Annotated in this window: 47 protein-coding genes (2 of these 47 cut by a window edge); 14 read left to right on the forward strand and 33 right to left on the reverse strand. The window is 39.9% G+C overall.

Annotated elements, in window-relative coordinates; translation table 11 throughout:
• From J3455_RS01775 to J3455_RS01845, 15 genes are all read right to left on the reverse strand, one after another.
• A protein-coding gene (locus J3455_RS01775) for an HU family DNA-binding protein (RefSeq protein WP_036972004.1) crosses the window boundary here: on the reverse strand, positions 1–184 show its 5' portion. 92 nt of this gene lie to the left of the window's left edge; only the first 184 of its 276 coding nucleotides appear in the window; it begins with the start codon at positions 182–184; the stop codon falls past the left edge of the window.
• Between the two features lie 204 nt (positions 185–388).
• Positions 389–922 carry a DUF3833 domain-containing protein gene (locus J3455_RS01780; RefSeq protein WP_348708892.1) on the reverse strand — a complete coding sequence of 178 codons (534 nt, stop codon included), beginning with the start codon at positions 920–922 and terminating at the stop codon, positions 389–391.
• The gene (locus J3455_RS01785; protein ID WP_256853891.1) at positions 915–1412 is read right to left on the reverse strand and encodes a chalcone isomerase family protein; all 498 of its coding nucleotides are present in this window, start codon (positions 1410–1412) and stop codon (positions 915–917) included. Before J3455_RS01785 ends, J3455_RS01780 begins: the two co-directional genes overlap by 8 nt.
• A 55-nt stretch (positions 1413–1467) precedes the next feature.
• A complete protein-coding gene (locus J3455_RS01790) occupies positions 1468–1911 on the reverse strand; it encodes a DUF2878 domain-containing protein (protein WP_250662181.1) in 444 nt (147 codons plus the stop codon).
• Between the two features lie 28 nt (positions 1912–1939).
• On the reverse strand, positions 1940–3202 hold the full coding sequence (locus J3455_RS01795; protein WP_250662182.1) for an SAM-dependent methyltransferase: 1263 nt from the start codon (positions 3200–3202) through the stop codon (positions 1940–1942).
• Between the two features lie 22 nt (positions 3203–3224).
• Positions 3225–3956 carry a DUF1365 domain-containing protein gene (locus J3455_RS01800; protein ID WP_250662183.1) on the reverse strand — a complete coding sequence of 244 codons (732 nt, stop codon included), beginning with the start codon at positions 3954–3956 and terminating at the stop codon, positions 3225–3227.
• Positions 3949–5205 (reverse strand): NAD(P)/FAD-dependent oxidoreductase, encoded by a 1257-nt coding sequence (locus tag J3455_RS01805; protein ID WP_349560875.1) that lies wholly within the window; start codon positions 5203–5205, stop codon positions 3949–3951. Before J3455_RS01805 ends, J3455_RS01800 begins: the two co-directional genes overlap by 8 nt.
• Positions 5202–5912 carry an SDR family NAD(P)-dependent oxidoreductase gene (locus J3455_RS01810; RefSeq protein ID WP_130052662.1) on the reverse strand — a complete coding sequence of 237 codons (711 nt, stop codon included), beginning with the start codon at positions 5910–5912 and terminating at the stop codon, positions 5202–5204. The genes J3455_RS01805 and J3455_RS01810 overlap by 4 nt, the downstream gene beginning before the upstream one ends.
• Positions 5912–6340: a nuclear transport factor 2 family protein gene (locus tag J3455_RS01815; RefSeq protein ID WP_349560877.1), complete on the reverse strand. Its 429-nt coding sequence runs from the start codon at positions 6338–6340 to the stop codon at positions 5912–5914. Before J3455_RS01815 ends, J3455_RS01810 begins: the two co-directional genes overlap by 1 nt.
• A gap of 1 nt (position 6341) precedes the next feature.
• Positions 6342–7733 (reverse strand): deoxyribodipyrimidine photo-lyase, encoded by a 1392-nt coding sequence (gene phrB / locus J3455_RS01820; protein ID WP_167657538.1) that lies wholly within the window; start codon positions 7731–7733, stop codon positions 6342–6344.
• Positions 7733–8686 (reverse strand): YbgA family protein, encoded by a 954-nt coding sequence (locus tag J3455_RS01825; RefSeq protein ID WP_130052665.1) that lies wholly within the window; start codon positions 8684–8686, stop codon positions 7733–7735. The genes phrB and J3455_RS01825 overlap by 1 nt, the downstream gene beginning before the upstream one ends.
• A 10-nt stretch (positions 8687–8696) precedes the next feature.
• Positions 8697–9347 (reverse strand): ChrR family anti-sigma-E factor, encoded by a 651-nt coding sequence (locus J3455_RS01830; RefSeq protein ID WP_130052666.1) that lies wholly within the window; start codon positions 9345–9347, stop codon positions 8697–8699.
• A complete protein-coding gene (locus tag J3455_RS01835; RefSeq protein WP_130052667.1) occupies positions 9340–9963 on the reverse strand; it encodes a sigma-70 family RNA polymerase sigma factor in 624 nt (207 codons plus the stop codon). Before J3455_RS01835 ends, J3455_RS01830 begins: the two co-directional genes overlap by 8 nt.
• Before the next feature lie 62 nt (positions 9964–10025).
• The gene (locus J3455_RS01840) at positions 10026–10604 is read right to left on the reverse strand and encodes an LON peptidase substrate-binding domain-containing protein (protein WP_130052668.1); all 579 of its coding nucleotides are present in this window, start codon (positions 10602–10604) and stop codon (positions 10026–10028) included.
• Between the two features lie 220 nt (positions 10605–10824).
• Positions 10825–11103: a hypothetical protein gene (locus J3455_RS01845; RefSeq protein ID WP_130052669.1), complete on the reverse strand. Its 279-nt coding sequence runs from the start codon at positions 11101–11103 to the stop codon at positions 10825–10827.
• A 257-nt stretch (positions 11104–11360) separates the two neighbouring features.
• Here J3455_RS01845 and trhA point away from each other — a divergent pair, with 257 nt between their 5' ends.
• Positions 11361–11990, forward strand: coding sequence for a PAQR family membrane homeostasis protein TrhA (gene trhA / locus J3455_RS01850; protein ID WP_130052670.1), 630 nt, complete (start codon positions 11361–11363; stop codon positions 11988–11990).
• Here trhA and J3455_RS01855 read toward each other — a convergent pair.
• Positions 11987–12304 (reverse strand): MGMT family protein, encoded by a 318-nt coding sequence (locus J3455_RS01855; RefSeq protein WP_239978154.1) that lies wholly within the window; start codon positions 12302–12304, stop codon positions 11987–11989. The genes trhA and J3455_RS01855 overlap by 4 nt on opposite strands.
• The gene (locus J3455_RS01860; RefSeq protein WP_167657535.1) at positions 12282–13199 is read right to left on the reverse strand and encodes a LysR family transcriptional regulator; all 918 of its coding nucleotides are present in this window, start codon (positions 13197–13199) and stop codon (positions 12282–12284) included. The genes J3455_RS01855 and J3455_RS01860 overlap by 23 nt, the downstream gene beginning before the upstream one ends.
• Before the next feature lie 117 nt (positions 13200–13316).
• On the opposite strand from J3455_RS01860, the gene J3455_RS01865 reads away from it, so the two are divergent.
• Both J3455_RS01865 and J3455_RS01870 read left to right on the forward strand, forming a co-directional pair.
• Entirely contained in the window at positions 13317–14402 is a 1086-nt protein-coding gene (locus tag J3455_RS01865) for an efflux RND transporter periplasmic adaptor subunit (RefSeq protein ID WP_167657534.1), read from the forward strand.
• On the forward strand, positions 14402–17473 hold the full coding sequence (locus J3455_RS01870; protein WP_130052674.1) for an efflux RND transporter permease subunit: 3072 nt from the start codon (positions 14402–14404) through the stop codon (positions 17471–17473). Before J3455_RS01865 ends, J3455_RS01870 begins: the two co-directional genes overlap by 1 nt.
• 139 nt (positions 17474–17612) lie before the next feature.
• Here J3455_RS01870 and rluF read toward each other — a convergent pair whose 3' ends face one another.
• The 11 genes from rluF to J3455_RS01925 all read right to left on the reverse strand — a co-directional run bounded on the left by rluF (position 17613) and on the right by J3455_RS01925 (position 34243).
• A complete protein-coding gene (rluF, locus tag J3455_RS01875) occupies positions 17613–18557 on the reverse strand; it encodes a 23S rRNA pseudouridine(2604) synthase RluF (RefSeq protein ID WP_349560883.1) in 945 nt (314 codons plus the stop codon).
• Between the two features lie 89 nt (positions 18558–18646).
• Positions 18647–19738, reverse strand: coding sequence for an ABC transporter substrate-binding protein (locus tag J3455_RS01880; RefSeq protein ID WP_167657532.1), 1092 nt, complete (start codon positions 19736–19738; stop codon positions 18647–18649).
• Positions 19739–19781: 43 nt separating this feature from the next.
• On the reverse strand, positions 19782–20864 hold the full coding sequence (locus tag J3455_RS01885; protein ID WP_130052677.1) for a DUF418 domain-containing protein: 1083 nt from the start codon (positions 20862–20864) through the stop codon (positions 19782–19784).
• A 7-nt stretch (positions 20865–20871) separates the two neighbouring features.
• A complete protein-coding gene (locus J3455_RS01890) occupies positions 20872–22086 on the reverse strand; it encodes an EAL and HDOD domain-containing protein (protein WP_130052678.1) in 1215 nt (404 codons plus the stop codon).
• 91 nt (positions 22087–22177) lie between these two features.
• On the reverse strand, positions 22178–23716 hold the full coding sequence (locus tag J3455_RS01895) for a glycogen synthase (protein WP_349560886.1): 1539 nt from the start codon (positions 23714–23716) through the stop codon (positions 22178–22180).
• 123 nt (positions 23717–23839) lie between these two features.
• Entirely contained in the window at positions 23840–25141 is a 1302-nt protein-coding gene (glgC, locus tag J3455_RS01900; RefSeq protein ID WP_054562381.1) for a glucose-1-phosphate adenylyltransferase, read from the reverse strand.
• A gap of 18 nt (positions 25142–25159) precedes the next feature.
• Positions 25160–27682 carry a glycogen/starch/alpha-glucan phosphorylase gene (locus tag J3455_RS01905; RefSeq protein WP_130052680.1) on the reverse strand — a complete coding sequence of 841 codons (2523 nt, stop codon included), beginning with the start codon at positions 27680–27682 and terminating at the stop codon, positions 25160–25162.
• A complete protein-coding gene (glgX, locus tag J3455_RS01910; protein ID WP_297330144.1) occupies positions 27675–29732 on the reverse strand; it encodes a glycogen debranching protein GlgX in 2058 nt (685 codons plus the stop codon). Before glgX ends, J3455_RS01905 begins: the two co-directional genes overlap by 8 nt.
• Positions 29722–31959 carry a 1,4-alpha-glucan branching protein GlgB gene (gene glgB / locus J3455_RS01915; protein WP_349560887.1) on the reverse strand — a complete coding sequence of 746 codons (2238 nt, stop codon included), beginning with the start codon at positions 31957–31959 and terminating at the stop codon, positions 29722–29724. The genes glgX and glgB overlap by 11 nt, the downstream gene beginning before the upstream one ends.
• Positions 31959–33935: a 4-alpha-glucanotransferase gene (gene malQ, locus J3455_RS01920; RefSeq protein ID WP_167657528.1), complete on the reverse strand. Its 1977-nt coding sequence runs from the start codon at positions 33933–33935 to the stop codon at positions 31959–31961. Before malQ ends, glgB begins: the two co-directional genes overlap by 1 nt.
• 8 nt (positions 33936–33943) lie before the next feature.
• Entirely contained in the window at positions 33944–34243 is a 300-nt protein-coding gene (locus J3455_RS01925; protein WP_167657527.1) for an isoamylase early set domain-containing protein, read from the reverse strand.
• 1168 nt (positions 34244–35411) lie between these two features.
• Between J3455_RS01925 and J3455_RS01930 the strand changes: the two genes are divergently transcribed.
• Positions 35412–37334: a putative bifunctional diguanylate cyclase/phosphodiesterase gene (locus tag J3455_RS01930; RefSeq protein ID WP_167657526.1), complete on the forward strand. Its 1923-nt coding sequence runs from the start codon at positions 35412–35414 to the stop codon at positions 37332–37334.
• A gap of 42 nt (positions 37335–37376) precedes the next feature.
• Positions 37377–38300 (forward strand): hypothetical protein, encoded by a 924-nt coding sequence (locus tag J3455_RS01935; protein ID WP_130053026.1) that lies wholly within the window; start codon positions 37377–37379, stop codon positions 38298–38300.
• Between the two features lie 10 nt (positions 38301–38310).
• Here J3455_RS01935 and J3455_RS01940 read toward each other — a convergent pair whose 3' ends face one another.
• Together J3455_RS01940 and J3455_RS01945 are read right to left on the reverse strand one after the other, a co-directional pair.
• Positions 38311–39459: a transporter substrate-binding domain-containing protein gene (locus tag J3455_RS01940; RefSeq protein ID WP_294089742.1), complete on the reverse strand. Its 1149-nt coding sequence runs from the start codon at positions 39457–39459 to the stop codon at positions 38311–38313.
• A 67-nt stretch (positions 39460–39526) separates the two neighbouring features.
• The gene (locus tag J3455_RS01945) at positions 39527–39955 is read right to left on the reverse strand and encodes an Lrp/AsnC family transcriptional regulator (protein ID WP_130052687.1); all 429 of its coding nucleotides are present in this window, start codon (positions 39953–39955) and stop codon (positions 39527–39529) included.
• 204 nt (positions 39956–40159) lie between these two features.
• Here J3455_RS01945 and J3455_RS01950 point away from each other — a divergent pair, with 204 nt between their 5' ends.
• The 6 genes from J3455_RS01950 (at position 40160) to J3455_RS01975 (ending at position 47166) form a co-directional block, all read left to right on the forward strand.
• Positions 40160–41365 (forward strand): aspartate aminotransferase family protein, encoded by a 1206-nt coding sequence (locus tag J3455_RS01950; RefSeq protein WP_130052688.1) that lies wholly within the window; start codon positions 40160–40162, stop codon positions 41363–41365.
• Positions 41366–41411: 46 nt separating this feature from the next.
• Entirely contained in the window at positions 41412–42446 is a 1035-nt protein-coding gene (astA, locus tag J3455_RS01955) for an arginine N-succinyltransferase (protein ID WP_130052689.1), read from the forward strand.
• A gap of 18 nt (positions 42447–42464) precedes the next feature.
• Positions 42465–43937 (forward strand): succinylglutamate-semialdehyde dehydrogenase, encoded by a 1473-nt coding sequence (gene astD, locus J3455_RS01960; protein ID WP_286260643.1) that lies wholly within the window; start codon positions 42465–42467, stop codon positions 43935–43937.
• Between the two features lie 40 nt (positions 43938–43977).
• Positions 43978–44781 carry a DUF1338 domain-containing protein gene (locus J3455_RS01965; RefSeq protein WP_130052691.1) on the forward strand — a complete coding sequence of 268 codons (804 nt, stop codon included), beginning with the start codon at positions 43978–43980 and terminating at the stop codon, positions 44779–44781.
• 28 nt (positions 44782–44809) lie between these two features.
• Positions 44810–45700, forward strand: coding sequence for a hypothetical protein (locus J3455_RS01970; protein WP_130052692.1), 891 nt, complete (start codon positions 44810–44812; stop codon positions 45698–45700).
• Between the two features lie 248 nt (positions 45701–45948).
• Positions 45949–47166 (forward strand): type III PLP-dependent enzyme, encoded by a 1218-nt coding sequence (locus J3455_RS01975; RefSeq protein WP_167657524.1) that lies wholly within the window; start codon positions 45949–45951, stop codon positions 47164–47166.
• A gap of 91 nt (positions 47167–47257) precedes the next feature.
• On the opposite strand, the gene J3455_RS01980 is transcribed toward J3455_RS01975, so the two are convergent.
• Both J3455_RS01980 and J3455_RS01985 read right to left on the reverse strand, forming a co-directional pair.
• The gene (locus J3455_RS01980; protein WP_167657523.1) at positions 47258–48538 is read right to left on the reverse strand and encodes a flavohemoglobin expression-modulating QEGLA motif protein; all 1281 of its coding nucleotides are present in this window, start codon (positions 48536–48538) and stop codon (positions 47258–47260) included.
• Between the two features lie 79 nt (positions 48539–48617).
• The gene (locus tag J3455_RS01985) at positions 48618–49484 is read right to left on the reverse strand and encodes a TlpA family protein disulfide reductase (RefSeq protein ID WP_349560889.1); all 867 of its coding nucleotides are present in this window, start codon (positions 49482–49484) and stop codon (positions 48618–48620) included.
• A 189-nt stretch (positions 49485–49673) separates the two neighbouring features.
• On the opposite strand from J3455_RS01985, the gene J3455_RS01990 reads away from it, so the two are divergent.
• The 3 genes from J3455_RS01990 (at position 49674) to J3455_RS02000 (ending at position 51915) form a co-directional block, all read left to right on the forward strand.
• On the forward strand, positions 49674–49934 hold the full coding sequence (locus tag J3455_RS01990) for a DUF3081 domain-containing protein (protein ID WP_130052696.1): 261 nt from the start codon (positions 49674–49676) through the stop codon (positions 49932–49934).
• A 7-nt stretch (positions 49935–49941) separates the two neighbouring features.
• The gene (locus J3455_RS01995; protein WP_130052697.1) at positions 49942–50241 is read left to right on the forward strand and encodes a hypothetical protein; all 300 of its coding nucleotides are present in this window, start codon (positions 49942–49944) and stop codon (positions 50239–50241) included.
• A gap of 78 nt (positions 50242–50319) precedes the next feature.
• Positions 50320–51915, forward strand: coding sequence for an AbgT family transporter (locus J3455_RS02000; RefSeq protein WP_130052698.1), 1596 nt, complete (start codon positions 50320–50322; stop codon positions 51913–51915).
• A 49-nt stretch (positions 51916–51964) separates the two neighbouring features.
• Here the strand turns inward: J3455_RS02000 and J3455_RS02005 are convergent, their stop codons facing one another.
• Positions 51965–57671: the 3' portion of an Ig-like domain-containing protein gene (locus J3455_RS02005; RefSeq protein WP_349560890.1), read on the reverse strand. The gene runs 3566 nt beyond the window's last position; 5707 of the gene's 9273 nt are visible here — the last part of the coding sequence; the start codon falls outside the window, past its right edge; the stop codon is at positions 51965–51967.

Below are 57671 nucleotides of genomic sequence, written 5' to 3' on the forward strand. Positions count from 1 at the left end.
TACGGCCAGTACGCGCTGCACGCTCTTTTACTGAGAAAGTACCGAAACCAACTAATGCTACTGAGTTACCTTCTTTAAGAGAGTTAGTAACTGCGCCAGTGAATGCATCTAGTGCACGAGTTGCTGCCGCTTTTGAGATTTCTGCATCAGTAGCAATTTTTTCAACTAATTGAGCTTTATTCATTGTTAGATTCCTATTCGTTATTATTTTGCCTTCGCAAAACCTATCTTTATGCATTTTTGAGAAGTTAGCAACAGCAAATTGCTATTTTTACGTAATTTATTCAAAAATGACTACTATTTAACTATCAATCACAAGGTTAGTGACATCAGTATTAATAAAGACTTAATTTAACTTCCATAACTAAATTTTATGATAGCCAAACCATCATTCAATTTTCTCGATAACTAAGGTAACTTCCCCAACCTCAAAGCCAAACTTATCAATAGCGGTACGGTTTATCAAGCGTGATTGTGTTACCAAGTACATCCAATCATCGAAATTCACCACTAAAGTACTATCTTTATATGGAAGTTCGACAGAATATGTCCAGTGGAACACACTACCATTACTATCACCCTTTGCTTCGCCAACCACATCTGAGGCTGTACCTGTGATACTGCCATCTTCATTGATGGTGATATACCAAATACGCGTTTGCGTTTCGCCATCATCATAAACAAATTGCTCGTCAATCACTCCCTGATTGCCATCCCAAGTTGCTTTCATATCGACAACCAGCTTACGAGTTAATTCACCTTTATGGTCTTGAACAACGCCGTAGGCTTTGAGCTTTCCGCTAAAAAACTGTTTAAAGTCAAACTTAGGTTCTGTGCCTTGATAATAATCAACCTTTGGCGCAGAGCAGCTGGTAATTAACAATACCATAGCAAAAATAAAAAGTGCTTTGAGCTTAATCATGTTTCCCTCCAATAAGCTGTTTTCGAAGTGATGGTTCAGAAGTGTCAGGACTTAACCAAATTGCTAAAAAGTTATTAGCGAATTTATTGTCACCAACCTGACCTAACTTCTTGTCATTAAAGTAGAAAGTACCAATGCCTTGCTCGTTCGTACGAAACGACAGCGAATCATTCTTTTTGATATCAGGCCAAAGGGCTAATAACTGTTCGTCGTATACACCTACCATGTCATTGAGCTTTAAATGTTGCCATTGCTCGTTGGTTGCTTTAACGATGTCTTTTGCATCAAAATCACGTAAATAGGTAAGTGTTAACTTGCTGGGGTGCTGACCAAATTGATACGAACCCGTTGGCGTTTCTAGTTTGGCGTTATACACATCCCAAAATAGATACTCCATCTTGGCTTGTCCTACTGTTTTAAAGCCGTTTGCGATAGCCCCTGCTGAAAAAAATAACGCAGCAAACAAGGATAATTTAAGTGACTGATACATCAATAAATCCTAAAAGTTGTGTTATTAATCATTACGTAAAGCATAACTGAACTGATCATTTAGACGCTAAAAATCGCTTATTAATAGTGATGATAATCATAAACATGCTCGCCCATCCTAAACCATAAATAAGCCAAAACTGCCAAATAGCAAATTGTGTGTTAAGTACTTCAAAGCGCATCCCAGCATAGTAACTGGCTGGAGCAAATAACGCGCAAACACCCCAGCCAATATACCAAGGCAACTTTTGTAGAAATTTCATCGAAGTATTAATAGTTAGAAGTAGCGCAGTCCAAAGTACAGCAAGCCATAAGGGAAAGGGACTCTCTTTAAAAGCGAGTAAATTAAAACTACTCGCTAGCCATTCATAGCCTAAAGCAAGCGGTAAGCCGCATAAAATTAGCCAAATATCTTGTCTTCGCTGCGTTGATAAAAAAATCATCACAGCTACAACAGCTAAAGCGGGTATCAGAGAGTTGTGTTCGAGGAGTAAGGCCATAAACCAAACTCCTTGAAACAACGCAAAATTAATAATTGAGCGCGATATCATCGCCAGAATGGCCAAAACGCGGTTTACGGGCAACTAAATGAACGGTACTGATGGCGCGAGTTCTAAATGCTCCTTCACAGTAAGCTAAGTAAAATAGCCATAAGCGATAAAAACGCTGGTCAAATTTCACTTTATCTATTTCAGGCCAACTAGCAACAAAGCGCTCACGCCAATCAGCCAAGGTTCTTGCATAGTGAACACCAATATCTTTGACACTATGCACGACCATGTCTGTTTGCTGCTTTATTTGCTTATTCATTTCATCTAAGCAAGGCAGGCAGCCACCTGGAAAGATATATTGCTGAATAAAGTCTGAGTTCTTTAGGTAATGACTGTAACGCTGATCAGCGATGGTAATTGCTTGGATAAGCATTGCACCACTGTCTTTTAATAAAGACTGACATTTAGCAAAAAAGCCTGGTAAGTACTCATGACCTACTGCTTCAATCATTTCGATTGACACAAGCTTATCGTATCTACCTTCTAACAGACGATAATCCTGCTTCAGTAAAGTGATTTTATCCTCAAGTTTTAGCTCTTTAACTTTTTGTTCTACATAAGCATGTTGCTCATCAGAAATCGTCGTAGTCGTAACATGACAATCAAAATGTGTTGCAGCGTAAATCGCAAAGGCGCCCCACCCTGTGCCAATCTCAATAACAGAATCACCTGGCTGTAAATCAACTTGCTCACAAATTAATGCCAGCTTATGAGATTGGGCTTGTTCAAGGGTGGCTTGTTTTGAAGGATACACTGCACAAGAATACAGCATTTCATCACTTAAAAATGCACTGTATAGGTCGTTACCTAAATCATAATGCGCTGCAATATTCTTTTTCGAACCGCTGGCTGAGTTTTTATTTTTAAGATGATTAAGTCTGTGCGCAATACCACTTAAAAAAGCAAATTTTTTCTCAAAGGCATCTAGTTGATCTTGATTAAGGGCAAATATTTCAATAAGTTTAGTGAGGTTGTCACAATCCCAATAACCAAGAATGTAGGCCTCACCAGCACCAACACTGCCAGATAAAGCAAATGACTTATACATCGCAGCATCATTCACTGTAACCGTTGCGTTCAAATCACTTGTCAAATCACCGAAATGCTCTTTTTGATTACCTTCAATGAGCGTAATACGTCCAGTATCTATACTGTTGAATGCACCTATGACAAGTTTTTTATACAGCTTTGTCATCCACCCAGTCGTTGCGGCTTGCGTTAAATTTGATACTTTTTCCATCACATCACCTAGTTGAATTCTCTTATTTGCCCGAGTGACCAATAAATGGCACACGTTTGCAAAACAATTTCAAAGCATGAAGGTAAATACCCTTAAAGATACTAAACGTCATAGCCGGAAACTGTTTAAGCACGGCACTAACCCGCTCCTTCGTCAGGAGGTGCTTTTGCAAACGCAGGGTTGCATCAAACAAAAGAGTCTCGTCTTTTTTATTTTCAATATGAATCATGGTGTTATCAGAATTCATTCTAATATTCCAATGATAGTTCATATCTAAGTTCATGAAAGGTGATACGGAGAAAACCTTTTTAAAGTTCACTTTTTTTTCAAGAGGTACTACATAATAATGACGTTCATTCCAAGGGGTATTGCTTACTTCAGCAAGCATGTGGGTAAAGTCACCATTACTAGTTTGAAAGAAGAAAAAGTTTACAGGGCTAAAGTACAGCCCTAAACAACGCATTTGTCCGAGCATAAAAACATTGGCAAATTCATTAGAAATGCCTAGCTCTTTAATTTTATTAAGCGCACGCTGCTTGAGTGGTAACTGCATATCAGTTTGATAATTAAAGTAATCACTTTGTTTAAATTTAAGAGCCTTAAAGCCACTAGAACCAAGCCAAGGGTGAATACCATTTAGCTCATTAGGATTTGCTAAATCAACCCACATCATATAAAGCGGGTATTTAAAGTGATGCTCTTTAACCGCAAAACGCCGATGACGAACATCACCTATATAAATAGCACTATTCAAACTCTACTCCGAGTTTTTGCGCCACATTGACAGCACTTCTGACACCGTCTTCGTGGAAGCCGTTATACCAGTATGCTCCGCAAAAATAGCTATTGTTTTTTCCATCAATCAAGGATTTTTGCTGCTGTGCTGCTATCGACTCTTTGTTAAATACTGGATGGTGGTACGTAAACTCTCGTAGAATTTTATCTTTGTTAATGCCATCAAGGTGGTTAAGCGTGACACAAAATTGTGTGTCGCTTTTAATTCCTTGTAGAATATTCATTTGATATGTGACAACAGCGGCTTTGTCTGTGTTGTTGTTTAATAGGTAATTCCAGCTAGCCCACGCAGCTTTTCGTTTTGGTAAAAGTGTTGTATCGGTATGTAGTACCACTGAGTTAGCCGTGTAAGGTATAGCTGAGAGAACACGTTTTTCGTCTGCGCTTGGGTCTAATAATAGGTTTAATGCTTGATCGGAATGGCAAGCAAACACCACCTTGTCGAATGTTTCGCTATGGCCATCATCAAAATGCACATGCACACTGCCATCTTTTCGAGATACCGAGCTGATATTGCTATTTAAACGAATTTTATCAGCAAAGCCTTGGATCATCGGTTTGATGTATTCGCGAGAACCACCCGGAATAACATACCACTGCGGGCGATTAGTGATATCCAGCAAACCGTGGTTATAAAAGAACTTAACAAAAAACTCTACGCCAACTTGCGCCATTTCTTTTATACTTGTTGACCAAATAGCAGCCCCCATCGGCAAGATATAATGGAAACGGAAAAATTCGTTAAAGTGATGCTCGTCTAAAAACTCATCTAAAGTTTGGTTTGCCTTATAATTTTTTTCAGCATGCAATGATTTACACACTTCATTAAAACGAACGATGTCTTTCAATAGTTTCCAAAATTTAGGGCGAAAGATATTACGTTTTTGAGCAAATAAACTAAAGAAGGTGTGGCCATTATATTCAAATCCCGTTTGCTCATTATGCACACTAAAACTCATTTGCGTTTTCTGGCGTTCAACACCTAAACGCTCAAGTAATTTTTCAAAATACGGGTAGGTCCGGTCGTTAAATACAATAAAGCCTGTATCAACAGCGTATTCAACGCCATCAACCTTTACGTCAATGGTTGCAGTATGGCCACCTATGTAATCATTTTTCTCAAATACGGTTACATCGTAATGTTTGTGCAAGAGGTGCGCACAGCTTAAACCTGCTATGCCTGATCCAATAACAGCCACTTTTTTCAACGTGATAATCCTTTTGCAAGCTTCAGCCACAACGGCGTAGGAAGCATTCTTAAAAATTTTAAAATGAAGGTAAAACGGTGCGGAAAATGCACTTCTTTGCGCCTTTTCGCGACACCTTTAAAAATATAGTTTGCCGCTTCTTCTGCGCTGACTGCCATTGGCATAGGAAAGTCATTTTTTTCTGTCAGCGGCGTTTTAACAAATCCGGGGTGAACTAGCGTGACATCCACATCGTTTAAATCAACAGCTAAGCTGTTAGCTAAATAACTGACTCCCGCTTTAGAAGCGCCATAAGCTTGGCTACGTGGTAAAGGCAAGTAAGTTACACTAGAGCTCACTATAACGAGCTGCCCACCGGGTTTTATTTTTGGTAACAATGCCTCAAGACAATAGCCCATACTAAGTAGATTGGTGGTGATCACACGCTCGAACAAACTACTATCAAAATTACGTGCATCATCAATGTATTCACAATTCCCTGCATTTAAAATGACACGATCAAATTGCGTATATGCCACTGTGCTCGAACGTATATCCTGAAGGTCTGTTGCATCAAACTGGCAAGACTCGATATTTTGGTACTGACTTAATTTGGCAAGCTTTTCTGTATTCCTACCGCAAGCAATAACTTGCTCACCCTTGTCTGCATAAAGCTTTGCCAATGACTCACCAATACCAGAAGTTGCGCCTGTAATTAATGTCGTCATTATGCACTCGCCCTTTTATCGATAAATTTTACAGCAGAACCAAGCACTGGAATATGCCTGTAAAGCATAGCCCCTAAGTCAAAATAATCGCGATGCTCAATGATTTTGTCGTCATTAAATTTTAAGCGGCTATGTCCCTCAACTGAAATTGCTTGGCCTTTTTTAAGTTTTGGATGACGATACTGCATGGTCCAATAAATAAACGCGTTTTCCTCTTTACTATAGGTATTTTCAATAACAAATTCGCAGGAAATCACATTAGCATAAAGATTTTTAAAATAATCACGCAGCGCCTCAAGACCATTTACTGCATGCAAGGGATCTGCAAACTGAATGTCTGGGTGATAGATATCATCCAATAACTGTAAATTATCTTTATTGAGTGTTTGATAAACATTAATAAATCTATCAAGGGTCGCCTTTTCCATGTCACACCTTAAATGCGTTTAACGCTCGCTCTCGCGCTGCTTTATGATCAACAATTGCTGGCCAATAACTGCTCGACTTACCCTGTTTCGCTAAATAGTCATGCGGAAAATGGATTTGCTTGGCAGGAATTTTTTCCAGCTCTGGTAAATATTTACGGATAAATTCACCATCTGGATCAAATCGCTCACTTTGAGTGATTGGATTAAAAATTCGAAAATACGGCTGAGCATCACAGCCTGTGCTTGCAGCCCATTGCCAGCCGCCGTTGTTAGATGCTAGATCACCATCAATAAGGTGTTGCATAAAAAAGCGCTCACCTCTACGCCAATCAATTAGTAAGTGTTTAGTTAAAAAGCTCGCTACCACCATACGTAAACGATTATGCATCCAGCCAGTTTGAAGTAACTGCCTCATAGCGGCATCAACCAATGGGTAGCCTGTTTTACCTTCGCACCATGCTTGAAAGTCACCTTCATCATCACGCCATGCCACAGCGTTGTATTTCTCGTTAAAGTTGTCGTATTTACTTAGGTTTGGATAAATCGCCATAAGGTGACGGTAAAATTCACGCCAAATCAGTTCGTTTACCCAGCAAAACAAGTTACTTTTGCTGCTGCGTAATACATCAGGATGACGCTGTTGAATAAGTGCTAATAATTGCTGAACGCTGACAATGCCAAGAGCTAAGTAAGGACTTAAACCCGAGGTGCCTTTAATGCTTGGGATATCGCGTTGCTCTTGATAGCTTGCTAGCTTTTCTTCAATAAAGCGCGCGCAAACGTGGCTGAGCGTTTCATCATCAACAGGCCATTTATCTGAGCTACCGTCTGTGGCTAACAACTCACTTGACTGCCACTCAATAGGCTCGAACATCTTAGGCGGCTCAGCAAAATAAAAATGAGTGTCTTGATAAACTTTAAGCCATGCATTTTTAAATGGCGTAAAAACTTTAAACATCTCACCGCTTTGATTTTTGATACTCCCAGGCGGCGCAATTACATCACCATCGTAAGCATAAAAGGTAATGCCTTTACTGTCAGCATGCTGTAAAAAAGCTTTATCGCGGTTAACTTCGTTAAGCTCATATTCGTTATTGGCATATACATTTTTTACTTGGTGTTGATCGCAAAATAACGCTAATTTTTCTACGCATCCAACGTAATCTTTCGCATCAATAACATGTAATTTAATACCTTTGCTGGCTAAAAGTTCACCTAGAAAACGAAGCCTGCGTTTTAGTAAATCGAGCTGAATTGCTGCTACATCATGCGCTTGCCATTGCTTTTCAGTAATAAAAAAAACCGCATGCTGGCAACCATTTTCGATAGCCTGATACAAAGCATCGTTATTAAAAAGGCGCAGATCGCGCCTAAACCAAAATAATGTATTCATTAAATTCCGTAGCGTAATTTTAGTTCGTTCGGATATGGATCGAGGTAGACTTGTTTGGCTAGGTACTCATTTGGATGCACTTTTAAGTGATGCTTTATCAGAGTAAGTGGTACGTAAAGTGGCACTAGTCCTTGGCGGTATTCATCAATTGCATCGCGCAGTTCTTGTTTTTCAATCTTAGAAAGCGATTTTTTAAAATAACCTTGCAAGTGCATTAATGTATTGGCGTTATTTTTACGTGATGCTGGCTTTTTAAGGGCTGTCATTAATCCCAATATGTACTCATCAGCTAAGGTTTGGATGTCTTCGCCATCAAAAGTGCCAAGCAGATTTCCCAAGTTCCGGTAAGCTTCATAGTTATGTGCCATTAATAAGTACTTATACTGGGCATGAAATTGGGTCAACCTATGAACTGTAAGAGGCTGCTCGCTCAACGTTTGCCAGTGCTTGTAGGTATAAACACGCATTACAAAATTTTCACGTAAATGCATATCGTTTAAACGGCCGTTTTCTTCACAAGGCAATAACGGGTTATGTGCCATTATTTGCTCTGCAAAAAAACCAACCCCTTCTGAAGTATTACCCGTACCAGCTTCGTTATAAATTTTAATGCGTTCCATTCCGCAACTAGGGCTTTTCGCACAAAACACAAAACCACTTAATTCTGCGGTTTGCTCTGTCGCAACTCGTTTACCGTACTCAGTTAATTTAGGGCCAACATCGCCAGTGCCATCAGGGCGGCACACTTTGATGGTATCTCCAACACGCACTTGGCGAATTGTTGGCCTAGGTATAGGTAACCCTACCGCCACTTCCGGGCAAAACTTTTTATATTCAACATGGTTAGCCAACTCATCCATGCAAAAATTAGATTTCTTGTGTCCACTGTCAAAACGCACTTTGTCGCCTGCTAAGCAAGCGCTTAAACCAATTTTAATTGTTGATTGCTGCATATAAACCCTACTAATAGATAAGATTACCAATTGGGTTGAGTAATTTACTAATACCTTTATTGAAGTGAAGCGCACTGCTAACGACTGTAAAGCACAAGCACCCTTCAATCGTTTTTGGCGTGTGATTGTGGCGACCATCTAGCATCATAAAATCACCTGGTACGTAATGTCCGTCTTCATCACTGAACTCACCATCTAATAATAAAGTTAGCTCAAAACCCGTATGTGTGTGCTCAGGAATTTCACCACCGGCATCAATGTGCAACAGGCTTGCCCTTAATGGACCATCATCTAAATCAATGCGTGAACGGGCAAGTTTACCTATTTGCATAAAATTACTGTGGCCAATGCGCGTAAGCGCTCTGGGTAATGTGTAGCTTTTATCTTTAACATCAACAGAAACCTGTGCTTGCTCATACACTTCATCAATTGATTCATCTGCAGTAATTGCATCAAAAAGGCTTATGTCTAACATGTCATCCGAATCGGTAGCGACCTCGGTAAATACACTGTCAGCATTTTTTGCCTCAAGAGCGGCTATCTCTTTTTGACACACTGGGCACATTTCAACATGAATAGCGACTGCAACACTCAAGGTGGCAGGTAGATTACCCTCACTAAACTTGGCAAGTAATTCGTTGCTTGGATGGTGCTTAATCATGGTGTTCTCCCATTTCATTGCGTAACTTCTGCAAGGCTAAGCGAAGACGAGACTTCACTGTGCCTACGGGAATGTTTAAGTGCTCAGCAAGTTGCTCTTGCGACATATCTTGAAAGTAGACTCCGCGCACGACTTCACGTTGTGCAATCGGTAATTTATCAAGATATTGTTTGATTTGTTTATCTTCTAAATGGTCACTGAACTCGTGTTGCCCCGGCTGGGCTTCATCAATTAACGGCCAAATATCTTCACTGATACACTCTTCTTTACTACTTTTCATTTTTCTGAGCATATCGAAAGACGCATTTCGCATAACTGTATAAACCCACGTTGTCGCCGCACCTTTTTCTTTGTGATAAAGATGCGCTTTACGCCATACAGAAGTTAACGTTTCTTGAACTAACTCCATCGCTTGAGCTTCAGAACCAAATTGCTTTATTCCAAAACGTTTAATTTTTGGCGAGAAATATTGGAAAAGTATTGCGAACGCACGCTTATCGCGGTGCTCGGCAACAGCAAATAAAGCATCAGCAAGCTCTTTGCTTGGTGTATCTGGCATGGCAGAGTATTGACCTATGTTAGGTTTACAACCTGTGTTAAGTTGTTGACTTACCATCTTTGTGTCATCCAATTATTGTCGTTTAAAGTAATACGGCAAAAAGTTGAGGTTAGATCACATTAATTAGTAAATTCGTTGTTAATTAGAGTATGGAGGAAACTTAGCAAGTTTTCAAAGTTAGATTTAAAAGCAAGTTGTTGTTTTTTAACTAATGAAATAGGCAAAATCTCAAGCCAACGGGCAACAACCCAGGCAAGGTTATCAAATTGTGGGGTTTTATAAAGGCCTGCTAAATCTGGCTGATTTGCAAACACAGCGCGAAGCGTGTGGCTTAGTAAGGTATTTTCATCGTTGATTGGTGTGTTTATGTACCACGAAGGTGACGAAATTCTTTCGATATCAGCATGACGTAACTGCTGCTTATCCTGATTAGCATTATGAATAGATACCGCATGCTCAGCATAAACATCAATTAATAATTGGCCGTTATCATCTTGATTGAAATCGGTTATTTGCATTAAACAACCTATTTCGGGCAAGTTAAGATCTGTGTCATGTTGGTAAGTGCAAAGCACAAAACCTGTATTATCTTGTACAGCTTCTTTGACCATCGTTAAGTAACGTTGCTCAAATATTCTTAGCTTGGTGAACCCTTCAGGTAAAATAAAAACCGGTAAAGGAAAAATCGCACGCTTCATAAAGTCTACTATTCTAAAACCACATGCCTTTAATTACGTGCGCTTTTAATCCGCCGATCAATATTTCATGAAATCTTAATATCTACTTTATACTTTAGAAGTTAAACCATTGTGCAACGTTACGAAATAATTCGATAGATGCATATGCACTGAGTAAACTCAAAACCGGTGCAACCATAAGTAAAAATAAGCTGATTTCACTACTCATTATCTTGCTTCCTTACTGTTTGTTTGTTGCTTTTGGAGCTTGTGCAACTTTTAACTCTTCTTCTTTCGAAGTAATTGCATCTTCACTCATGTAAGTATCTAGTAACTTTTGAGCATCAAACTCAATGCTGTTCATTACGCTTTGTTTCAGTTCGTTACTTGCTTGCTGAACATAGCTTTTAACAGATTGTGTAATTGTGTTGCTGATATCTAATTCAAAGTCAGTAGCGCTTGCTTGAGTTGACCCTAATACAAGTAACGCAGCAGTAGTTAATTTAAGTGAGTTATTCATAGTGGTATTCCTTGTCTCTTTAAGTAATTAGTCGTAATTACTTAATCAAAGGTTGTGCCACTCTGAAAATATTTTTTAACCCATTGATTTTCAATGACTAAAATATTAATTTATTTTTTATTCCTATTCAGTGGTGGTTAATAAAACCAACTGATTTAGATATTTTGACCAATATTTAGTTAAAAAATAAGCGTTGCCAATTTCGGCGAACACTTGTACACTGAAAATGTTTTAAACACGCGTATTAGTAAATAAATATGACAAAACTACTCCCTTATTCACGCCAAGAAGAACAACTTAACGTGCTCACTCACGGCATGGGAGTACTCTTTGCGATATATGTGCTGTGGGATTTGATTTCACAATCTAATGTCGCATCGGCGACAGTGAGTGCCATCGTTTATGGATCAAGTCTACTGGTATTATTCTTAGCCTCTACTTTATATCATGCCAGTACTAAAGAACGAATTCGTGCTATTTATAAAAAATGTGACCACTGTGCTATTTACCTACTTATTGCAGGTACTTATACACCCTATTTAGTTATTACTTTATCAGGGGCATGGTCAATTGCCGCTTTAGTGTTTATTTGGTCTCTAGCTTTAGGCGGTGTTATTTATAAATTGCTAGTAAAAAACGGTAATAAAAAGGTCTCTCTCGCCACTTATTTATTAATGGGCTGGTTTGCATTGGCGCTTGTATATCCTCTTTATTTAAACCTTGATTTAAGTGCATTATGGTGGTTATTAGCAGGTGGTATTGCTTACAGCTTAGGAACTTTATTCTACAGTGCTAAAACCCGCCATTTCAGCCATGCAATTTGGCATGTATTCGTGCTAGTTGGCTGTGTCTGCCACTACGTATCAATTAGTTTATATGTTTATTAATCCCACTGATGTAGGCGCATATTAATTTTAGTCTTATTAAATGTTACGCCTTCACTGAGTAGTTTTTGTCGTTGCTCAAGATGTTTACAGCTGCCCTCAGGAAAGGAAATTTTCCCTTGGCTATTTACCACCCGATGCCACGGGATACTTGAGCCTTCAGGCATGAGCTTTAATAGCCGCCCTACCAATCTCGAATTGTTAGGGTATCCAGCAAGCTTTGCTACTTGCCCATAACTTGCTACTTTTCCCTCTGGAATTGCACAAATAATGGTATAAATTAAATCCTCTTTACTAACGTGTGTTGGTTGCTGCACGACTACACTCCAAATATTGTTTACTGATCTCGCTAAAATCTTGCCAAATAGCTCTAGCAACAGGACCATGATGGACAGAGTGCTGTCTAAATACGCGAATTTCTGCGCCAAACTGGTGTTCACGGTCAGTAATTTTAATTTGCTGTAATAAACCAGCTTCTATTTCAGCTTTGCAGTGTTGTAAACTAATCATTGCCCAACCAGCACCAGACAATAAAAACGACTTAACACTGGTTATATCATCAATTTTCATCAATGCAGCTCCCAAGGTATAAGAAAGCCTATCACTGTCAAAGCTCAAGTCGCTTTCAAACATAGCTAAGCAAGGGTAATTTTGAATATCCGCAAAGCTGATTTCATTTGGCACCACATCAGGAGCACTGACAATACCAATATCAAATTTACCAATTGGTAGACTCTCAAAATCCCCTGTTGCATGAAACAAATCAAACCAAGGACCAATTCCTAAATCAGCCTGATGGCTGTTAACCTGCTCAAGTGATACAAAGCGTTTACCCGAAGAAATACTAAACTCTGTACTGGCAAAGCGCTTAAAGGTTTGGCTAATCACTTGGTTATAGCTATGTTGATGACAAAGCTGTTCATAACAAATTTTGTAATTAGCCTCATTGCCTAGTGCAAGTTCTTTAGCTAATGATCTTAACTCACTGTTTGCATTCATCAATTGGCGCGCTTCTCGGTAAAAAATACGGCCTTTTTCAGTTAAATGTAAACGATATTGACTTCGATCTAGTAGCTCAAAACCTAGTTCCGACTCTAGCTTCTTAATAGCCAAAGTTAGAGCAGGTTGGGTCTTATGCAATTTTACTGCGGCTTGACTCAAACTAGAGCTTTGCACAATAGCATCTAGAACGATTAATTGATTTAAATTCATTAATGGCAAACTATATAAATAAAATTAATACTGTTTCTAAAATTTAATAATTTTTATTTTATATCTTTGCAGCGTATCCTGCAGCAAATTTATGCTTTCTTATCTATGGAGAAGACAATGAGATTGGCACCCGCCGTGTTATTTAGCAGCATGTTTCTGTTACTTTCGGCATGTTCAGAGCAAGCAAAACAAGTTGAAGCAGAGCCGGTAGTACGCCCTGTTAAACTTTTTAATATTGGTAATAATTCAGAGCAAAGCATTCGCAGCTTTCCTGCTGAAGTTGTTGCTAACCAAGGTTCTTACCTAGCCTTTAGAGTTAATGGTGAGTTACTTGAGTTTCCAGCTCTAGCGGGCCAACATGTTGAAAAAGGTGAGCTTTTAGCAAAACTCGATCCCGAAGATTTTCAACTGCAATATGATGAACGCAAAGCTCGCTTTGAACTTGCTGAATCTCAACTTGACCGAGTCCAAAAGCTATTTAACCGTTCAATTGCCAGCCAATCTGAGTTAGATCAAGCGCTGGCCAATAAACAAGTTGCAGAGTCAGCGCTAAAAATAGCCAAAACCAATCTAGATAATAGTGAATTACGCGCACCGTTCGCGGGTACTGTGGCAAAGGTGTTTGTTAAAAACTTTGAAAACATTCAAGCGAAACAAAACATCTTACGCCTTGAAACACGCGACCTAATGGACGTAGTAATTCAAGTTCCCGAAAAACTTATTGCACGAATCGATAAAGACGTTGACTATCAACCTGAAGTTGTCTTCGATGGTTACCCAAACAAGTCATATCAATTAACCATAAAAGAGTTTGATACCCAAGCCGACCCTATCACTTTAACCTACAAAGTTGTGTTTTCTTTACCTGTACCAGAAGACTTTAATCTACTTGCAGGTATGACTGGCCGCGTTGATATAGATTTAAGCAAAATCACTAGCTCACAATCATCTTACACACTATTGCCTGTTGAAGCGGTTTTTTCAGAGCCTACCGAGTCTGAAAATAACAATAGCTATGTGTGGCTGTATGACCAAAATACTGGCTTAGTACATAAACAAGCTGTTGAAGTTGGCCAGTTACATCGTGATGGTATTGAAGTGCTATCAGGTATTGAGCAAGACCAAATTGTTGTTGCAGCAGGCGTGCACTCTTTAGAAGAAGGTATGAAAGTGCGCCCATGGCAAAAAGAGCGAGGCTTATAATGAGCTTCGCTGCACTTGCTATTGAAAGAAAAGTCATTAGCTGGATGTTTGCGCTGTTTTTACTGATTGGTGGAACAGTCGCTTACTTTGGCTTAGGACAACTTGAAGATCCTGAATTCACCCTAAAAAAAGCCATGGTGATCACGCTTTACCCGGGCGCGTCACCACAACAGGTTGAAGAAGAAGTTACCTTTCCTATCGAAAATGCAATTCAACAGCTGCCGTATGTTGATTACGTAACGAGTATTTCATCAACAGGTAAATCGCAAATTACCGTGGAGATGAAAAGCAATTACCGTAAACAAGACTTACGCCAAATATGGGATGAACTGCGTCGTAAAATCAACGATCAAGCAGCGTCAATGCCATCAGGGGTTTATCCTAGTAAGATTATGGATGACTTTGGTGATGTATACGGTGTGATGTATGCGGTAACCGGTGATGGTTACTCTTATGATGAACTCAAAGATTACGTTGATTATCTAAAACGCGAACTTGTTTTGGTGGATGGTGTAAGTAAAGTAACCGTAGGTGGTGAACAACAAGCCCAAGTGATGGTTGAAATTTCAACTCGTAAACTAGCCCAGTTAGGTATCTCACCCAATCGTATTTACCAGCTTTTACAAACACAAAACAGTGTGTCGAACGCAGGTAAAGTGCGCGTTGGCGATGAATCAATTCGCCTACATCCAACAGGTGAATTCAAAGATGTAAAAGAGCTCGAAAATCTACTTATCTCTAAGCCAGGTGAGAATGAACTTATTTACTTAGGTGACGTTGCTACCGTTTTTCGTGAGTATGCAGAAGTCCCTAATAATATTATTCGCTATAACCAGCAGCAAGCATTACTGGTAGGCGTGTCGTTTAGCTCTGGTGTCAATGTAGTTGATGTTGGTGCAAATATTGAGGCTCATTTAGCGTCACTTGAATATCAACGACCACATGGCATGGAAATTAACAGCGTTTATAACCAACCTGCCGAAGTTGAAAAGTCAGTAAGTGGCTTTATTATCAGCCTACTAGAAGCTGTTGCCATTGTTATTATCGTACTCTTAGTCTTTATGGGCTTTAAAAGCGGCGTATTGATTGGTGTAATACTCCTGCTAACGGTATTAGGTACCTTCATATTTATGAAGTTGTTTGCTATTGATTTACAACGTATTTCGCTTGGTGCCTTGATCATAGCCTTAGGTATGCTGGTTGATAATGCTATTGTAGTAACCGAAGGCATATTGATAAATCTAAAGCGCGGACAAACTAAACTGCAAGCTGCAACTAATATTGTAGATCAAACCAAGTGGCCGTTATTAGGTGCTACGGTTATCGCTATTACAGCATTTGCGCCAATTGGCTTGAGTTCAGATGCCAGTGGAGAGTTTGCAGGAAGCTTATTCTGGGTATTATTTATATCGTTATTACTGAGCTGGATCACAGCCATTACCTTAACGCCTTTCTTCGCTGATTTGATGTTTAAACAAGCAACTGAAAAACAGCCGCATCATGATGAAGACCCTTACCAAGGTGTTATTTTTAATGTCTATAAAGGCGTGTTACATACAGCAATGCGGTACCGTAAAACCACGCTACTTCTAATGGTTATTATGTTGGTAAGCTCAGTTTATGGTTTTAAATTTATTAAACAGTCGTTCTTCCCTGCATCAAATACACCTATGTTTTATGTTGATTATTGGCATACGCAAGGCGCTGATATTCATACCACAATGGATGGTGTTGCAAAGCTTGAAAAATTCTTACAAGCCGACCCTCTGGTTGAAGAAATAACCACAACGGTTGGTCAAGGCGCACCGCGTTTTATGCTGACTTACGCACCTGAAAAATCATACCCAGCTTATGGGCAATTGATTATTCGTGTAAAAGACCGCGAAGCTGTTACTACCATGATCAAAAAAGTACGTGATTATCAGCACGAGCATGTACTTGATGCTCAGCTTAAAGTTAAACGTATGGAAATTGGCCCATCCACTGATGCAAAAATTGAAGCACGTTTTTCTGGTGCTGATCCTGTGGTACTTCGCCAGTTAGCAAAAGAGGCAAAAGACATTCTGCATCAAGATGCAGGGGCATTTAATATTCGTGACGATTGGCGTGCTCGCTCTAAGTTAATTCGTCCGCAATTTAACGAGCAAAAAGCCCGTCGTTTAGGGATTGCTAAATCTGACCTTGATCAGCTGCTGTTAACTAGCTTATCGGGTAAACAAGTGGGCGTTTATAAAGATGGCACACAAATGCTACCTATTATTGCTCGTTCGCCTGCTGAAGAACGCTTAAACGTTGAAAGCTTGCGTGACTTACAAATTTACAGCCCTGTGTTAGGTGTGTTTGTACCGGTGACCCAAGTGGTTGATGATTTTGTTGTTGAGTGGGAAGACAGCTTGATCATGCGACGTGACCGTAAGCGTACCATCACTGTGATGGCCGACCACGATGTTATTGGCGATGAAACTCCAGCGAAGCTTTTTGCACGTGTTCGCAAAGACATAGAAGCTATTGAGCTGCCTCGTGGCTATGAATTGCAGTGGGGCGGCGAATATGAGTCATCAAGCAAAGCGCAAAAAGCTATTTTCGGCTCATTGCCGCTAGGTTACTTAGCTATGTTCGCTATAACTGTACTGCTATTTAACTCGGTTAAAAAGCCTTTAGTGATTTGGGCGACAGTGCCGCTGGCTATTGTTGGTGTATCCGCAGGTTTATTACTAATGAATGCTGCATTTAGCTTTATGGCACTACTTGGCTTACTGAGCTTAAGCGGCATGCTCATCAAAAACGGCATTGTCTTAGTTGACCAAATTAACCTTGAACTCGATAGCGGCAAAGACCCTTACAAAGCGGTGTTCGACTCTGGGGTGAGCCGTGTTCGTCCTGTAGCGATGGCTGCAATTACCACCATTTTAGGCATGATCCCACTGCTATTTGACGTGTTCTTCCAGTCAATGGCGGTAACCATTATGTTTGGTCTTGGTTTTGCGACAGTGCTGACACTGATTGTTGTGCCTGTGCTCTATACCATGCTGTTTAAGATCAAAGTACCTAAACAGCGTCATGCTAATTAATACAGATTGACTCTCAACCAAAAGCCCTAACATCAAATTGTTAGGGCTTTTTCTTTAAAAAGTGAACACTCTAGTTAAGTTTTAAAGTGGAAGGCTAATTAACGTTAGTGTAATTAACGTCACATTATTATTCTGAAGCCTATTTTTTCAGGCTTAATGTACCGGTGCGTTTTGTACTGCTACGCTTAGTTTGATTTGGTTTTGATGAGTGAGAATTGCCAGCCTTTGATCTTGATTGACCTTGTTTGGCATCACCTCGTGCCTTTTTCACGTATTTAGAGAAGTCGCGCTTTTTTTCTTCTTCATTGCGTGGTTTTTGCTTGGCACGAGCTTGAGTAGGTTGTTTATTTTCATCAACTGAACGCTCTTCCGTTTTACCTGAGTCAGCAATTGAGTTATTGATCTCAGCCATTTCTTGTTCGGTTAAGTGACGCCACTGCCCGACTTTTAAACCTTTTAGGGTCACGTTCATAATTCGTGTGCGCTTTAGAGTCACCACTTCATAGCCTAAATATTCGCACATACGGCGTATTTGGCGGTTTAAGCCTTGTGTTAGCACTATGGTAAATTGCTGTAGGCCCGTTTGTTTAACTTTACACTTTTTAGTGACAGTATCGAGGATAGGAATCCCGTTTGCCATCTTATTCACGAACTGGCGGTTAAGCGGTTTATCAACCGTCACTACATATTCTTTTTCATGATTATTACCAGCGCGAAGAATTTTATTAACGATGTCGCCTTCGTTGGTTAAGAAGATTAACCCTTCTGAAGGTCTATCTAAGCGTCCAATAGGGAAAATACGTTCTGGGTAATTAACCGCTTTAACAATATTGCTTTGGATTTTTCGCTCAGTCGTACAAGTAATACCAACAGGTTTGTTATAGGCGATATAAACCAGCTTAGGTTTTGCTTTTAATGGTTTACCATCAATGAGTACATCATCGGCGTCACTGACTTTTACGCCCATTTCAGGCAAGTTGCCGTTAACAGTAACACGACCTTCTTCAATATATTTATCTGCCTCACGGCGTGAACAAAAACCTGTTTCACTGATAAATTTATTTAATCGCTTTAACTCTGTCATGGCACACTTCTGTCTGGATTTTAAAGCCGCTAGTTTATACCAGAAGACTTTACCAAGCTAGGTAGAATCTAGGCTCTTTCACTACACTTTTAGTGTAGTGCTGCGTTTTTAGGCTTTTCGCTCAATAAACTATGTAGAGTATCAAAATCGAACGCGTACTCGGTACTTTTGCTGTTTTGCAATAAGAAAGTTTCAAAAGGGATAACCGACCAGTCTTTGATGTTTCTTAGCCAGTTGTAACTTTGAATATTGTGCTTTGTGATCACCCCAAGCTGAAATTTAATCGCATCATGATTTTGCCAATAAGGGTTACCATTATGATGATCGACCAAGCTAATTAATGCCCATGCACCCATCATAAAATGCCCGCCAACACTGGCTGTGAGTTTTTGCTGTTCAATTAAGTTTAAATTATCGTCAAGCCAATCAATGCCACCAATAAAATAGACTCTATCTGTCTTACCTTTTACTGCTTCAAGGGCACCTTGTGCCATTAAATCAGAGGCACACCAAATCACATTAGTATCAGGGTATCGTTGTAACAATCGGCTTACTTTATTCTCGGCTTCTTGCTTATTCCAACCAGCATACACAACTTGCTCAAGCTCAACATCTTGTTTTCGTAGATAGTGCACGAGCCCATCACTGCGGGTGTCAGATTCAGTGCCATAATGACCATTAATCGCAACGAAGTGAGGCGTTTGCTGCGTATTTATTGCCTCATCAAGTAAGGCTTTGCCAAGTTGCTCACCCGCTTTAAAGTTATCGTGAAATACTTCCCCAAGCCAATACTTAAAGCGCTGACGGGGTTTACCCACTTCGTCTCGCTCTACGCCAACAATCGTTTCTTCAAGGGTGATAAATTTCACTTTGTGTTGTTCAAGCAAACTCATTGATTGCTCTGCGCCACCTGGGTAATTGATTAAAATGGCGTAATCAGGTTTAGGGTTATATTGCAGGTATTGTTTTAGTTCGGCTAATTGAATGTGGCGATTTCCACCACCGTAAATTGTTGTGAGAGAAACATTATTTTGCTTGGCAGCAACCTGCATCACATCAGTCACTTTTTGCCAAAATACATCGCTTTTAACAGAGGGATTAACTAACAGCACAGAGAATTGCTCGCCAGCATAAAGTGGTGAATAGCAAAGCAATGTAAAAACCAACAAACAAATTCGCATTACCACTCCGCTTTGTTTTTCTTTGATTGTAGTATATGAGGAATTATCTAGACAATTTCCGCCAAATAAATTCACACGGACCATGTGTAAAATACTGGCTATACACTTTACAAAAAAACAACTGAAAAACAAGCACAACAGCAATTACCAACCAATAATCTATGCGATCAAAATTAAGTGCTGCGGTAGGGTATGCGACTTTAAAAAACAGGATAAATACGACTGTTTGCATTAGATATAACGTCAACGACATACGCCCTGCCTGCTGTAGCAACAAGCAGTTACTAGGTGTATTTTTAACTACTTTTATAATGATGTGGCAATAACAAATGGCCACGGCTAAAGCAGCAAGCCAATTAATCGGTTCCACAATCGCGTACATAAATACACTGCTGCTAGGGTCTATCATCAACCTTACAACTGTTAAACCAATAGCCGCTGGAACAATCATGTTAAGCTGAGCTTTCGTTAAGCCGTCAACAAATACCCCTTGTTTATATAGATAAACGCCCACCAGCATTAACCCTGCAGCCATCCACATAGTGATCAGTGGCACAGCAATAAGCATTATAATAAACATCAAAAAGTTGCTGACGAATCCTGCGAAGTAAGAAGAATAAGCCGCATCATACGCCATTAAAAAGCTCTCAGAGCTTCGCGTTACAGGGGTAAACTCCGGCTCTACAAAGGCAAGTAAAAATGAAATGAAAGCACCAAGGAATAAGAACAATATGCCCATACGCAGTATTTTTTCTTCATCTTGCTGGCTAAATTTAAGGGTTAACCAGCCTGCACAGGCATAAATAAACAATATATCACCAGCCCATAATAGAAAGCCATGAGCAAGGCCAATACAAGCCAAAACTTGTAGCCGTTTATGTTGCTTCTCGACGTTTTGCCAAAGCTGCCATTGAATGACTAAAGATGCACCAAATAATAGGCAAAATAAACTTCTAAAGCGCCCATCAATGAAAACTGTATTTACGGTGTAAATGAGTGAGTCTGAAAAGGGTGGCGCAGCACTTGGGGTATAGTCGTACTCAAATAGAGCAAAGCTGTAGATGTTCATAAACATCAAGCCGAGTACCGCAATACCCCGTAAAACATCCATATTTATATTGCGCATAAATCCCTTATAAGTTTTGTCTGCAGCTATCGCTCCAATTTACTGCATTTTCGTATATTTTGGGAAGATCTGCACTTTCAATACTTAAATAGGCAACGGCCTGCTCAAGCGCCCACCAGCTGCCGGTTTCGTAAGCTTTGACAGTTTCAAGTATGTAATACAAAATATTTTTTTCTTGCATTAAAGCAGCATGAATTTCGTCAGGAAACGGCAATCGATCCAATAGCTTTTCCATAGGCTGATCTAATATGGCATCAAGTAACGAAAACAGTCCCGTTAAAAAAGCCTCACCCGTTTGCTGCTTAGCAACACGCTGAGCTATTAATTCGCAAAAGCGTGCTCTGACAACACAAAGCCGAGTTAGCTCGGCTGGTTTTGATTGGGCACTGTGGGCGGTGATAATTAAGCTCACAAACTTTTTCAGTCGTTCATGGCCAAGATAAACAAGCGCTTGTTTTAAAGAGCCAATTTTACTCTTGATAGGAAACACGCCGCTATTTATTAAACGCAGCAATTTATAAGCAAGTGCGGTATCTAACGAGAACAAGCCAGCAATTTCGCTTATGTTTGGATCTGGGCGCATTACTTCAGCATAAATTGATAATACGAGTGCGTAGTTGTAATCAATATCGCGATGCTGAATCATTTTGGGTTTTGCAAAGAAATAGCCTTGGAAGAAGTCAAAGCCCATTTTATAGGCTTTGTCGTAATCATCAGCTGTTTCAAGTTTTTCGGCTAAAAGCTTTATTTTTTTATGTTCTTTAAGCTTGTTAACAACAGGAGCAATTTCTTCAAAAGGAGTTTGCTGTACATCAAACTTGATAAGACGAATAAGTTTTAAAAAACGATCCCACTCAGGTTGATAGACAAAATCATCCAATGCCAACTTATAATTGTTATGAAACAACTCACGACAATATTCGTAATTTTCGTCGGTAGGTTCCATGGTTTCTAGTAACTCTATCACCACATCTTGAGTTGGCAGAAACGCGCAAAGGTCCAGCTTCAAAGACTCTGGACCTATATTAATTAATGCTTTTTTGCCCGACGTAATATGACGGGTACCTAAATTGAGCTGGTTTTCCATAATAAGTCGAGCCGTTGCCGTACTCTCTGACACATCAGGAAAACTATTTTGTAAACTATCTCTAAATAGTAGCTCATAGGCGACAACTTGTTGACGACGGTTAAAGACCGCTTGCCTAGCAACAAATACAGCCACTTTACCTACTTTTTATATTTTATCTCACACTAAGTAATTAATAGCTGAAATTGACAAAAAAGTCACTTAATTACCATGAATCACGCATTTTTTATTGATATAAGCCTGATAAATAGCCTTCTGCCACAGATTGCCACGTAAAACGGGCATTTTTGGCCTGTTCACATATTGAACACCATTTATCTGGTTGTGATTTCTTAAGCTCAAGCGCATCGCTAAAACTAGTAACAAGTTCGTAGCTTTGTGCTGCTAAACTCTCACCTTGAAAACTAAAACCACTGACAAGATGGTCGACAGTATCACGTAAACCGCCCACGCTATGGACTAAACACGGCTGCCCTGCTCGCATAGCTAACATTTGACTAATACCACAAGGTTCAAATGAACTTGGCATTAGGAATAAATCACCTAAATGGTACATGTATTCACCAACAAAATGTGCGTACCCTTTTAAAAATAGCAGGTTTTCTTGACGAGCCATAACCGATGTCATAATTTGCTCAAGTTCAGCATCCCCAGAACCTAAAATAATCATGTAACCGTTATGCTGTTTTAAGCGCTGACACAACTCATCTAACACGAGCCCTTTATCATAAGGCTGACGAAGTAGCAGTGCTTTTTGATCTGTCAAACGACCAACACTTGTTACTAATGGCCCGGAAAACGGCTGAGTTTTAAATTTAAGTAATCTTTGATGAGCTATGTAATAGCTTGAATCTAATACAGGGCTTTTTGCCATCCATTGAAATAATGCATTTTCAGCATGCTGATAAAGACTCGCTAAACTAATGTCGTCAAGCTTCATTCCAGGGTATTCGCAGCCATTAAGAATGCCCACTACGCGGCCTTGTTCATAGGCAGCTTGCAAGTCAGCTTCAAGGCCCTCCCCCCCAAAAAAACCTTTTTCAGCATCACTTGGACGCAGTACTTCTTGGCAATAAGTTGGCGATACAAGATGTACTTTATCAACCAAGTTAATTGCAGTGCGCATTGGGTTAAAGCAATCAAAGTAACGCGGATCGCATAATTTTTCGCCGTTATAACCTAAACCTGGGAACCAGGCTTCAAAGCTTGAGCTGTCGCCTTTAAAAGGACGTATCCCTTGCAATGCAAGGTTATGAACTGTGTAGGCTAAGAATAAATGCGCTAGTTTTCTGTAGCGACTGTCTGTTTTTAGTAATAAAGCAACACAGGCACTATGCCAGTCATGTAGATGAACTACATCCGGTGTGCGAATAATTCCTTGTAGCAAAGCTTCACATACAGCGGCGTTAAAAAGAGCAAACTTACTTGCATCCGTAGCAAACGGACGGCCGGGTTCATCATTACAATAAACAGCACCGTTATGACGGCTAAATTCCCAGTGAGATATAACTAGTTGTGTTACACCTTTTTCACTTTTAGCTAGTTTCCACACATCAAGCTTTTGCATTTGTCCGGCAAATGGCACATGCACTTCACCAATATGATGACGCTCTAAATGACTAAAGCCGTAATCAGGTATGACTACATCAACACTCAGTCCTTTTTCTACTAAAGCTTTAGGACAATCTCTAACAACATCCGCTACACCACCGACTTTGGCATTCGGTAATGCATCATTCTCTGCAGCTACCATCAATACATGCATGCTTTGCAGTACTCCATAAAACTGTTATACCAATCAGCAATAATACTTAATTAAGCAAATTGATATTATTCAAATATAAATAAAGGAGGGACATGCCCTCCCTTTTTCATTTAGCGCGATTGCTTAAGCAAGTCGTTTATTATCTTGCTCTTGTTGTTTTAACTTTTTTGCAAGTTCATTCAACATATCACGAGTTACCAGCACAATCCCTTTTTTCGAGACTCTAAAGCCATTTTCTTTGTCGGCCTTGTGGTCGTAACCAATTTCTAGGCCCGCTGGGATCTCACAGTTGCGGTCAATAATAGCACGCCTAATTCGGCAGTTTCGCTGTATTTTTGCACCAGGTAAAATCACTGATTCTTCTATTTCACAGAATGAGTGAACATAGACATTCGAGAACAGCAGTGACTTTTTAACTTTAGAGCCAGAGATAATACAGCCACCCGATACTGTTGAATCAACAGCCATACCACGTCTGTCATCATCATCAAAAATGAATTTCGCTGGCGGTAACTGCTCCTGATAAGTCCAGATTGGCCATTTTGGATCATAAAGGTCAAGCTGAGGCTCTGGCATTACCAGCTCCATGTTGGCTTCCCAGAATGAATCAAGCGTACCAACATCGCGCCAGTATGGCTGACCATCTGTGTTAGAGTCTCTAAACGGATATGCAAACACGTTATGCTCTTCGATGATAGCTGGGATAATATCGTGACCGAAATCACGGCCAGAACCTTCAGTTTCTGCGTCTTTTTTCAATTGTTCAAATAAGAACTCAGTATTGAAAATATAGTTACCCATTGATGCTAAACAGGTCCCAGGTTTACCTGGTACAGACGTTGGCTCAGCAGGCTTTTCATCAAAACGACGGACACGATTGCTTTCATCAACCGTCATTACACCAAATGTATCTGCAGCTTCTTCGCAAGGTACTTCAATACAACAAACCGTCATATCAGCACCTGTCTCAACGTGTTTTGCCAACAAACCGCCGTAATCCATACAATATACGTGGTCACCAGAGAGGATCATGACATATTTAGGTAGTTCATGACGGATGATATCCATATTTTGGAATACCGCATCAGCTGTACCGCAATACCACTCGTCACCATATCGCTGAGATGCTGGTAAAATCTCTACAGATTCACCCAGCTCTTTCTTAAAGTGGCCCCATGCACGGTTTACGTGACGAATTAACGAGTGCGACTTATATTGAGTAGCAATACCAACTCGACGAATACCTGAATTAATACAGTTCGACAGTGGAAAGTCGATTATTCGGTGTTTACCACCAAAATAGACTGCTGGTTTAGCACGCCAGTCTGTTAATTCATGTAAACGTGAGCCTCGTCCCCCTGCTAAGATGAGGGCATACGTTTCTCTGGTTAAACTACTTATGTATCGGTTTGCATAACTTGGCATAACTCTCTCCGTCTTAAGCTAGCTGCTTTTCTTCTGTGTGTTTTGCTGTGCACTAGTATCCAGTAATGGCTCCAAATGCCAGATGTCGTCACTGTATTGACTAATGGTTCTATCGCTCGAAAACATGCCACTGGCTGCAGTATTCAAAATACTCATCTTGGTCCAGTGAGCAGTGTCTAAGTAGGCTTGTTCAACTTGCTCTTGCGCTTCTACAAAGCTGGCAAAATCATGAGCGACTAACCATGGATCGTGCGGGCTCTTAATCGCCGCGATAATGTCGTCAAATAAATTAGGCTCAAACAAGTTGAAGTGACCGCTCTCAAGTAAGTGCATTACCTTATAGAGACTGTCAGTTTGGTGAATAATCTGCTCTGGATTATAGTGCGCTTTGATATCATCAATTTGCTCTGCACGTGCACCAAATAAGAAGAAGTTGTCCGCACCCACAGCATCACGAATTTCGATGTTAGCACCATCTAACGTACCTATGGTCAAAGCGCCGTTCATCATGAACTTCATATTACCTGTGCCTGATGCTTCTTTACCTGCCGTAGAGATTTGCTCAGATAAATCCGTTGCTGGGCAAATGGTTTCCATTGCTGTTACATTGTAATTTGGTAAAAAAGCAACTCTTAAATACGGTTTAGCAAGCGGATCTTTGTTGATTACTTCTGCTACGTTATTAATTAATTTAATAATTTTCTTCGCCATGTAGTAACCAGGTGCAGCTTTACCACCCAATAGCACACAACGAGGAACAATGTTTGCTGTATCGCCCTGGCGAATACGGTCGTAAAGGTGAATAACGTGCAGTACGTTTAATAGCTGACGCTTATATTCGTGAATACGTTTAACTTGCACGTCAAACATCATTTCGGCGTCAAACTCTACACCACAGCGGTTTTTCACTAACTCAACAAGGCGTTGCTTATTGCTGTGTTTTACAGCTTGCCATTGTTTATGGAATTTAGGATCGTCATATAAACGGCGTAACTGGCTAATTTTGCTAAAGTCAGCAACCCATTCATCACCAATGTGTTGATTAAGCAGTTTAGCCAACTCAGGGTTACAATGTGCTAACCAGCGACGTGGTGTTACACCATTGGTTTTGTTGTTGAATTTTTCTGGCCATAGCTGATAAAACTCATTGAATAAGCCCGCTTTAAGTAGCTCAGTGTGAAGTGCAGCCACACCATTAACCGAATAGCTACCCACAATCGCTAAATACGCCATGCGAATTTGTGGCTCTGGGCCTTCTTCGATCAGTGACAATGCACGTTGTTTTTCAACATCACCAGGCCAAGTTAAAGCAACTTCAGCTAAGAAACGCGCATTGATTTCATAGATAATTTCTAAGATACGCGGTAATAATCGGGCAAATAATGATACTGACCACTTTTCTAATGCTTCAGGCAGTAAAGTGTGATTAGTATAAGCCATGGTCTTAGTAGTGATAGACCAAGCATCTTGCCAATCAAGCTCATACTCATCAACCAAAATATGCATAAGCTCAGCTACAGCAATACTTGGGTGTGTATCGTTTAATTGAAAAACATGGTAATCGGCAAAGTCAGAAAAATCTTCGCCATGTTTACTAACCCAAGTATCAATGATGTCTTGTAAGCTCGCTGATGATAAGAAATATTGCTGACGCAAACGCAGTTCCTTACCGTTCTCACTACTGTCATTTGGGTAAAGTACCATTGTAATTTGTTCGGCTAAGTTTTTACGAGCTACCGCTTCTGAATAACTACCTGCGTTGAATTCGCTCAAATCAAATTCATCAGTAGCTTCTGATTTCCATAAACGTAAAGTATTTACAATATCGTTCTTGTATCCTGGAATTGGTACGTCATAAGGCACTGCTAAGACATCGTGAGAATCTAGCCATTGACGGTGCTCACGGCCATATTTATCAGTATAGCTTTCAACATGACCAAAAAATTTTACACGCTTTGATTGCTCAGGCGCACTGAGCTCCCAAGGGTGGCCTTCACGTAGCCAATTATCTGGTTGTTCAATCTGATGACCATTTTCAATAGCTTGATTAAACATCCCATATTCATAACGGATACCATAGCCAATCACTGGCAATGCAAGGCTTGCACAGCTATCCAAGAAACATGCTGCTAAACGCCCTAAGCCACCATTACCAAGACCTGCATCATGCTCAGCTTCTGCAACTTGCTCAAGTTCTGTACAGTACTCTTGTAATGCTTTAGCGACTTGCTCGTCTAGATCTAAGTTTAAAATCGCATTACCAAGTGCACGCCCCATTAAAAACTCAAGTGATAAGTAAGCTGTTTTACGGCGTTTTTGCTCATGAATTTGTTGTTTAGTAACACGACAGCGGGCAACAAGCCTGTCTCTAATAGTTAAGGCTAATGCATGGTATAAATACAGTTGTGATTTACCGACTTTGTCACGCCCTAAGGTGTAATAAAAATGGCGTGATAAATCATCGTCTAGGGTACTTTCATCAACTATAGGCGCATCCTGCCAGCCCTTTACAACACATACTTGATCGGCATTTTTAGCCATGATTTAGATCCTCTGAATTGGCGGTAAAAACCCAGCTGCTCATAGCAGCAATCTGTTGTTCCTTATCAACAAACTGTGTTGACATGGGGTGAATACTGGTCAGTGCTAATCGCCACTTTCCTTTTTCTAAACTAGGAAGTTGGCAATTTACCGGCTCTGATCCTGCATTTAAAATAATCAATAAAGCTTGATTTGTGTGCTTGTCTGTCAGGCTGTAGATCAACACTTGACGATCGCCTTGATGCCAATCATCTTGTTGCATATTAGTGCCTGATTCTGTAAACCATGCGACCTCATAACGTGGGTCATTATCGTGAACAAAAAAATGGTGTTTAAAAATACTGAACTGCTTACGAATGCGCAGTACATCGTCAATAAATCGGGTTAAAGGGTGACTAAGTTGTGAGTCTTTCCATGCAAGCCAGCTTGTGCGATTGTTTTGACAATAAGCGTTGTTGTTACCACCTTGTGAGTGTGCCATTTCGCTTCCTAAAGAAAGCATAGGCACGCCTTTAGAAAGTAACAAAGTTAGCAGCATATTTTTTTGTTGTTGTAAGCGCAATTTGCTTACTGCAGGATCGTTTGTAAAACCTTCGGCACCACAATTAAAAGAGTGATTGTCACTGTGGCCATCCCGATTTTGCTCACCATTAGCTTCGTTATGTTTATTCTCGTAGCTGACTAAATCAGCAAGCGTGAAACCATCATGACTAGTTATAAAGTTGATACTATTGAGAGGGCCACGTAAGTTATGTTCAAACAAATCGAATGAACCATGTAAACGTTTTGCTAGCTCACCAATAACACCCTGTTCTTGTTTCCAAAAGCGCCTTATAGTATCGCGATATTTATCATTCCATTCACGCCAAGGTGAGGGAAAAGCTCCTAATTGATAACCGCCAGGACCTATATCCCATGGCTCTGCAATGAGTTTAACTTGGCTAAGTATAGGATCTTGATTGATAGCTTGAAAAAATGCATGTGCTTGATTAAAGCCATTGGGGTTACGAGCTAAAATCGTCGCTAAGTCAAAACGAAAACCATCTACTCCCATTACTTCAACCCAATACCGCAAGCTATCAAGCACAAGTTGTAAAGTCCGAGGCGAATCAATATTTACCGTGTTGCCGCAGCCTGTATCATTAATGTAATGTTTTGGTTTCTCTGCAACTGTACGGTAATAACCGAGATTATCTAATCCGCGAAGTGACAAGATAGGCCCATCAGTTCCTGCTTCAGCGGTGTGGTTATAAACCACGTCTAATATTACTTCGATATCAGCTTTGTGTAGCGCCGTCACCATTTCTTGAAATTCACAAATATCATCATTAACTAGATAATCTTTATGCGGCGTAAAGAAATTAAGCGTGTTGTATCCCCAGTAATTTTGTAAGCCTTTCGCCGTTAAAAACTGCTCGCTTATAAAAGCATGGACAGGTAATAATTCTATGCAAGTCACACCAATCTTGCGCAGGTGCTCAATAAAACTTGGATGGCTTAAACCTAAAAACTTACCTTGCAAAGATTTTGGGATCTCTGGGTGACGACAGGTTGCACCAACCACATGGCATTCATAAATAACCGTTTTGCCCCAGCAATGATTTGGTTTTTTCCCAGCGTAAGGTGTTAGTTCCCGTACCCGTGATTTAGGCATATCAATCGCGTTGTTAACCTGGCTTAATTTCCCAACAGGCATTTGCCCATAATGGCGTTCACTCCAAGTAAATTCGCCATATATATCACGTGCGTAAGGGTCCAATAGTAGTTTGTGATTATTAAAAAATAGCCCTTTTTCAGGTGCATACTCACCATCAGCCCGAAAGCCATACAAAGCACCACTTTTCAGAGGACTCACTTTTAGCGTCCATATCCCGCCTTCGTTCATATGCATCGCGAGAGTGAGAATCTCAGAATGACCACTACTGTCAAATAAGCACAACGACATATGTTGCGCTTGAGGGGCGTACACAGCAAAATTAACGCCATTGCCAACAACAGACGCACCTAAAGGAGAGCTCACCCCGACTTCGAGTTCGACACTATGACTCATCGCTCACCTTCTTCAGGTAAATAGTTGCAAGACCAGGCAAAGAGATACTAATACTTTGATTAAAACCATGACTTTCTATAGCTTGGCTTGTAATGATTTGTTCGGCGTGACTGGTAACTTCAACACCGGAACCAAAATAGTCAGTTTTGTCGGTATTTAAAACGACTTGATAAGAGCCCGATTTTGGCACGCCAATGACATAATCGTGATATACCTGTGGAGTTAAGTTACAAATCACCACCACAAAGTCTTTCGCTTTTTTTGCATAGCGAATAAAGCTAAACATACTTTGCTCAGCATTAGTGCTATCAAGCCATGCAAACCCTGCAGGGTTGGTGTCTTGCTCATACAAGGCTGGGGTGCTTGTGTAAACGGCATTCAATTCTTTGATAGTTTGCTGCATACCACGATGGCTCATATGCTCAAGCAAATGCCAGTCAAGAGATTGATCGTGATTCCACTCTTTGCGTTGGGCGATTTCTGCACCCATAAATAACAGTTTTTTACCCGGATGCGCCCACATAAACGCATAATATGCACGTAAGTTTGCAAACTTTTGCCAATCATCTCCTGGCATTTTTTCTATTAATGAGCCTTTACCATGCACGACTTCATCGTGACTAAGCGGCAAAATATAGTTTTCGCTGTAAGCGTAAACCATTGAAAAAGTCATTTCATGATGATGATGCGAACGGTATATCGAATCACGTTGCATATAATGCAAACTGTCATTCATCCAACCCATGTTCCATTTATAACCAAAGCCTAAACCATCATGATCAACTTGGCGTGTAACCCCTGGCCATGCTGTCGACTCTTCAGCCACCATCATTATGCCTGGATTTTTTGCATAGCAGCGCATATTTACTTGTTTTAAACACTCAATGGCGCCTAGGTTTTCTCGACCACCAAATTGGTTTGCAATCCACTGCCCTTCTTCACGGCTATAATCCAGATAAAGCATTGAAGCAACAGCATCAACACGTAAGCCGTCAATGCCAAACTCATTTAACCAATACATTGCATTTGCAATTAAAAAGCTGCGAACTTCTGCTCGGTCATAATTGTATATATACGTATTCCAATCTGGATGAAATCCTTGTCTAACATCAGCATGCTCGAATAAATGGGTTCCGTCAAAACGATGTAAACCATGAGGATCGCTAGGAAAGTGCCCGGGTACCCAGTCAAGAATAAGACCGATATCGGCTTCATGACACTGTTCAACAAAATAAACAAAATCTTCAAAGCTGCCATAGCGGCTGGTCGGTGCAAACAATCCAACGGGTTGATAACCCCATGATCCATCAAAGGGATACTCACTGATAGGCATTAATTGCAAATGCGTAAAACCAAGCTCTTTAGTGTACGGAATAAGGTTATCGGCAAGCTCACGCCATGTTAAATAGCGCTCCCCGTTATCTCTTCTTTGCCAAGAACCCGCGTGCACTTCATAAATACAGACTGGCGCATTAACACTGTTACGTTTTGCACGATTAGCTAACGCTTGTTCAGAAAGCTGAATACCTGTTTTTAGCTTTTGTAGCACTGACGCAGTACCCGGTGCTTGTTGCATCTTAAACGCAAATGGATCGGCTTTATCAAGCACTTCTCCGGTCAGAGTCGTGATAGCAAATTTGTAGCATTGATGCTCTTTAAGCCCTGGGATAAATAACTCCCATACCCCACTGGCAGGATGAAAACGCATAAAATGACGATTACGCTGCCAATAGTTAAATTCACCAATCACAGATACACTACTGGCATTCGGTGCCCACACTGTAAAACGTACACCATCGACACCTTGTTGAGATACAAAATGAGCACCAAAATGTTGATACGCATACTCTAAACTACCTTCATTAAACAGATACATAGCCTGTTCATCTAAGGTGCTATCAAAACTGTACTCATCATGTTGTAGATGGTTAAATTCATCGCTATAACTAACTTCTAGCTGATAGTTGGGTTTAGTTTTCGACCTAATATTGGCGACAAATAAATGACTATCACCTTGTTGATGCGCAACGATTTTTTCTGTACCAAGTATAACCGTAACACTACTAGCACCAGGCAAAAAACAACGTATGTCATAACTTGAGTCATCACTTTTATGAGGCCCAAGAAAGCTGAAGGGGTCTCTAAAACAACCACTGGCTAATGCATCTATCTGTTTCTGATAAATAATAGGTTGTGCATTTTGCTCTTGACGAACTCGACTTCGCATTATTGATTCCTTATCGAGATTAAATTGGCTAAGAATGACTGTTGCGCTTTAATAATTTCCGCCGCTGGACGCGATAATAAACGCCGCCAATTTGGGTACTCTTTGTCTGTACCGGGGATATTTACAGGCAGTACTTGCTGGTCTAAATCATCTATTTGAATAGTAAATAGCCTTGCTGGTGCTGCTGCTAAAGACGATGCCAGAGCTTCATATACCAAGAAAGCGTCTGCATCTAACGATAAATATTGTTCTGATTCGCGCGCTATAAAGTTTAGCATGCGTTGCTTTTCAAGGTTTCGCGCATCAAACAGAGCCCTTGCTTGCCCTTCATCTAGCAAACCATATTGTTGTTTAATGGTAATATCATGGCCAATCCACCAACCTTTAAAAGGTGGAACGTCATGGTTTGCTATCATTAATAAGCTTTGAGGAGCAAAATGCTCAGCGGCTAAAAACTCGCCTTGATAATCTTTTTCGAAATAAAACAGTCCATTAGAATATATTGCGCTCGCTTTTAGAGCTTCACGTACTTCATTCGGTACAACTCCTAAATCTTCACCAATCACCACACATTGATTAAGGTGAGATTCAATTTTAAGCACCGCTAATAAATGCTCAAATGGATAATAGACATAACAACCATCTTGCTGTGAATTATTTTTGAAGCACCACCAAAGTCGACGAATTGCCATTACATGGTCAATTCTCAGACCGCCAACGTCTTCCATATTGGCTCGGATAAGCGAACGATAGAATGCAAAGTTGTCCTTGCTTAACTTTTGCGGATTAAGGGCTGGTAGCCCCCAGTTTTGGCCATGCTCAGCCCAAGGATCTGGTGGTGCGCCGACATGCGCACCTTCGGCAAAAAGTTCGTTTTGGCTTTTAAACTCACTACCATCACCTGCACACCCAACAGCTAAATCATTGATTAGGCCAATAGCCATGCCACTATCACGGGCTGCTTGTTGGCATATATTTAATTGTGAATGCGCTTGCCATTGTAAGTAACTTGCATAATCACGGTCGCCAACCAGCATGGTGGATAGGCTACGCTTATGCGTATCACAAAAAATCGCGAACTGTTCTTTTCGATCTGGTGAGGCAAACTCGCAAAAATGCTGATACAAACAACTAAATACTTGATATTTGAATTCACTGACCGATGTGTAATCGATGTAAGACGAATTGGGTTGCGGCTTATCTGCTAATAATTTAGTAAGTACCTTATTATTTTTGGCGTCCTCGCATTGCGATACAGCAATATATAAAGGATTTAATAAAGCTCGGGAATTTGGGCTATAAGGGCTTGCTCTTTCTGGGCTATGCTCAAATAATAAATGCAAGGGATTAAGTAGCACATAATCCATATTTTGTGCTGCTGCTTCTTGAATCAGCTTTTCTAAATCCGCAAAATCACCAATACCTAAACCATCTTCATTACATAAGCTATAAAGCTGAATAGATAAACCTAAACGCTTTTTATCATCAATAGAAAAACACTCTTTTGGTACTACCCAAAGTTGGCTGTGAGACTGCTGATCTGCAACAGAAATTAGCGCGTCATGATATCCAATCGGCATGTCAGGAACCGGTAAAGCGAGTTCGAGATAACGTATGCCATTTAAACCATAATCTCCGAGTACCTCTAAACCCTGTAAGTTTTCACGGGTAAAGTAAATATTTAACGAAGGAACGCTTAATGTGCATGATCGTGATAACAAACGTTCATCTAAGCGTACTTTCAAAATAGGCTGATGTGCCTCAACAATACTTGTTTGAGGCAACAAATTCAGCCAAGTACCTGCATCTAATGCAAAATTAAGTTGCTTAATTGCATCTTCATCTTGAGTATCGATACCACAACAACTAAGTGCCTGCTTACGTGTACTTTCATCGAAAATAACATGTTCGCCAGTGTACTTAGTGTATTCATAGCCTATGCCATGCAGGTAATATAACTGCGAAAGTGACTGCATTAAAACACCTAAGCGCGCTGGGTATTAACAATGCTGTTATCAGTACCAAAACCGTTAGGAATATAACCATCAGCTTGGTGATCGTTGTCCCATGTTTCGCCGTTAATTAAGTAGCGGAAATGAAATTCTTGATCTAAAGGTAAACGCTGTTTGTATTTGAAAACTTGTTCTTTTTTATTGAACTTCATTGGCACTGGTTGCCAATCTGTAAATTCTGCGACTAATTGCACATCATCAGCGTCAGGGTGTTGGAATTCAAAGGTAACTTCGGTTTCGTCTTTAGTTTTAAAAAAACGTTTACTTAACATAGTGGGCTCCAATTCAACCAATTGGTAAATTAATCCTTGCCACAGTCCCGCACTAATAAATCATTGAGCGGAAACTGTGCGTTGCAGGTTTTGCTATCTTGCTTACAAAAACATCAAGTTCGTGTTAGTAAATCAAACCTATATTTACGCATTATGACAGTGCAACTGTTTATTTTTTGCACCAAAATAGTGCGTAAAACATACAAAATTACAACAATCATATTGCTATATTATTACGAGCAATAACTGAACCAAGTTGATGGTAAAATATACTTTATTTTCAGCGTCATTTTTATCAGCTCTCTACATAACTTATAAAAAGTAGATAACAATTTAGGTTGGGTAAAGTGAATAAAATTGAAGTGATTAATTAGAGTAAAAGCACCAAAAGAGACACTACTTCACTCATCAAAAAACATTAGCTAATTATTTCCAAAAATGAAAACTTGTTTACGCCACACTGTTTTTATAAATAAACCAACAAAATAAGTAAAAACAAAGTTTAAATTCTTAACTACTTACTATGCTACTACCACATAAATTATTAAAAAATAAAATTATAAAACAACCGTTAACTTCAACATTGTCCAATTAACGTTTTTAAAAATTATCTCAGTAAAAGTGTAAAAACAATAAGTAGAAAAGCGTAAATTAAAAGCTGAAAGCCATTCATAAAATTATAGTACGCATTGCTAAACCTGCAATGTAATAGCAATTTGTTCTGACACAGAAATCTATATTTACAGAGTCACCTCTATCAAAATTAATAACACCACCTGAAACTCTATAGATAATAAATAAAACTAAAAACCTATGGATAAAATAATTAAATATATAAACTTTAAAATTTAAAAACAAAACAACCAGAACGATATTGGGTACAAATGTAAAAATTTAAAACCTTTTAGTAACCAGATTTAAAAACTAATAACAAAAATTGTTTTAGCAACACAAACAAAATAGTATAAAAGTTATAGGAAAACCACCCTAATGCAACCTTAAAGTTGTATACACATAACACTAAACGCTATGAATTTTCACATTAAGCACTCATCCAAACCCCAAAGTATGAGAAAGACTTTGTCTATCTTAAACACAAACAATATACTCAATTCATTAACTGGTGAGGTTTTATAGTAAAACAAAAACACCAAAACGGTAGTAATTTATGGCTAATACTCTTCGAATTTTATCTATATGTATTATAACTCTAATAGCTTTTATATACGGCTTTAATATCTTTTTGACTAAACAAGTCAATGATTTAGTTTATGCTCCTAAAGGCATAGACATACATACCTTCGAACAAGGGCAAGTAAATGTTGTTGCTGCCCCTTGGTATAATCTTGTTTTAAGTGGACAGCACTTAATTTACAACAACGACATCGCTTATATTGTAATTAATGTCACAGCGGATTCTGTAATTACAACGAGTGCTTCAGACCTTGTACTTGCTACGCTTTTAGCACCTATTAACATAATCATCTTGCTGTTATTAGCGTTAGCTGTAAGTTGGCTAGTAAGTTTAAGATTCAAAAATAAAATAGAAAATCAAAGACTTGATTTTCTTAACAATCAATTTATAGAATTGCTCAGTGGCCTAAATATTGCCATCAATTCTCATCATACAAAACGTACTCAACTTGAACAGTTACAAAATAACTTTCAATCTCTAAGTACATATATCACTAATTACACCCGCGAAACTGAAGTCAGTATTTATCAAGATAAATTGACCCACCTTATTGATCGACATGCTTATATAGAGCATCTTGCCAAACAGCTAAGAATTGCAGAAGTTAATAAGTTTAGCTGCGCATTATTATTTATTGATTTAGATGGATTTAAACAGGTTAATGACTCTTTTGGTCATAGCTTTGGAGATGATGTTTTAATTCAAGTTGCATCTCGTTTAAGTAGTGTTTTACGCCATCATAAAATAAGTAACATTTCACCAATTAGTCAATTAGAACAAAACCTAGCTCGACTTGGAGGTGATGAATTTTCTATCTTCATTAACTTGAAAGATAATAAAGGAAAGGCATTAGAAGTTGCACAGAATGTGTTGCATGAAATTGAACGCGACTTTGTCTTAGGTAATAAGCTGATAAAAATTAGTGCCAGTATTGGCATTGCTGTTTATCCCGATAGTGCAGCTACTCCACAAGCATTATTACAAATGGCAGATGTGGCTATGTACCGGGCTAAAACTGACGGCCGCGGAATATTTAAGGTGTATTCACCTGAAATGGGCAAAAAAATTCGCCGCTACCACTACTTGTTAGAAGAGATGCGTCTTGCGATTTCCAGTAATAGTTTTCATCTATCTTTCCAACCCATAGTCCACGTAGATGACTGTGCTATTGACTACTTTGAAGCGCTCGTTAGGTGGGAGCACCCAGTTGAAGGTTTCATTACACCAGATGAGTTTATCCCTATTGCTGAAGAGTCAAACCTGATATTGGAACTCGGCGATTGGATCATGCTTGAATCATGTCGGCAAATGTCAGCTTGGTACAATGCCGGTATGAATAAAGTTTCTATTTCGGTTAATTTATCCGGCGTCCAATTAAAGCATTACGACATTTATGAGTGGGTAATGGAAAAGCTTGCTAAAACTGGGCTACCAGCAAAAGCGCTAATGCTAGAAATTACCGAATCAACTTTAATCAAAGCAAGCAATAAGATTATAGAATCATTAGAAAAGCTTCGAGGGGAAGGGATCACTATTGCAATTGATGATTTTGGTACAGGGTTTAGCTCTTTAAGTACCCTTGCAGACTTACCTATAGATGTGATCAAGCTCGATAAGTTGTTTGTGTCACAAGCTAACGATAACCTTAAGTATAATGAAATCATGCATTCGGTTAGCGAGCTTGGCCGCAAACTCGGTTTGAAAATCGTTGCCGAAGGGGTTGAAGAACTCGCTCAATTTGAGTTAGTTAAATCGATGGGCATTAACTGTGTTCAAGGCTACTTAGTTAGTCATCCTGAGTCATCAGTTAATGTTGGCCATAAAGTCTTGCAGGATAACATTAACTTTGTGTCTGTCACTGGGACAGGGGTTTGGAATATACAGCAGCCGCTTTAGTAAGTTATAATGAACACATTATTCAAAGCCACTCCCTTGTTAATGTTAAAAAAAAGCTTACTTACGGTATTAACCTTGTCAGTCACCGTCATCGGATTGTTGATTGCTTCATCCATTTACACCCTGTACAGCAAAAAACGTTTAACTGTAGATCCGAAACTGAGAGAAATTTCAGGGATTGAATTTGATAAATTTAACCGGCTTTGGGCGATTAATGACAGTGGCGATCAGCCAAAACTCTACCGCCTTAATGAAGATGGTTCAATTGCAAAAGAAATTTTGGTAACCAATGCTAAAAATATTGATTGGGAAGATATGACGCAAAATAAATTTGGTCACTTCTTTTTAGGAGATTTTGGCAATAATAAAAACGACAGAAAATGGCTAACCATTTATAAAATAGAAAATCCTATCGACATCAAAAGCGACACCACAGAAGCAGAGATAATCAAATTTACTTACCCAGAGATGGATGGCAGCCCTATTCAACCTGATCAACGTAACTTTGATTTAGAAGCCTTTGTAGCGCTTGGCCGACATCTATACCTATTTACTAAAAATCGTACTGAACCATTCGATGGTATTACAAAAGTTTATAAAGTTGGTGATCATGCTGCTAATTTTGATGCTGAATTGATTGATTCGTTTCAAACTTGCACCACAATGGAAAAGCTATGTTGGATCACATCTGCGGCCCTCAGCCCAGACCGGAGCAAATTGGTTCTTCTTGATTCCACCAGCATTTGGTTATTTGAAAACTTTCAAGGCGATAAGTTTTTCTCAGCCGATGTATCACGTATTGATTTAGGTATCGTAACTCAAAAAGAAGCTATCACCTTTTATGATGACAACACCATTGTCTTTACTGACGAAGAATTTAAAGGCATAGGTGGGAATGCTTATGTCATAAAACTCGATGAAGTCGAAAAAAAAGTCATCCGCAAAGCGCCCAGATCCAATCAATAGAGAAGAGGCATTATTTAGAGAGTGCTTTTTCAACATCAACGCCTAAAATCAGTACGCCTATCTGATGATTTTTTTCATCGAATATAGGCACGCTGAACTGTACTTGAAAATGTTTAGTCGACTCATCAAACTCCAAGGTATCAATGTAGTAGTCATCTTCTTGCTGATACATATTTAAAAATTTAGCTTCATCACCCTGCCAATAGTCGGTTGTGACTGCACTAATAATGACATTTTTACCTTGTTTATCTGTGACAATTATTTCAGTAATGATGCCTTGCATCTGCCTTTGCCACACTTGTAAGAATTGTGAACCTTCAAGCTTTAGGTAGCTTTCAGCCATAATCGGCTTATTATCAATAACCTGCTGTTCCCACAGATTATCAAACTGCTCTAACTCTTCACTCGAAATTAGTTGCCTGTTACTTTTTTTTACGGCTTGTTGCACCAGCTCTGCATTAGCTAATACTTTTATTTGTTCAAAAAGCGCTCGCACTAAGGATTGTTTTTCGATTTTTGACAATACAAAGGGGCTTTGTGAACAGCTACTTATGTGGCTGTTAAAAGCATTTAAAAATTCAGGAAACTCCTCAAGCGTTTTATTTGCAGCAAATAAGCCCAAAGGCACATAACGGTAGAATGTTTGTTTATATTCATCTGGCTTTATTTGTAACTGCACAGCGTTGAATTCAAACTCTTCTAAATCAAGCAATATTCTGTCTACCCGCTGCTTTTTGAATACTTTGATAAGCTCTTGGGTAGTGTTGACTTCGACTTCTATTTTCCGATTAGTTAATTGATACCAATCAGCCTGATGGCTGCCTCTTACGACTCCATAACGAAGATCGTGTTCGGCTATCGAAGCCGAATCAGCATGGGTAAACCAGTACCAGTTTTCTAGAAACATAGGGGCTGAGAGCTCACCATATTGCTGCATTTTTGACAACAGGTTCGCAGTAAAGTAACCATCAAGTCGATTTAACTGCACTTCTCTTTTTGCTCTTAACCAAGGTAACTTCTGTAACTTAAATGGCACATTGATTTGCTTAAAAATACATTCAACATGAGTTATTGCATTGTGAGGTGCATTAAGGGGCAGATTAGTGCCTAACTGAAAAGGCTGAGCCACAGTGAGTGAGAGCAATAATGAAGCAAGCATCAATACAAGCCTAAATAACTAAATAGAGTTATTATAGACAATAGAAGCAATTTTACCTGAAAAAGGGTTAACGCTTAAACTTTGTCTCTAAAATTACCGATGATGTGGTTCGCTCCACGCCATCCAAGTTACCAATGTCATCTAAAAGGTGGCTAAGTTTTTCTAGGTTTTGCGCTTGCACAACGGCAATCAAATCAAATTCACCACTAATTGCATAGAGCTGTGAAATAGCATCAATCTGCTTTAACTCAAGGTTAGTTTTGGTAGTGAGTTTTTGCTTAACTTTAATCGACACATGCGCCGATACCATTTGGCTCAAATAGGCATCACCATAGTCTACACTATAGCCTTTGATTACACCTGTTTCTTCTAATTTTAACATTCGACTTTGCACTGTTGATCGCGATAAGTTAAGCGCTCTAGCAAGGTCTGAAATACTCGCACGAGCATTGGTTCTTAAAATAGCTAATAGTTTTTCATCTTGTGCAGTTATCAATTTGACTACTCCGTTCGTTAATTTGCTTTTTATTTTAGTCATTTTTCACAAAATAGCACTGCAAATTTAAGTCTCTAACCCAGATAATAAGAAAAATAGATAAGAAAAATAATCTCATCGTGCTTAATTAGGCAGGAACGGCTTAACTGACCTATTTTTTGCAATTTAACTTTTTTCATACTAAGCCAGATTTAGGTGCAATAAATGCAAGTAACAAGAGAACTTTTTAACGACGTAATGGTACCAAACTACAATCCATCAGAGGTTATTCCTGTTCGCGGTGAAGGCTCACGTGTTTGGGATCAAAACGGTAAAGAATTTATCGATTTTGCAGGTGGTATTGCTGTTAATTGTTTAGGCCATTGTCACCCGGCTCTTGTCAATGCGCTTAAAGAGCAAGGCGAAAAAATTTGGCACTTATCAAACGTTATGACGAATGAGCCGGCACTGCGTTTAGCTAAAAAGCTAACAGACGCAACATTTGCAGATAAAGTATATTTTGCAAACTCAGGTGCCGAAGCCAATGAAGCAGCATTAAAGCTAGCACGTCGTTGGGCATTAGATGTCCATGGTGAGCAAAAGAATCAAATCATCGCCTTCAACAAAGGTTTCCACGGTCGTACATTCTTCACTGTTACTGTCGGTGGCCAAGCGGCTTACTCTGATGGTTTCGGGCCTAAGCCAGCTGCAGTCGATCACTGTGACTATAATGACTTAGCTGCTTTTGAAGCGCTTATCAGTGACAACACTTGTGCCGTTATGATGGAACCTTTACAAGGTGAAGGCGGTATTATTTCGCCAACTAACGAGTTCGTTAAAGGCGTTCGTGCGTTATGTGATAAGCACAATGCATTACTTATTTTTGATGAAGTACAAACTGGTGTCGGCCGCACAGGCGATTTATATGCATATCAAGGTTTAGATGTAACGCCAGATATTCTTACGACAGCAAAAGCATTAGGTGGTGGTTTCCCAATTGGTGCAATGATTACAACGGCTAGCATTGCAGAGCATTTAAAAGTGGGTACCCATGGTTCTACTTACGGTGGTAACCCACTTGCTTGTGCAGTAGCAGAAGCTGCTTTTGATACTGTAAATACAGCAGAAGTACTAGCAGGTGTTAAAGAGCGTGAACAACTTTTACGTGACGGTTTTGCTGCAATCAACGAAAAATACGACGTGTTTAGTGAAGTACGTGGTAAAGGTCTATTATTAGGTGGGGTTCTTAACAGCAAATTTGAAGGCCGTGCACGTGACTTCCTAGTAGCAAGCACAAAACATGGTTTAATGAGTCTTGTTGCTGGTACAAATGTTGTTCGCTTTACACCGTCTTTAGTGATTCCATTAGAGGATATCAAAGAAGGTTTAGCTCGCTTTGAAAAAGCGGTTGCAGACGTTGTAAACGGTTAATCCTAGTTGGCGCATGCTTTAAGCATGCGCCATTGGAGTGCACTTAATGCAAGTATTACGTCCTATAACAGCAAATGATTTTGCTGCGTTAAAACAAATTGCTGTTGAATCTGGTCATGGTTTTACCTCTTTACCGGTTGACGACAATTTACTACAAGAAAAAATCGAACGCGCGGAACGCAGTTTTGCAAAAGACATTAATAAACCACAAGACGAAACCTACTTATTTGTTTTAGAAGACAGTGAAACGGGTGAAGTTATAGGTACAACGGCTATTGAAGCTGCTGTGGGTATGTCAGTTCCTTTGTATCATTACCATCTAGGTAAAACTGTTCACCATTCACGCACTCTCAACGTATATAACACCGTTGATATTCTAAGTATGTGTAACGACTATACAGGTTGCTCTGAAATTTGTACTTTGTTCTTACGTGAGCAAAACCGCAAAGGTTTAACGGGTCGCTTTTTATCACGTTCGCGCTTCTTATTTATGGCGCAGCACAGTGAACGTTTTGCTGACACAATCATCGCAGAAATGCGTGGTGTTAGTGATGAAGACGGTCACTCACCGTTCTGGCAATGGTTACAAGAGCACTTTTTTAGCATTGAGTTCCCACAGGCAGACCATTTAGTTGGTTTAGGCGATAAAGTATTTATCAGCGAATTAATGCCTAAGTACCCTATCTATGCCAACTTACTGAGCAAAAAAGCACAAGCTGTGATTGGGAAGGTCCATGAAAAAACAAAGCCAGCGCTTAAACTTCTAGAAAAAGAAGGGTTTGAGCACCGAGGTTATGTAGACCTATTCGATGCAGGGCCAACTGTTGAAGCAAAACTTGGCAATATTCGCAGTGTTCGTGAGTCACAAGTTTGCCCTATCACCATTGGTGAGCTTGCCCATATCAATGAGAAGAGCTCAGATACATTAGCTATCTGCAACCAGGGCGTGAATGACTTTAGAGCAACATTCACCAAACATGCTCATTATAACCACGCTAAGCATACGTTAATCGTCAGCCAAGAAGTGGCAGATGCACTTAAATTGAAACAAGGGGATGCAGCACGGTTCTTCCGTTTGTAACCACTTAAGGAGTTTAAAATGAGTGTAACAACTCAACTTATCGATAACCAATGGCAAGCAGGCCTTGGTCATGATTTTAGTTCAATCAACCCAAGTAATGGCGAGGTTGTTTGGCAAGGTAAAACAGCCACGGCTGAACAGGTAGCTGATGCTATCAAAGCTGCCCGTAATGCTCAGCTTGGCTGGGCTGATATGGCCCTTGAAGATCGCATTGTAATTCTTGAAAATTTTGCTGCTGAACTAAAAGAGCACAGTGAAGAGTTCGCAACCATCATTGCCCGTGAAACAGGCAAGCCATTATGGGAAACACGTACCGAAGTAGGTGCAATGACGGGTAAAATTGCCATTTCAATCAGGGCCTATAACGAACGTACGGGCACTACAGAAAACCCAATGCCGGGCGCTAAAGCATTTATACGCCATAAGCCTCATGGCGTTGTTGCAGTATTTGGCCCATACAACTTCCCTGGTCATTTACCGAATGGTCATATTGTGCCTGCTATTTTAGCAGGTAATACAGTTGTATTTAAGCCATCAGAACTAACGCCTCATGTTGCTGAGTTCACTTTAAAGCTTTGGCTAAAAGCAGGTTTGCCTGCTGGTGTGATTAACCTAGTACAAGGTGAAGTAGACACTGGTATTGCGCTTGCATCTCATCAAGATATCGATGGTTTATTCTTTACTGGTAGCTCTAATACAGGCCATCTATTACATAAGCAATTTGCAGGTCACCCAGGTAAAATCTTAGCGCTGGAAATGGGTGGTAATAACCCACTAGTCGTAAAAGATGTCGCTGATGTAAGCGCGGCTGTTCACGATATTATTCAGTCTGGTTTCATTACTTCTGGCCAACGTTGTACCTGTTCTCGTCGTTTATTCATTGAGAACTCGGCAAATGGCGATGCAATTTTAGAAAAATTAATTGCTGCAACAAAACAAATTAAAGTAGCCGATAGCTTCAGCGAAGATCAACCATTTATGGGTGCAATGATCAGCGAAAAAGCCGCATTAGGTATGGTTGCAGCTCAGCAACAGTTACTTGATATGGGAGCGACTTCTCTTGTTGAGCTTAAGCATTTAGAACCGGGTACAGGTTTTGTAAGCCCTGGTATTATTGATGTAACAGCTGTTGAAGATATTCCTGATGAAGAGCACTTTGGTCCTCTTATCAAGGTTTACCGCTACACAGATTTCGATAGCGCGATTAATGAAGCGAATAACACCTCATTTGGTTTATCTGCTGGTTTATTAAGTGATGATAGTAATGACTACCAACATTTCTTAAAACGTATTCGTGCCGGTATCGTTAACTGGAACCGACCAATTACAGGCGCATCAAGCGCTGCACCGTTTGGTGGTATTGGTGCCAGTGGTAACCACAGAGCGAGCGCTTATTATGCTGCTGATTACTGTGCGTACCCTGTTGCTTCTGTTGAAGCCGAAAAAGTTAACTTACCACAGACCCTTGCGCCGGGCTTAATTATTGAATAATTGATTGGCGGCTTCGCCGCCTTAATTGAAGGAATTAAACATGCACACAGATGTAAACGCCCTATTTGAAAACCTATGGGAAAACTATTTATCAGTTACGCCTTCGGCAGTAAAAGTACATGAGCTATTAGGCTCTACTCAAAAAGATGACGTGATTAACGATCACATCGCTCTACGCACTTTTAATCATGAAAAAATCGGTTTAGAAAAGCTAGCTGCGCACTTTTTAGCAGTTGGTTATAAAGAATGCGGCGAGTACCATTTTGAGGCAAAGAAATTGTACGCTAAGCACTTTGAACATTCTGATCCAAAACAACCTAAAGTATTTATCTCTGAACTACTTGTTGAGCAATGTTCAGAAGAATTACAAGCTATCGTAAATGATATGGTTTCACAGATTGACGAAAGCGATGTAACAGCGGATAATTTCCTCTATTCAGGTACACATTGGCAAGTAAGTTCAGAAACTTACAAAAAGCTATTAGAAGAGAGTGAGTATGCAGCGTGGATGTCGGCGTGGGGCTACCGTGCTAATCACTTTACAGTAAGCATCAATGAGCTTGCTAAATTTGATGACATCGAAAGCGTAAACCAGGCACTTAAAGATGCAGGTTTTGCATTAAATACATCTGGTGGTGAAATTAAAGGTTCACCAGAAGTTTTACTTGAGCAATCTTCAACACTTGCTGATGACAGTGAAGTTGAATTTAGTGATGGCGTTGTAGCTGTACCTAGCTGTTTCTATGAATTCGCTCTGCGTTATGCAAAACCAGATGGCGAGCTATACACCGGCTTTGTTGCTGCATCAGCTGATAAAATATTTGAGAGCACCAATGCTCGATAATTAAGTTTTTAATCAATACCCGAGCCATATGAAGACACCAAGGTTTAACAGTCAGACAAATCAATTCCTTCAACAAATGGCTTGGGCATTTATTCTTGTTTCATTTTTTGCCATAACATTTTTTAGTACTGATACTAAAGCAAGTGAGAAGCGCAAACTAACCATCCTATCCCACTCCTATTTTGCAAATGAGTTTGATAAAAGAAACATCAACGAGCATTTTCTTAAAGTTATCAAACCTGCTTTAGGCGATGAATTTCATCTAAGTGTACAATTTACGAATCATGCTCGATTAATTAAGCGTCTTTCAAGCAAAGAGCCTAGCTGTACTTTCAATGCAATAAAGTCAGCTGAACGAGCTGAGCACATGCTGTTTTCAAAAGTACCCACTTTTATGCACATGCAAAGACAGCTTTTCGGGTTAAAATCAAATATAGACAATCTTCCTTCCCCTGTTTCTGTTACCTCTCTTTTAAAAGAGAAGTATATTTTCGGAATTATTGGTTCCTCGAGCTATCAACAATTAGATTCATCTTTTGAAAAATATCGCTCAAAAATTGCTAATATCTATGGTGAAAATCCATTTCTGCAATTAAGTAAGCTACTTTTAAATCAACGTATTGACTTTATCGTCGCATATCCTGAGTCTCTATATGCTCACTTAAACGAAGATCAATTAAAGCTGGTAAGTTCTCGTCCAATTAGTGAGTATCCTGAGTTTACTAATGGCTATTTCACATGTAGTAAAACGGCTGAGGGCATACATGCTATTAGATTAATGAATACATACATGATGACGCCACCTATGGCGGAATATCTGTACGCCATTCATAAAGCCAATAACCTGTCAGCTGATCTCGAAGCAATGCTTAATGTTTATAAAAGAAGATACAAAATATCCTTCAAAAACAACAGTTAATTGATTTATTTTCGCTTCATGAATTTCCTAAAAAAAAAAGCTTGCACAATAAAAAAAGCAGATATATTATCTCGCCGCTTCTTGATGATAGCCAATCCGAGTACATTACAAACACTGTTTGTAGCAAGGCGATAGAGCAACTATCCAAGAGTGAATTTGATTGCACATAACAATAAGTGCGTTTAATGACACTCAACTGACTCGGACTCCCATTTTCCCGAGCTGTTGCTTAATTGCCGGAGAGTAAAATGGCTATTTCTACACTAACACAAGATTTAACAATCAAAGTACCTGCAGCTGCGGTTGCTGCTAATGAGTCAATTGCACAACCATCAATCCAACTTCTTGAACAATTAGTTACACAACATGGCGCACCTCTAATGGTGCTTGATTGTGAATCTGTTCGTCATCAATACCGTGCATTAAGCCGTGCTTTACCAGGTGTTGTTTTACACTTTGCACTAAAGCCACTTCCTCTGGCGGCGGTTGTTCGCACTCTTTTAGAAGAAGGTGCAAGCTTTGATTTAGCAACGAGCGGTGAAGTTGACTTAGTAGCAAGTCAAGGCGTGCCAAGTGATCGCACTATTCACACACACCCTATAAAGCGTGATCGTGATATCCGTGATGCACTTGAATACGGTTGTAACGTATTTGTGGTTGATAACATCAATGAATTAGAAAAGTTCATTGCTTACAAAGATCAAGTTGAATTACTTGTGCGCTTAAGCTTTCGTAATGCAGAGTCATTCGCTGACTTATCGAAAAAGTTTGGTTGCAGCCCAGCAATGGCCATCGAAATCATTACTTACGCGCAACAATTAGGTATTCGCATAAAAGGTTTGTCGTTCCATGTTGGTTCACAAACAGCGAGCCCAGCTAAATACGTAACAGCAATAGCTGCATGCAACCAAGTAATGAATGAAGTAGCTGACTTAGGATTACCAGCGCTTAGTACGCTTGATATTGGTGGTGGTTTCCCAGTGCCATACAGCAAAGACGTGCTGCCAATTGATGAATTTTGTGCGCCAATTAATGATGCGTTAGCACTGTTACCAGAGACAGTTCGCGTGATTGCAGAACCGGGTCGTTTTATTGTTGCAAGTGCTGTAACTAGTGTTGCATCGGTAATGGGCCAAGCAGTTCGTGAAGGTAAGCCGTGGTACTACTTAGATGATGGTATTTATGGCTCATTCAGTGGTTTATTATTTGATGAAGCATCATACCCAATAGAGTCGTTAAAACAATCAAACGAACGCGTAGAATCAGTATTAGCAGGCCCTACTTGCGACAGTATCGACGTAGTGAGTGAGTCAATCATGCTACCAAAATTAGACAATGGTGATTTAATTATCAGTCGTATGATGGGTGCTTACACATTAGCAACCGCGACAGATTTTAACTTCTTCAAGCGTGCAAACGTTATCATTCTCAATGATGTAGTGCAGGTTGACGCACTTACTGGTTAATCGTTTCCTCGACTAAAAGCATGTAAGGCAACATGCTTTAAAACTGAAAATGCAGCTGCTCATTCCAGCTGCATTTTTTTTGTGTATTTGTTTAAAGAAAGAGTGGTTTGTAATCGTTTTCTAACTGTTCAAACGACAAGTTGCCAATAAAACGACCAAAGCTCAACCAAGTTGCTAAGCCTCGTAAGTCTTTAAAGTGTGGTGGAATAAATTTAGGATCTTCAATGACACCTAAATCATGTAACTGTGATATCAATCTAAAATCATCAATTGAGATTTTACCGACCAATAATAAGTGCAATTGATCAATGCGACCTAATTGTATTGCCACACGAATAAGGTTATACACTAAAACGAAACCTTTGATATAGGCGATATCTTTGGTAAAAGGTAATCCCGTTGCTGTACTTCCTCTAAACACGCGTTGAGTGAGTGTATAGCTGTCGTCTTTACTTAAACCTTGAGCTATATAGTCGCGATAGATATCAACAAACTCAGCACCATCAATGACTTTCGTAATACCTTGAATACGATTAACTAATTTTGCTAAACGTCGAGGCGTCGATTTTAAGGTAATAATTTCGGTCAACACAGCAAGCCCTTCTTGGGTGACCGTAGAGCTAGGTGTGCCTTTACTCAAACAGGTTAAATAAGGCTGTGCTAAGCCATTTTGGGTCGTACCTACATGGATCCAGCCTTCATGCACTTCTAGAATATCAAGCTCACGCTGGGAAAACTTAACATCTTGATTAAGTTTTATATTATTTGCACCGGCTGCAGCATCACTGACAATACCGTCACTAAGAATGACCTCAACATCGATACCTGGCATCGTTTGAGACACTTGTGATGCGAGAATTTTAACTGCATCTTCGGCATCTATATTTTTTGGATCATCAGGCAATATATCGGCATCAAGCATACTCTTTAGCGGCTGCTCAAGCATGGTTGCAAGCTCAGAAAGTGAAGGCTCTCCAGCATGAAATAAATCTTTAGGATGACCAAACAACTCAACAGATAGATCATGAAACTCCGGGGTACCACGATACTCAATCATACTGAGTACGGTTTTATATTCAGTACACATCTTGCTCATGTATTGGGCGATTGGATTTAACTGCCCTAACTGGCTGATGATATCGCGATTTAAATCAGAAAAACCTCGGCGCAATTCGCTTGGTACAAAACCAAGGTCACGCTGTTGGTAATAGGCTTGATCAATCGTAGGGTTTTTCTGGCATTTGTGCTTAAAAAACTCTTCTTTGATTTGTTTATCCCAATTGATTGCATCAAGGATACGAATGGGTGTTTGCAATGCAATTAATCGGTCTGATAATTCGCGTGTTTTTGCTAATAATGCCTTATCAATCATGCTCTAGGCTCACTAAAAAATGAGCCTAGAGCATAGGCTAAATTTACATAATTACAAAGCAAAATTAATCAGTTTTTAGCTAAAATTTAGCCTGCTTAGAAACTAATCTTCCATCGCTGTATATAAGCAGATTTGGTACCGAATTAATGTCATTTTTGATAAATAAATCATTACCATAATCGATTGAAACGGGCATGGTTGCAGAGAATTTATCAACATATTCTCGCACTGCAGTTTGATCGGTCCACAACTGACTTACTTTAACCTCGACATCAATCCCTTGCTCCGCCAACTTATTAACATGTTGCTGTGCTAATACGCACTGCTTTGCCATAGCAGGGCGAGTGTCGGCCAAGTACCAATCACACCACGTTGCGGTGAAAAGCACTACTTTTTTGCCTTTATTCGGAATAACCAAAGGCGTTGCTTCACTTTGCTTTTCACCAAGTAGCCGCGCTTTTTCAACTTTGCCATTGTGTGATAACAAACGTAACGTGTTATCAAGCGCTTTATCAGCTTCGTGACCTTGAAAAATCACTTTTTCATCGCTATCAATTAGCACATGAAAAGGGGTACCCATAAATTCATAGTGTTTAGCAACCTGAGCTGTGAGATCAGTAAATAATGGCATGCTAAGTGAAAAACGTTCTTTAACCTTAGCAACAGAGTGTGCATCATCATTGAGGTCGATATTTATCGCCACAAATTGAATTTTATCGCCATATTGTTCGTAAGCATGCTGAAAATGCGGCATCTGCTCCATACATGGCTTGCACCAAGTTGCCCAAAACTTTAAATAAACTGGTTTTTTGCCTAAGAAACTTTCAAATTTGACGATTTGCCCTGCTTCATTTTCTAAAATAAGCGTGTCTGTATTCGCTGATATTCTTTGGCTTACAAGCATCAAGCCTGTCAGCAATATCATGAGGAAAAACTTATATTTCATAGTACGTTCCTTAAATAAAACCAAGCGTAAGCGTAATGTAAGCCAAAATATTGTAAATTTTCGACATCTGCTGGCTAAATGCAGATTTAATGATTTATCGCAAAGTAGAGGTTAGAAACACTCAAAACATTAAAAATAGCACTAAACTTTTTATAGATATGAAACGTATTGCACAAAAAAGGAGTCATCATGAAAAATGAGCTAGACGGTAAATTAATTCTTTCTGTATATGAGAAAATCATTCAACACGGTGAAGATCATGAAGATGGGAAGCTATACGAAGGTATTTGTGCTTTTTCCGATATCGATGGTTATACCGTATATCTTAAAGGCAGTGGTGTGTTACTTCGCTTTGGTTTTCACAATACCTACCACCTTGACTACCAACATGAAAAAAACAAAGAAGACTTTTTAAAGAAAGTGCTATATATCGCAGAGCAGGAACCATAAATAGATAATGAAACGACGGGTAAAAACTGAGTCAAAGCAACAGCAAGCGTTTATCAACCAAGTTATTAATGAACTTAAAAATAACCCTGATAAGTTAGATATCATCCGCGATAATCTTAGCTACTATCGAGAACAACAGTTCCTCAAACGTGGTTTTCTGCTTGCTATTGAGCGATTTGACTGGGTGTTTGAAGCAAGTAACGATGTAGACCAAATCTGTGCGCAAATTCTAGCCGATGATTACATTGGTAAACGTTTGCGCCGCTATCCCTTGCTATACAAGGGCGTATTGGAACGTACCTATTAGCTTTGCCCACCGCTAAAACATGATCTGTCCGGTAAAAAATGCTAGGTTAGCGCCATTTTGAAATAACGAGAACTGGACATGTCAAAAACTATAAACTCTCACAATACCCATGAGGGTGGCAATAATGGGTTGTTTAATCGATTTTTAGCCACCGTTGAATTTTTGGGTAACATGCTACCCCACCCTATCACATTATTTGCAATGTTCTGCGTTGCTATTATTGTTTTTAGCGGCATCGCCGATTGGTTTGGATTAAGTGCTATCGACCCACGTCCGGAAGGCGCTGCGGGTCGCGACCCTGATGGTGTTATTGAAGTTGTCAGCCTACTTAGTGCAGAAGGCCTCCAGCGTATCGTTACCGGCCTTGTTACCAACTTCACCAGTTTCGCACCACTTGGCACGGTACTGGTTGCTTTATTAGGCGTAAGTGTCGCAGAGCACTCAGGTTTACTCTCAGCTGCTATGCGTGGCATGGTGATGGGCGCATCTAAAAGGCTCGTTACTTTTATGGTGGTGTTTGCTGCGATTTTATCAAATACGGCGTCAGAGCTTGGCTACGTGGTACTTATTCCATTAGCAGCGATGATATTCCACAGCCTTGGTCGTCACCCACTTGCCGGTCTTGCTGCCGCATTTGCTGGTGTATCAGGTGGTTACAGTGCCAACCTATTGCTAGGCACCATTGACCCGCTACTTGCAGGTATCACAACACCTGCAGCACAAATGATTGATCCAAATTACCAAGTTGGCGCAGAAGCAAACTGGTATTTCATGATGATCTCTGTATTTTTAATTGCCATTTTAGGCACTTTCGTTACAGAAAAAATCGTTGAACCACGCCTTGGCAAGTACAACCCTGAAGAAGCAAGCAATGATTTACCAAAGAATGACATTGCTGGCCTAACCGATAAAGAAAAGTCAGGCCTTAAGTGGGCGGGTGTTTCACTGTTAGTGGTGTCATTATTACTTGCTTGGACAATTGTTCCTGAAGACGGCATTTTACGTAACCCAGAAACAGGCCTTGTTGCACACTCGCCATTTTTAAAAGGCATTGTGGTATTTATCTTTGTGACTTTCGGTATTCCGGGCTTTGTTTACGGTCGCGTTGTTGGCACTATGAAGAACGATAAAGATGTCATTGATGCCATGAGCAAAAGTATGAGCTCAATGGGTATGTACATTGTGCTGGTTTTCTTTGCCGCGCAATTTGTTGCTTTTTTTAAATGGACTAATCTAGGCACAATTTTAGCTATTAACGGCGCCGCTCTTTTACAAACACTGAACCTAACTGGTCCTGAAGTATTCGTGCTATTCATTTTAATGTGTGCATTGGTTAACTTAAGCTTGGGTTCTTCATCAGCACAGTGGGCGGTAACTGCACCTATCTTCGTACCAATGTTAATGCTAATAGGCTACGCGCCAGAAACCATTCAAGCTGCATATCGAATTGGTGACTCGGTTACTAACCTCATCACACCAATGATGAGCTACTTTGGCTTGATACTGGCTGTAGCAACTAAATATAAGAAAGACATGGGTATTGGCACACTAGTTGCGACCATGCTGCCTTACAGCATGATCTTCTTTGTTGGTTGGGTAGCGTTATTCTACTTATGGGTATTTGTTCTGGGATTCCCAGTTGGCCCTGAATCACCGATTTATTATCAGCCTTAATCTCTTCTTAGAGAGGTAAAAAGCCAAGCTAATGCTTGGCTTTTGCTTTCTAACGGCGAGCCCTATACTGATAGCATCTAATAAGCACTAGCAGTAACAATAATGAGATTAAGCTCAGAGGTAGCGCCCCCCCACTTGTTTTATGCTCAACACTCACTCGTTTATAGGCTTTAACAACGACATTAAACTGCCCTTGAGTTATTCCGCCATCACCATCAGAGATAATGAAGGTCACTGTATCAGTGCCCTCAAAACCCACATTTGGAGTATACGTAATAGTACCATCATCATTGATTACTACTGTCCCATTATCAGCTGATGCAGAAATAATAGTGAAATCATTATTATCATCATCAGTAACATTAGCCAGTATGTCGATGTTAATTGGGCTTTGATCATCGGTTATTACATTAATAATGGCACTCACTTGCGGTGCTTTGTTTTCAACGACCTCAACGGTCACAGCTGCAAATGCTGAGCCGCCATTACCATCAGATACGCCATAGTTTATTGTTGCTGTACCTACATGTTCGGCTTGTGGACTAAAATGCAGTTCATTACTAATAATACTGACTTCACCAATATCAACGGTTGCCGACGTAAGCGTTAATAAATCACCATCTGCATCTGTATCATTGACTAACACATCAAGGTAGGTGCTGATATTACGTTTTACCGTAATAACATCATCCGTAGCTACTGGCTGAGTATTATGCGTATCTAAAGTTGCGATACCACTTGGATCTTCAATTGCACGATTAACTTGGCCATCGGCATCATTTGGACCACCATCTTCAATAGTCAGCTGAACACACCAGTGACCTTCGGTAAGTCCTTCTGTGTAAAGCACATCTTGTGGTGGTGGGCAGAACCCTTCAGCACCAGGCGCTGATGCAATACGATTACGACTATCGACTACAAACTCTGTCCAACCTGTTGGCATCAATTTACGATAGACAGCATTGCTTGGTATTGGCCTAAACTGTGCTATCACTATACTGACAGACTGACCCGCAACCGGAATTTCATTTACATTGAAATCAAACACGCCATTTATGTAGTCAAACCCATTATCAGCTTTTGCACCTAATCCGTTATGTCCGTATTTAACTGCATCGCCTTCAGTAATACCGGTGTTGCTACCTGATGCTTTAAAAGCAACGTTACCTAAGCTCAAATGAAGTCCAGGCTCTGTCTCCATCAAGAAAAATTCACTTTCGATCAGCTTTTCTTGAACAACATTGCTAGCAAGCGAGCTTGCATCTAGATAATCTGGAATACCGTCGTTATCACTGTCGCCATACCCTTCTTCATCATCATTGATACCATCAAAGTCTGAATCAATGGCTGATAACTCAGGTAATGAATCAAGCACTGTCAGTGAAATTTTCACTGTATCAGTTTTGTCACCATCATCAACGGTTACCATAAACTCATAAACACCTTCAGCAAGTAAACTTGGGTCAAAGCTAAATTGATCATCGATGGCATCTGCATCGATGATTGCTTCATCAGACACTTGCCAATCAAATACATGGGTATCGGCTAGGTTTGCATCTGTAACAAATGCACTGATAGTTACTTCACCTGCTTGTTTATCAATTAGACGCGTACTCATACCTTGCTGAGCTGCAAATAACTCTACGCTTGGCGCAACATTTCCCTCTGCAATTGTTAGTGTGTGTGAACCTAACGTACCCACAACAGCATTTTTAGGTTCTTTAAAATGAACAGTTAAAGTTTCTGTGCTTTCTAACTGTTCATCTTCAATAAGGTTAACTATCAATTGAGCTTCGCGTTGACCTTGTTTAAAGATAAATTCACCTTCAGATAAGTCATGATCTTCTCCTGTAATCGCATCACCTGATACGGTAAATGGCACAACAACAGGGTAAGTTACTGCATCACCATTGAGAATCGCTTTAATTATGACGTATGTTCCTTCAGTTGCAGTTTGATCTTTACTGAAATTAACTTGCGGGATTACATGGATCAATTGCGTAGCTGAAACTTGCTCGTTCCCTTCTCCTGCACTCCAAACAACGGTATGTGTTCCAGGTGCAAAGAAGCCTTTAGAACTTGCCGTAACACGCACTGGATTACCCAATGCATCCATTGCAACTGCTGTTCCCATATTCACCTTAGTGAACAGCCCTTCTGAGGCAATCGTTTTATCTTCAGGTGCTGTGATAGTTATATCTGTTAAGGTTGAAACAACGTTTACAACCAGTGTTACATCTACCACTTCACCACTTGCATCTTTAATTTGATAAGTAATGATCACCTCTGCGTTTAAGCCAACAGGCGCCAAATATTCAAGCTTATTATCAACAATTCGAATACTGCCAACACTTGCAAGCGCTTTAACTAATGTTAGTGCATCACCATCAACATCAATGTCATTCGCTAACACATCAAGCACTACATACTCATTTAAGTCTGCATTGACGGTGAAGTTATCTGGTGTAGCAACAGGTGCATCATTGACTGGACTCACCACAATCGTCACTGTTGCTATTTCAGAGCTTAAAACACCATCTGATACGGTATAGCTAAAGCTATCTGAGCCACTAAAATCTGCATTTGGTTGATACATAAAACGATTAACATCCATTGTTAACGTACCATTACTAACCGGTGCGACTAAATTGAATGTCAGTGCATCGCCATTTTCATCAATATACCCAAGTGTAAAGGTGATGCTCTCGTCTTCATTAGTACTTAGTTGTTCACCAATCGCTACAGGCGCAACATTAGCAATAATAACTGGGCTTGTCGCACCTGATGTAAAGGTCTCAGTATTACCGTGGCCATCAATGTAAGTAACAACAACCGTGATTGTCGTGCCGATATCTGCATCGGTTAGCATGTATTCTGACAGTGTTGCACCTGTAATTAACACCCCATTGCGCATCCATTGATAGGTAAATTCTCCCACACCATCTGGATCGTCAATAGTTGACTCAACGCGTAAGGTTTCACCCTCTTTTGCCTCGCCACTGATACTGATACCACCTGTTGCTTGGTCATTAACATCGGCCACTGTGATAACAAAGGTTTGTGTATCAGTTAACCCTTCTGCATCAGTTACTAATAAAGTAACAGCATGATTGCCCACATCATCATTACTTGGTGTACCACTTAACTCGCCTGTCGCAGGATTAAAATTAAGCCAGCTTGGCAGCTCTGTAGCACTCAATTTATAGCTATCAGCACTGTCTACATCATTAACAACAAGTACATAGCGGTACGCTTCATCCTGTGTTGCTGAAGTGATTGGCGCCGACTCAATCAATGGTGCATCATTGACAGCAAGTACGGTAATAGTCACTGATGCCGTATTCGACTCTGCACCTTCATTATCAAGCACTGAATAAGTAAAGGTATCAAAACCAACATAATTGCTTACTGGAGTATAAGTAACTGTACCATCTACATTATTTATTACATTACCAAATGCCGGTTCAGTAACAATCTTAACTGAGTCCTCATCTATGCTACCATCAACATCAGAATCATTGCCTGTTACATCGATGATAACGCTCTCATCTTCATCAATTTGTATTACATCATTATTTGCCAGCGGCGCATCATTAACAGCTGTTACTGTGATGGCGACATTTGCATTATTTGACCAAACACCCAAATCATCTTTAACACGATAACTAAAGCTATCTTCACCATTACTATTAACATTAGGCGTATAGCTGATCATGCCGTCTACAATTTTTGTACTACCATGTTCTGGCTCGGTAACAACTTCAAGGCTTGACTTATCAAGCGAACCATCAATATCTAAGTCGTTGCCCAGTACATTAATGCTATGGGCTGTATCTTCGAGCAATTGAGCAACATCATCGTTAGCGACGGGTGCATCATTCACACTATTGACCGTTAATTTCACAACGGCGATATTTGACATTAATGATTGGTCATCTTTAACACTATAACTGAAGCTATCGCTACCAAAGAAATCAGCATTTGGCATATAGCCAATAGTACCTGAGGTACTATTAACGCTAACTTTGCCGTTTGCTGGGGCTTGGGTAATTGTCACATTATCAATTGTTAAATCGCTATCTACATCAAGGTCATTGTCTAAAATTGACAATTCAATCGAGGTGTCTTCATCAAGCTCTGCTGCATCGTTTGTTGCGATTGGGGCATCATTAACTTCACCTACTTTTACCATTACGCTCGCCTGATTAGACATAGCTCCAGATCCATCTGCAACACGGTATGTAAATGTGTCACTGCCAGTAAAGTTTGTGTTTGGGGTATAGAGAATGCGCTTGTTTTGTACACTCGCTTTACCATTTTCTGGCGCTGTGACAACTTCTAAGCTAGATAAATCGAGTGAATCACCTTCATCAATATCTGAATCGTTTAGTGCGACATCAATTTCAATTGCCATGTCTTCTTCAGTTATGGCCGTATCAATCTTAGCAAATGGTGCATCATTAACCGAATTGATGGTAATTGACACTGTTGCAATAGCTGAGCGTCCATTATCTAAGTCATCGACAGTATAAGTGAAAGTATCAGAGCCATTAACATTTTCATTCGGTGTATAAGTAATAACCCCATTCGCAGTATTTAAGCTTGTTTTTCCTAGTGTTGGCGCTGTTACCACTCTGACACTGGCAGGGTTTAAGCCACTATCAACATCTGAATCGTTCTCTAAAATATTAATAGCAACACTGTTGTCCTCATCAACACTTACTTTATCATCATGCACATCGGGTACATCGTTTACATTCACAACTCTCAGTGTAAATTCCTGCTTAATCTCCTCTTTACTCGCATCTGTTACAACAAGCGTAATATTATACGTGCCTACATCATCATTAGTGGGTGTGCCACTTAGGGTATGCGTTTTAGTATCAAAGGTTAACCAGCTAGGCATGCCAAGGGCTGTATAAGAAAGACTATCATCAGCATCCACATCCGTTGCCGAAACGATATAGCTGTATAACTCATCTTCGGTTGCAGTTGTAATTGGTGTTGATGAAAATTCAGGCGCATCATTTACATTCTCAACGGTGATAGAAAACATCTGAGAATCTGTTTCTTTTGCACTATCCGTGACGATTAAACTAACCGTATGCATGCCTACATCATCATTACCTGGCGTACCAGTAACTAAACCTGTCGCAGCATCTATGCTTAACCAACTAGGAAGCGTCTTGGCTGAATAAATTAGCGTATCGCCTTTATCAACATCAGTTGCACTTACAGTATAGTTATAGATGCTGTCCTCAATCGCAGTTGTAATAGGTGTTGATGAAAACACTGGAGCGTCATTTACCTTTGAAACAGTTAGAGTAAATGATTGTCGTGCCTCCTCTTCACTCATATCCATGACAACAACAGTGATCTTATACGACCCTACATCATCATTAGTAGGTGTGCCTTTAAAACTGCGAGTAGCTTCATTAAAAGATAACCAACTTGGAAGGCCAAGCACTGTGTACGAAAGCGTATCTCCTGCATCAATATCTGTAGCTGAAACAGTATAATTGTATAACTGCTCTTCAACTGCGACAGTATCAGGGGTTGACGTAATTACCGGCTTATCATTTACATTAGCTACTGTAATGGTAAATATTTGAATATCAGAAGCACCGGCCGAATCAGTTACTTTAATTGAGACATTATGCTCACCAACATCATTATTGCTTGGTGTTCCAACGAGTAAACCTGTAGATGTATTTATCGATAACCAGCTAGGTAATATTGAAGCGCTAAATTTATAT

Source organism: Pseudoalteromonas sp. NFXS39, assembly GCF_040148775.1.
Taxonomy (GTDB): Bacteria; Pseudomonadota; Gammaproteobacteria; order Enterobacterales; family Alteromonadaceae; genus Pseudoalteromonas; species Pseudoalteromonas apostichopi.

Coding starts and splice junctions, on each gene's coding strand:
- J3455_RS01780 (WP_348708892.1), bottom strand. CDS start 922: ATGATTAAGCTCAAAGCACTTTTTATTTTTGCTATGGTATTGTTAATT.
- J3455_RS01785 (WP_256853891.1), bottom strand. CDS start 1,412: ATGTATCAGTCACTTAAATTATCCTTGTTTGCTGCGTTATTTTTTTCA.
- J3455_RS01790 (WP_250662181.1), bottom strand. CDS start 1,911: ATGGCCTTACTCCTCGAACACAACTCTCTGATACCCGCTTTAGCTGTT.
- J3455_RS01795 (WP_250662182.1), bottom strand. CDS start 3,202: ATGGAAAAAGTATCAAATTTAACGCAAGCCGCAACGACTGGGTGGATG.
- J3455_RS01810 (WP_130052662.1), bottom strand. CDS start 5,912: ATGACGACATTAATTACAGGCGCAACTTCTGGTATTGGTGAGTCATTG.
- J3455_RS01815 (WP_349560877.1), bottom strand. CDS start 6,340: ATGGAAAAGGCGACCCTTGATAGATTTATTAATGTTTATCAAACACTC.
- phrB (WP_167657538.1), bottom strand. CDS start 7,733: ATGAATACATTATTTTGGTTTAGGCGCGATCTGCGCCTTTTTAATAAC.
- J3455_RS01825 (WP_130052665.1), bottom strand. CDS start 8,686: ATGCAGCAATCAACAATTAAAATTGGTTTAAGCGCTTGCTTAGCAGGC.
- J3455_RS01830 (WP_130052666.1), bottom strand. CDS start 9,347: ATGATTAAGCACCATCCAAGCAACGAATTACTTGCCAAGTTTAGTGAG.
- J3455_RS01835 (WP_130052667.1), bottom strand. CDS start 9,963: ATGGTAAGTCAACAACTTAACACAGGTTGTAAACCTAACATAGGTCAA.
- J3455_RS01840 (WP_130052668.1), bottom strand. CDS start 10,604: ATGAAGCGTGCGATTTTTCCTTTACCGGTTTTTATTTTACCTGAAGGG.
- J3455_RS01845 (WP_130052669.1), bottom strand. CDS start 11,103: ATGAATAACTCACTTAAATTAACTACTGCTGCGTTACTTGTATTAGGG.
- trhA (WP_130052670.1), top strand. CDS start 11,361: ATGACAAAACTACTCCCTTATTCACGCCAAGAAGAACAACTTAACGTG.
- J3455_RS01860 (WP_167657535.1), bottom strand. CDS start 13,199: ATGAATTTAAATCAATTAATCGTTCTAGATGCTATTGTGCAAAGCTCT.
- J3455_RS01865 (WP_167657534.1), top strand. CDS start 13,317: ATGAGATTGGCACCCGCCGTGTTATTTAGCAGCATGTTTCTGTTACTT.
- J3455_RS01870 (WP_130052674.1), top strand. CDS start 14,402: ATGAGCTTCGCTGCACTTGCTATTGAAAGAAAAGTCATTAGCTGGATG.
- rluF (WP_349560883.1), bottom strand. CDS start 18,557: ATGACAGAGTTAAAGCGATTAAATAAATTTATCAGTGAAACAGGTTTT.
- J3455_RS01880 (WP_167657532.1), bottom strand. CDS start 19,738: ATGCGAATTTGTTTGTTGGTTTTTACATTGCTTTGCTATTCACCACTT.
- J3455_RS01885 (WP_130052677.1), bottom strand. CDS start 20,864: ATGCGCAATATAAATATGGATGTTTTACGGGGTATTGCGGTACTCGGC.
- J3455_RS01895 (WP_349560886.1), bottom strand. CDS start 23,716: ATGCATGTATTGATGGTAGCTGCAGAGAATGATGCATTACCGAATGCC.
- glgC (WP_054562381.1), bottom strand. CDS start 25,141: ATGCCAAGTTATGCAAACCGATACATAAGTAGTTTAACCAGAGAAACG.
- J3455_RS01905 (WP_130052680.1), bottom strand. CDS start 27,682: ATGGCTAAAAATGCCGATCAAGTATGTGTTGTAAAGGGCTGGCAGGAT.
- glgX (WP_297330144.1), bottom strand. CDS start 29,732: ATGAGTCATAGTGTCGAACTCGAAGTCGGGGTGAGCTCTCCTTTAGGT.
- glgB (WP_349560887.1), bottom strand. CDS start 31,959: ATGCGAAGTCGAGTTCGTCAAGAGCAAAATGCACAACCTATTATTTAT.
- malQ (WP_167657528.1), bottom strand. CDS start 33,935: ATGCAGTCACTTTCGCAGTTATATTACCTGCATGGCATAGGCTATGAA.
- J3455_RS01925 (WP_167657527.1), bottom strand. CDS start 34,243: ATGTTAAGTAAACGTTTTTTTAAAACTAAAGACGAAACCGAAGTTACC.
- J3455_RS01930 (WP_167657526.1), top strand. CDS start 35,412: ATGGCTAATACTCTTCGAATTTTATCTATATGTATTATAACTCTAATA.
- J3455_RS01935 (WP_130053026.1), top strand. CDS start 37,377: ATGTTAAAAAAAAGCTTACTTACGGTATTAACCTTGTCAGTCACCGTC.
- J3455_RS01940 (WP_294089742.1), bottom strand. CDS start 39,459: ATGCTTGCTTCATTATTGCTCTCACTCACTGTGGCTCAGCCTTTTCAG.
- J3455_RS01950 (WP_130052688.1), top strand. CDS start 40,160: ATGCAAGTAACAAGAGAACTTTTTAACGACGTAATGGTACCAAACTAC.
- astA (WP_130052689.1), top strand. CDS start 41,412: ATGCAAGTATTACGTCCTATAACAGCAAATGATTTTGCTGCGTTAAAA.
- astD (WP_286260643.1), top strand. CDS start 42,465: ATGAGTGTAACAACTCAACTTATCGATAACCAATGGCAAGCAGGCCTT.
- J3455_RS01965 (WP_130052691.1), top strand. CDS start 43,978: ATGCACACAGATGTAAACGCCCTATTTGAAAACCTATGGGAAAACTAT.
- J3455_RS01970 (WP_130052692.1), top strand. CDS start 44,810: ATGAAGACACCAAGGTTTAACAGTCAGACAAATCAATTCCTTCAACAA.
- J3455_RS01975 (WP_167657524.1), top strand. CDS start 45,949: ATGGCTATTTCTACACTAACACAAGATTTAACAATCAAAGTACCTGCA.
- J3455_RS01980 (WP_167657523.1), bottom strand. CDS start 48,538: ATGATTGATAAGGCATTATTAGCAAAAACACGCGAATTATCAGACCGA.
- J3455_RS01985 (WP_349560889.1), bottom strand. CDS start 49,484: ATGAAATATAAGTTTTTCCTCATGATATTGCTGACAGGCTTGATGCTT.
- J3455_RS01990 (WP_130052696.1), top strand. CDS start 49,674: ATGAAAAATGAGCTAGACGGTAAATTAATTCTTTCTGTATATGAGAAA.
- J3455_RS01995 (WP_130052697.1), top strand. CDS start 49,942: ATGAAACGACGGGTAAAAACTGAGTCAAAGCAACAGCAAGCGTTTATC.
- J3455_RS02000 (WP_130052698.1), top strand. CDS start 50,320: ATGTCAAAAACTATAAACTCTCACAATACCCATGAGGGTGGCAATAAT.